The 57,671-nt window shown below is 70.0% G+C and carries 37 protein-coding genes and 5 pseudogenes (1 of these 42 running past the window's edge); 19 read left to right on the forward strand and 23 right to left on the reverse strand.

All coding sequences use genetic code 11. The annotated features are described in order from the left end of the window. Positions 1-345: 345 nt before the first annotated feature. Both ABZ464_RS36890 and ABZ464_RS36895 read right to left on the reverse strand, forming a co-directional pair. Positions 346-1,665: a hypothetical protein gene (locus tag ABZ464_RS36890; protein ID WP_359284827.1), complete on the reverse strand. Its 1,320-nt coding sequence runs from the start codon at positions 1,663-1,665 to the stop codon at positions 346-348. A gap of 429 nt (positions 1,666-2,094) precedes the next feature. Then, positions 2,095-2,283, reverse strand: a pseudogene (locus ABZ464_RS36895) (transposase); the annotation flags it as partial. Positions 2,284-2,361: 78 nt separating this feature from the next. On the opposite strand from ABZ464_RS36895, the gene ABZ464_RS36900 reads away from it, so the two are divergent. Then, positions 2,362-2,871, forward strand: coding sequence for an SMI1/KNR4 family protein (locus ABZ464_RS36900; RefSeq protein WP_359284830.1), 510 nt, complete (start codon positions 2,362-2,364; stop codon positions 2,869-2,871). A 117-nt stretch (positions 2,872-2,988) separates the two neighbouring features. Here ABZ464_RS36900 and ABZ464_RS36905 read toward each other — a convergent pair whose 3' ends face one another. Continuing rightward, entirely contained in the window at positions 2,989-3,813 is an 825-nt protein-coding gene (locus tag ABZ464_RS36905; RefSeq protein ID WP_359284833.1) for a dienelactone hydrolase family protein, read from the reverse strand. A gap of 122 nt (positions 3,814-3,935) precedes the next feature. On the opposite strand from ABZ464_RS36905, the gene ABZ464_RS36910 reads away from it, so the two are divergent. The 3 genes from ABZ464_RS36910 to ABZ464_RS36920 all read left to right on the forward strand — a co-directional run bounded on the left by ABZ464_RS36910 (position 3,936) and on the right by ABZ464_RS36920 (position 7,977). Beyond that, positions 3,936-4,931: a helix-turn-helix domain-containing protein gene (locus ABZ464_RS36910; RefSeq protein WP_359284835.1), complete on the forward strand. Its 996-nt coding sequence runs from the start codon at positions 3,936-3,938 to the stop codon at positions 4,929-4,931. Further along, entirely contained in the window at positions 4,928-5,821 is an 894-nt protein-coding gene (locus ABZ464_RS36915; protein WP_359284838.1) for a hypothetical protein, read from the forward strand. Before ABZ464_RS36910 ends, ABZ464_RS36915 begins: the two co-directional genes overlap by 4 nt. A gap of 185 nt (positions 5,822-6,006) precedes the next feature. Continuing rightward, positions 6,007-7,977, forward strand: coding sequence for a glycoside hydrolase family 97 N-terminal domain-containing protein (locus tag ABZ464_RS36920; protein WP_359284841.1), 1,971 nt, complete (start codon positions 6,007-6,009; stop codon positions 7,975-7,977). Positions 7,978-8,490: 513 nt separating this feature from the next. Here ABZ464_RS36920 and ABZ464_RS36925 read toward each other — a convergent pair. Continuing rightward, on the reverse strand, positions 8,491-9,918 hold the full coding sequence (locus ABZ464_RS36925) for an FG-GAP-like repeat-containing protein (protein WP_359284845.1): 1,428 nt from the start codon (positions 9,916-9,918) through the stop codon (positions 8,491-8,493). A 300-nt stretch (positions 9,919-10,218) separates the two neighbouring features. On the opposite strand from ABZ464_RS36925, the pseudogene ABZ464_RS36930 reads away from it, so the two are divergent. From ABZ464_RS36930 to ABZ464_RS36940, 3 genes and pseudogenes are all read left to right on the forward strand, one after another. Next, positions 10,219-11,002 (forward strand): annotated as a pseudogene (locus ABZ464_RS36930) (transposase); the annotation flags it as partial. 758 nt (positions 11,003-11,760) lie between these two features. Then, positions 11,761-12,114 (forward strand): hypothetical protein, encoded by a 354-nt coding sequence (locus ABZ464_RS36935; protein WP_359284848.1) that lies wholly within the window; start codon positions 11,761-11,763, stop codon positions 12,112-12,114. Positions 12,115-12,312: 198 nt separating this feature from the next. Then, the gene (locus ABZ464_RS36940; RefSeq protein ID WP_359284851.1) at positions 12,313-12,804 is read left to right on the forward strand and encodes a DUF2975 domain-containing protein; all 492 of its coding nucleotides are present in this window, start codon (positions 12,313-12,315) and stop codon (positions 12,802-12,804) included. Between the two features lie 197 nt (positions 12,805-13,001). Here ABZ464_RS36940 and ABZ464_RS36945 read toward each other — a convergent pair whose 3' ends face one another. Both ABZ464_RS36945 and ABZ464_RS36950 read right to left on the reverse strand, forming a co-directional pair. After that, positions 13,002-13,538 carry a DUF4240 domain-containing protein gene (locus tag ABZ464_RS36945; protein WP_359285019.1) on the reverse strand — a complete coding sequence of 179 codons (537 nt, stop codon included), beginning with the start codon at positions 13,536-13,538 and terminating at the stop codon, positions 13,002-13,004. A gap of 799 nt (positions 13,539-14,337) precedes the next feature. Continuing rightward, positions 14,338-15,699, reverse strand: coding sequence for an IS30 family transposase (locus ABZ464_RS36950; RefSeq protein WP_359284854.1), 1,362 nt, complete (start codon positions 15,697-15,699; stop codon positions 14,338-14,340). Between the two features lie 779 nt (positions 15,700-16,478). On the opposite strand from ABZ464_RS36950, the gene ABZ464_RS36955 reads away from it, so the two are divergent. Then, positions 16,479-21,383, forward strand: coding sequence for a LamG-like jellyroll fold domain-containing protein (locus ABZ464_RS36955; RefSeq protein ID WP_359284857.1), 4,905 nt, complete (start codon positions 16,479-16,481; stop codon positions 21,381-21,383). A gap of 65 nt (positions 21,384-21,448) precedes the next feature. Here the strand turns inward: ABZ464_RS36955 and ABZ464_RS36960 are convergent, their stop codons facing one another. From ABZ464_RS36960 to ABZ464_RS36975, 4 genes are all read right to left on the reverse strand, one after another. Next, a complete protein-coding gene (locus ABZ464_RS36960) occupies positions 21,449-22,117 on the reverse strand; it encodes a hypothetical protein (protein ID WP_359284860.1) in 669 nt (222 codons plus the stop codon). A 122-nt stretch (positions 22,118-22,239) separates the two neighbouring features. Continuing rightward, complete coding sequence (locus ABZ464_RS36965) at positions 22,240-28,677, reverse strand: RHS repeat-associated core domain-containing protein (protein WP_359284863.1); 6,438 nt, start codon at positions 28,675-28,677, stop codon at positions 22,240-22,242. A 287-nt stretch (positions 28,678-28,964) separates the two neighbouring features. Next, positions 28,965-29,894 carry a L,D-transpeptidase family protein gene (locus tag ABZ464_RS36970; protein WP_359284866.1) on the reverse strand — a complete coding sequence of 310 codons (930 nt, stop codon included), beginning with the start codon at positions 29,892-29,894 and terminating at the stop codon, positions 28,965-28,967. 86 nt (positions 29,895-29,980) lie between these two features. Continuing rightward, positions 29,981-30,319, reverse strand: coding sequence for a hypothetical protein (locus ABZ464_RS36975; RefSeq protein ID WP_359284868.1), 339 nt, complete (start codon positions 30,317-30,319; stop codon positions 29,981-29,983). Between the two features lie 554 nt (positions 30,320-30,873). On the opposite strand from ABZ464_RS36975, the gene ABZ464_RS36980 reads away from it, so the two are divergent. Continuing rightward, complete coding sequence (locus tag ABZ464_RS36980) at positions 30,874-31,401, forward strand: DUF4232 domain-containing protein (RefSeq protein ID WP_359284870.1); 528 nt, start codon at positions 30,874-30,876, stop codon at positions 31,399-31,401. Positions 31,402-32,271: 870 nt separating this feature from the next. Here the strand turns inward: ABZ464_RS36980 and ABZ464_RS36985 are convergent. Further along, positions 32,272-33,915 (reverse strand): serine/threonine-protein kinase, encoded by a 1,644-nt coding sequence (locus ABZ464_RS36985; RefSeq protein ID WP_359284873.1) that lies wholly within the window; start codon positions 33,913-33,915, stop codon positions 32,272-32,274. Between the two features lie 334 nt (positions 33,916-34,249). Here ABZ464_RS36985 and ABZ464_RS36990 point away from each other — a divergent pair, with 334 nt between their 5' ends. Further along, complete coding sequence (locus ABZ464_RS36990; protein WP_359284876.1) at positions 34,250-34,615, forward strand: hypothetical protein; 366 nt, start codon at positions 34,250-34,252, stop codon at positions 34,613-34,615. Positions 34,616-34,731: 116 nt separating this feature from the next. Here ABZ464_RS36990 and ABZ464_RS36995 read toward each other — a convergent pair whose 3' ends face one another. After that, positions 34,732-35,097, reverse strand: coding sequence for a hypothetical protein (locus ABZ464_RS36995; RefSeq protein WP_359284879.1), 366 nt, complete (start codon positions 35,095-35,097; stop codon positions 34,732-34,734). A gap of 245 nt (positions 35,098-35,342) precedes the next feature. Between ABZ464_RS36995 and ABZ464_RS37000 the strand changes: the two genes are divergently transcribed. The 3 genes from ABZ464_RS37000 to ABZ464_RS37010 all read left to right on the forward strand — a co-directional run bounded on the left by ABZ464_RS37000 (position 35,343) and on the right by ABZ464_RS37010 (position 36,254). Continuing rightward, complete coding sequence (locus ABZ464_RS37000) at positions 35,343-35,492, forward strand: hypothetical protein (RefSeq protein ID WP_359284882.1); 150 nt, start codon at positions 35,343-35,345, stop codon at positions 35,490-35,492. A 184-nt stretch (positions 35,493-35,676) separates the two neighbouring features. Continuing rightward, positions 35,677-36,075, forward strand: a complete 399-nt coding sequence (locus tag ABZ464_RS37005) for a hypothetical protein (RefSeq protein WP_359284884.1) — start codon at positions 35,677-35,679, stop codon at positions 36,073-36,075. Positions 36,076-36,101: 26 nt separating this feature from the next. Further along, positions 36,102-36,254 (forward strand): hypothetical protein, encoded by a 153-nt coding sequence (locus tag ABZ464_RS37010; protein ID WP_359284887.1) that lies wholly within the window; start codon positions 36,102-36,104, stop codon positions 36,252-36,254. A gap of 211 nt (positions 36,255-36,465) precedes the next feature. Here ABZ464_RS37010 and ABZ464_RS37015 read toward each other — a convergent pair whose 3' ends face one another. From ABZ464_RS37015 to ABZ464_RS37030, 4 genes are all read right to left on the reverse strand, one after another. Further along, entirely contained in the window at positions 36,466-40,419 is a 3,954-nt protein-coding gene (locus ABZ464_RS37015; protein ID WP_359284890.1) for a helix-turn-helix domain-containing protein, read from the reverse strand. Between the two features lie 264 nt (positions 40,420-40,683). After that, positions 40,684-42,201 carry an NlpC/P60 family protein gene (locus ABZ464_RS37020; protein WP_359284893.1) on the reverse strand — a complete coding sequence of 506 codons (1,518 nt, stop codon included), beginning with the start codon at positions 42,199-42,201 and terminating at the stop codon, positions 40,684-40,686. Positions 42,202-42,404: 203 nt separating this feature from the next. Further along, positions 42,405-42,917 (reverse strand): hypothetical protein, encoded by a 513-nt coding sequence (locus tag ABZ464_RS37025; protein WP_359284896.1) that lies wholly within the window; start codon positions 42,915-42,917, stop codon positions 42,405-42,407. Positions 42,918-42,979: 62 nt separating this feature from the next. Further along, positions 42,980-43,456 (reverse strand): hypothetical protein, encoded by a 477-nt coding sequence (locus ABZ464_RS37030; protein ID WP_359284899.1) that lies wholly within the window; start codon positions 43,454-43,456, stop codon positions 42,980-42,982. A 207-nt stretch (positions 43,457-43,663) separates the two neighbouring features. Between ABZ464_RS37030 and ABZ464_RS37035 the strand changes: the two are divergent. Further along, positions 43,664-43,846, forward strand: a pseudogene (locus ABZ464_RS37035) (transposase); the annotation flags it as partial. 295 nt (positions 43,847-44,141) lie between these two features. On the opposite strand, the gene ABZ464_RS37040 reads toward ABZ464_RS37035, so the two are convergent. Continuing rightward, complete coding sequence (locus tag ABZ464_RS37040; protein WP_359284901.1) at positions 44,142-44,978, reverse strand: maleylpyruvate isomerase family mycothiol-dependent enzyme; 837 nt, start codon at positions 44,976-44,978, stop codon at positions 44,142-44,144. A 433-nt stretch (positions 44,979-45,411) separates the two neighbouring features. Between ABZ464_RS37040 and ABZ464_RS37045 the strand changes: the two are divergent. Together ABZ464_RS37045 and ABZ464_RS37050 are read left to right on the forward strand one after the other, a co-directional pair. Next, a pseudogene (locus ABZ464_RS37045) lies at positions 45,412-45,771 on the forward strand (RidA family protein); the annotation flags it as partial. Next, complete coding sequence (locus ABZ464_RS37050; RefSeq protein WP_359285022.1) at positions 45,757-46,194, forward strand: antibiotic biosynthesis monooxygenase; 438 nt, start codon at positions 45,757-45,759, stop codon at positions 46,192-46,194. The pseudogene ABZ464_RS37045 and the gene ABZ464_RS37050, both read left to right, overlap by 15 nt. Positions 46,195-46,383: 189 nt before the next feature. Here ABZ464_RS37050 and ABZ464_RS37055 read toward each other — a convergent pair whose 3' ends face one another. Both ABZ464_RS37055 and ABZ464_RS37060 read right to left on the reverse strand, forming a co-directional pair. Then, positions 46,384-47,199, reverse strand: a complete 816-nt coding sequence (locus tag ABZ464_RS37055; RefSeq protein WP_359285025.1) for a class I SAM-dependent methyltransferase — start codon at positions 47,197-47,199, stop codon at positions 46,384-46,386. Positions 47,200-47,352: 153 nt separating this feature from the next. Next, a pseudogene (locus tag ABZ464_RS37060) lies at positions 47,353-47,451 on the reverse strand (LysR family transcriptional regulator); the annotation flags it as partial. 159 nt (positions 47,452-47,610) lie between these two features. Between ABZ464_RS37060 and ABZ464_RS37065 the strand changes: the two are divergent. Then, positions 47,611-49,815: a DUF4139 domain-containing protein gene (locus ABZ464_RS37065; protein ID WP_359284904.1), complete on the forward strand. Its 2,205-nt coding sequence runs from the start codon at positions 47,611-47,613 to the stop codon at positions 49,813-49,815. 8 nt (positions 49,816-49,823) lie between these two features. Further along, positions 49,824-51,383, forward strand: a complete 1,560-nt coding sequence (locus ABZ464_RS37070; protein ID WP_359284907.1) for a DUF4139 domain-containing protein — start codon at positions 49,824-49,826, stop codon at positions 51,381-51,383. A gap of 475 nt (positions 51,384-51,858) precedes the next feature. Here the strand turns inward: ABZ464_RS37070 and ABZ464_RS37075 are convergent, their stop codons facing one another. The 3 genes from ABZ464_RS37075 to ABZ464_RS37085 all read right to left on the reverse strand — a co-directional run bounded on the left by ABZ464_RS37075 (position 51,859) and on the right by ABZ464_RS37085 (position 55,188). Next, entirely contained in the window at positions 51,859-52,539 is a 681-nt protein-coding gene (locus ABZ464_RS37075; protein WP_359284909.1) for a hypothetical protein, read from the reverse strand. A 347-nt stretch (positions 52,540-52,886) separates the two neighbouring features. Further along, entirely contained in the window at positions 52,887-54,305 is a 1,419-nt protein-coding gene (locus tag ABZ464_RS37080) for a DEAD/DEAH box helicase (RefSeq protein WP_359284911.1), read from the reverse strand. A 319-nt stretch (positions 54,306-54,624) separates the two neighbouring features. Continuing rightward, positions 54,625-55,188 (reverse strand): hypothetical protein, encoded by a 564-nt coding sequence (locus ABZ464_RS37085; RefSeq protein WP_359284914.1) that lies wholly within the window; start codon positions 55,186-55,188, stop codon positions 54,625-54,627. Positions 55,189-55,503: 315 nt separating this feature from the next. On the opposite strand from ABZ464_RS37085, the gene ABZ464_RS37090 reads away from it, so the two are divergent. Continuing rightward, positions 55,504-56,571, forward strand: coding sequence for an AraC family transcriptional regulator ligand-binding domain-containing protein (locus ABZ464_RS37090; RefSeq protein ID WP_359284917.1), 1,068 nt, complete (start codon positions 55,504-55,506; stop codon positions 56,569-56,571). 17 nt (positions 56,572-56,588) lie between these two features. Here the strand turns inward: ABZ464_RS37090 and ABZ464_RS37095 are convergent, their stop codons facing one another. After that, a protein-coding gene (locus tag ABZ464_RS37095) for an aldehyde dehydrogenase family protein (RefSeq protein WP_359284919.1) crosses the window boundary here: on the reverse strand, positions 56,589-57,671 show its 3' portion. 345 nt of this gene lie beyond the right edge of the window; only the last 1,083 of its 1,428 coding nucleotides appear in the window; the start codon falls outside the window, past its right edge — the gene reads right to left on this strand; its stop codon occupies positions 56,589-56,591.

The following is a 57,671-nucleotide window of genomic DNA, read 5'->3' on the forward strand; positions in this document are numbered from 1 at the left end:
AGCACCCCCCGGATCATCAAGGACAGGGGCAACGAGTCATACCGGCCCTGAAGGCCACGAGCCCGAACCGGGCTCTACGAGGAAGGTAATGGGCACCAGGGTGCCAGTCTCAGTGGTCGCCGGAGGACGACATCCGGGCTTGGTGGGGTGATCGCGGGCCACCGCGCGGTTGCACAGGAGGAGGGCGACCGCGCCCCGGCCGGGTGAGCAGAACATGTACCGGGTCAGGGAGTCGTCGACCATGCCGGGGGCCAGGATCTCGTCCGCGTCGAGCGGCTCGCGAGGCCGGGCGTGGCGCGGGTTCGGAGCAGCCGCTCGAGCAGCTGATCCGAACCCCCGGGCCGGTCAGTTGACGGCCACGACCGCCGTGTTGTTCGTGAGGTCCGGGTCGAAGTCGAACGGGTACTCGCCGAACTCGCCGAACGTGGGATGGATGCTCACGGCACCGGTCGCGCCGGGCACCACGGTGTCGACGCGCACGGAGAACGCGAACGTGCGCTGGGTGTCCTCCAGAACCCAGTACCGCAGGTCGCAGTCGTATCGCGGGGCGCCCGTCTGCCTCGGGTAGTAGCCGCCCTCGAGGGTTCGCGGGTAGCAGCCGGACGGTACGCCGGTGACCGTGGTGCCCTTGGGCACGATCAGCCGGACCTCGGCGACCGGGTCGCCGGAACCGAGGTTGCCGAACCAGGCCGGGCCGTTGTTCTTGAACGTGAGCTCGGCCGTGGCTGTCTCGCCCGCCGAGCCGGAGATGGCGTCACCGGTCACGGAGAAGTCCGCGGTGTTTTCCGCGCCGATCTGCAGGATTGCGTAGTTGTTCTGGGAGTCGATGTCCTGGGCGCCGTCGCCCGGTTCGATATCGATGTCGAGCCGCTCGTTCAGCGCGTGCGGGGCGAGTCGCACCGTCAGGGGCTCGGGCAGCTCGAAGGAGTCGCCCGGCGCCAGCACCTGGTCGAACGTGCAGATTGCGTTGTTCGACGGTGCGTAGTCGTTGCCGTCCGTCGTGGTATAGGTGCAGGCGTCGTACCGGGTCAGATCCGTCAGGCCGTACGAGGCGGAAAGCTTGACGGTGAACCCTTTCGCGCTCTCGTTGCCGTTGTTGGTGATCTTCAGCGGAATCGGCCGCTCGTCGCCAGGCCGACCGTCCGCGATGTCGGCGACGGGGTCGATGGCGAGGTCGGGTCCAGAGCCGACGGTGAGCGTGGTGTCGGCGCTCTCGAGCGGCGCGGTGAGCGTACCGTCGGGACCGCCGGTGGCCGTCGCCTCGTAGGTGATCCTGCCTTGTGTGCCGACGGCGGCACCGTCGGCCGCGCGCACCGTCAGGAACACCTGGTCCTCGAAGTCGCCCCCGATCGCGGGCACCACGGGAACGTCGCACACCGCGCTCGTGCCGCTCGGCGTGCAGTTGTCAGGCCAGGTCACCTCAGCGACCCCGGTGAGGTCGGAGACGTCGACGGTGAGCCTGCCGTTGGTCACTGCGAAGTTCACGTTGTCGTGGTAGATGCCGACGCCGAGAGTGCGGGACTGCGGCTGACCGCCGTCGGTGCCGAGCGGCAGCGTTTGTTCGTACGGCTCGTGGATCGACAACTGGTCTGTCTGCGGCGGGTCGTCAGCAGCGAACGCGGGCGCGGCGAGGCCGGCCGTCAGCAGACCGGCCGTCACCGCCACGGCGGCTCCGGATCTGAGGCGTAACGGGCGTCCAGCAGAGAACCGTCTCATTGCTACCTCCAGGGGTGTGATGTCGTGACTGACGCGCCCTCGGCCCCGGCGCACCGGCAGGATCATCACATGGCAGGGCAGCCCGCCGCGCCCGCGTTTTCCGGCCCTGTTGAAGAACACCCCGTTGCCAGCCGAGCCGCTTGCCTCTGCTGCCACCACCTGTCACTGGCCGCTCGAGGACGTCGACCACACGATCAACATCATCGACACGCCGGGCCAGTTCCTGCAACCGAGTCTTTGCCGCCACCCTTCGCTTAGGTGATCGCCTACCGGACAGCCCCACCACACGAAAGGCGAGGCTAGGACGCGTATCGAGTCGTGATCAATCGGTGGTTCGGGTGAGGCCTTTGATCGATCAGGCGCTCGACTGTCCACCTCACCCCGCTTCGCCGCTTCTGCGATCAAGCCCTCCAACAGGGCCTCGAACACGCCCGCGTCACGCCATGGCCGGAAGCGATTGTGGACGGTCGACGGGGCACCGAACTCCCGCGGCATCTCCCGCCACTGCCCGCCGGTCTTGAATCGCCAGATCACACCCTCGAACTGCTGGCGCAGCCGCTCCGGGTACCGGCAGATCGATCAGGACTGGCGTTCTCGGCAAGGGCGGCAGCCTCAGTCACCACGACCACCCCTAAGCTCAACCCCATGACCGCGTTCGACGAGCTCACTCGCCTCGTCCCTCCGCCGCCGCAACCACTGTGGGCAAACGGAGACTGGGACGAGGTGGAGGCAGCACTCGGCGTGGAAGTCCCCGCTGACTTCAAGCAGCTGGTCGAAGGCTACGGGGCATACCACTTCGCCGAGTTCTTGACGCCACTTACGCCCTTCGGCGGGCGCGACCTGTTGGTCGGCCCGGCGAAACGGCTGCTGGACCAGGAACGCAACTTCCGGGACAGCAGGCCCGACGCCTGTCCGTACCCCCTCTACCCGGAGCCGGGCGGACTCCTGCCGTGGGCGGGAACCGACAACGGGGACCGCGTGTGCTGGCTCACTGACGGGCAGTCGGACGAGTGGACGGTCGTCTGCTGGAACCCGCGGGGCTGGTACTACGACGCGCATCCCGTGGGCGCGGTCGAGTTCTTGGTCGGCTGGCTGTCGGGACACATCAGCACCAGCGTCTTTCCCGACGCCGCCGAGTTCGTTGAGAAGGACTGATCCGATCAACTCGGGCACCCCGGCCGCGTCGGCAGCCGCACAGACGTTTGCGATGGCGTCGCGTCCGCCAGCGGGTCACCGAGTCGGACAGGCCGGCCGATCAAGCGACGGCGGTGCTCATTCGTCGATCACCAGGCGCGACAGGAGGAACGTGATGATCTCATCGCGAGCGCGGATGGTGGGGTGTCCCTCCTCGTTGACCAGGTGCGCGGTCACCACGCTGTGCGGCGTACCGACGATGTCCCTGAAGAATGGCGGTGGCGCGGTGTTCGCGGCGGCGCCACTCACGACCCGTCCGTCGAAGCGCTCGCCCAGCAGGGCCGCATAGGCGGCAAAACGCTGACCTGTGCACCAGCGGTCGTTGTCGAACCTATACCCCAATGCCCTTAGGTCATCACGCTCGAAACGCTCCCTGATCGCCACCGCGTCCGCCGGCGAGAGCTCCAGCCCGGCCGGGTCGTCCAGAGGGAGCGACGGATGGTTGACAACCGGAGCGATCACGGAGGGCTCAAGGGTCATCGTGAGGGCGAAGTTTCCGGTGAAGCACATCCCCACCACGCCTGCACCTGGACCACCGCACTCGTCGTGCGCCCGTCGCGCCAGGGCCCGGAGCCAGTCCACGACAGGGCTTGTGCCGCCGCCTGCGAAGACCCGGAACTCCTTGCTCACGCAGGCTCGCTTCATCACCGACGTGCCGGGACCCGCCGTCGGATAGGCGCCATCCGTGCCGAACAGCGACGGCACGTAGACCGTGAAACCGGCATCGCGCACCCAACGGGCGAAGCGGGCCAGGTCGGGACTGACGCCCGGCATCTCCGGCAGCACGATCACCGCAGGACCGGCTCCGGTGACCTGGACGGCCTTGCTCACGCCGCTGAACGCCATCTCGCGGCAGTGGAAGTCGGTCAGCGGATCATCACGATCCACCTCGCGTCTGGTCATGGCCGGCTCCTCCCGACGGGATATCGGGGCAATTCTGACCGGGCGGGCTCTTCTGGCCGAGGGGCGGGATCGCCATACTCCAGGGTTATCCCGCCACGCCGGGTTCCGAAAGGAGATGCCTCATGGGGTCGTCCGGTCCACTGCGGGTAGGTGTACTCGCCTACCCGGGCTGCTTCGCATCGGAGGTGTTCGGCGTCGTCGATCTACTGACGATGGGCAGCCACGTCACCCGGGCAGGCGGGGGCTCGCCCACACCGTTCGAGGCCGTCGTGGTCTCGCCGAGACGGCGCGTCATCGCCTCGGGCGGGGTCGCGCTCGGGGTGGTCCCGCCGCGCGATGTCGACGTCCTTGTGGTGCCGGGTTTCGAACCGGCCCCCGGAACGGACCCGGCCCTCGGGCTGGATGCCCTGAGGCCGGAAATCGAAGCGATCCGTGCGCATGCCGACCGCGGAATCGCCGTGGTGTCGATATGTGTCGGCGCCTTCCTGCTGGGCGAGGCCGGTCTCCTCGCGGGGCGACGGGCCACGACCGCCTGGTTGTTCGCGGGCCAACTCGCCCGGAGGTATCCCGGTGCGGACGTCGCGCCACGGGAGTTGGTCGTCAGTGACGCCGGCGTCACCACGACGGCAGCCTTCAGCGCGATGTACGACTTCGTGCTGAACCTCATCCAGCGTCATTGCGGACGTACCGCAGCACGCCGTACGGCTCGGATCGCATTGATCGATGACGCGCGCGTGTCCCAGGCCCCCTATGTCGACGACGAGCTCCTGCCCACCTTGGGCGACGGCTTCTCCGCGCAGGTGCAACGATTCCTCGACCAGCACCTGCAGGATCGATACAACCTGCCCACGCTTGCCGAGCACTTTCACGTCAGCACGCGGACCCTGCTGCGACGCTATAAGCAGGAGACAGGCGAGTCGCCTCTCGTCCACCTGCAGCGGGCCCGGATGCGCAGAGCCCAACACCTGCTGGAGAGCACGGACCGCACCACTTGTCAAATCCATCTGGACGTCGGTTACCGCGACTACGGCACATTCGCCGGGCTCTTCACCCGGCACTTCGGAGTCCGCCCCACCGAGTACCGAGCCGGCTTCCGCCGTGAACGAGCCTCTCCGTGATCGCTCAGCAAAGCCCAGGACTCGGCCTTGAGGTGTCGCGTGTTCCTGGACGGGTATCGGCTCTTGTCACTGTGCGTCAACAATCCATGCAGGGGCGGGGGCTCGTCGTACAGGACGCGGCGGAGGACAGCGAGGCGGTGGTGCTGGTGCATCGGGGCCTGGTTCTGCTTGATCACATGCAGGACGAGTCGGGGCATGGCGCCGTTTTCCCTGCACAACGTATCGACGTCTTCGTCCGGCCACCGGCCGCGCCGCTCCTCGAGCGCCTTGCGCTGGTGCTGCCGGACGCGGGCCAGTCGGGCGCGACCGCTGTCGGTCAGTTCCAGCAGCTTGGCTCTGGGCCGCGACGGATGAGCCACGCGGCGCAGCAGGCCCTCCGCTGGGGCATGGCCTTTCGTCAAGACCACCGGTTGACGCAGCTGCTCTTCTACATGGATGACTGGAACGGCGACTTCGTGTCCTCGCTCGCCGCGTTCACCCAGCTGCACCGGCTGGACGTCGTGGCACGGTCTCCCGAGGGCGACGACCACACGGACCGACTCCGCGCCGCCTTGCCGAACACGGTGGTCGACAATGAGGGAAGTCATCCCGCCTACCTGATCCAGATCGAATTACGGCGGTTTCACGCCAGACGGAGTCCCCGGCCGACGGCCGTCCGGCGACGGCTCGCGGAGTACACACCGTCGACGCTCGAGACGCACGTGTTTGATTGTGTTGCCCTTTGCCCTCGCCTCAGGGCGGCGCCACCGGGTACCCGGGCGGCAATCTGCGGTGGCGATCATGCAGACGGCAATGGGAGCACTCAACACCCGATACCGGGCAATTCCTGTGTGTCTCCTCTGCGTTATCCAGGCCATGCCGCCACCCTTCACCGTGCCCGCAGATGGTAAATGTGGAATCTGCGGCGCTTTGATGCTTTTGCCGTGACAACCGGTTCCAGCGGCTCACGCCAGGGGATTGACCTTCCGAACGCCCAGGACGTAAAAAGACCTCCACAAGTGAGAACCCGTTCACTTGTGGTCATTTCTGTTGACAGGGCGCAGCGCTGCAGTGCACTCAAAGAAGAGGACTCGCCATGTCTCGATGCCATGACTTCCCCGACGAGACCCACGCCGAGCAGGCCAGGGGCCTGTCCCGACGCGGGCTCCTCAAGGGCGCGGCGCTCACGGCAGGAGGCACACTCCTGACCTTCGGCACAGCGACGGTGGCGCAGGCGGCGGACTCGTCCATCACGGCGACATCGCCGAACGGCAAGAACACGATCACGATGTCCCTGACCGGCGGAGTGCTCAGCTGGTCCGTGAAGCGCAGCGGCAAGACCGTACTCAACAGCTCCGTGCTGGGCCTGACCCTCAGCAACGGCACCTCTCTCGGCACCGGCAACGTGTCCGTGACGAACTACCAACACTGGACCAAGGACAGCACCTGGACCCCGGTCTTCGGCCGCAACGCGACAATCCGGGACTACTACCAGGAGATGCGCTGGAACCTCCAGGACGGCACCAGCGGCACCAACTTCTCCGTCCAGCTCCGCGCCTACAACACCGGGGTCGCGCTGCGCTACGTCCTGCTGGACACGGGCAGCGCGATCATCGCCGACGAGCTGACCACCTGGGTCTTTCCTGACGACACGACCATTTACAGCGCCCGCGACGAGGACGCCTACAGCGCCATCGCCCCGGACGCCATCCCCTCCACGGGCACCTCCTCCACCGACAACGGCAACCTCAGCGACCTGCCGTTGCTGGTCACGCTCGCCAACGGCACGTTCGCCACGATCTGCGAGTCCTCACGGGTCAACTACCCGCGCTCCATGGTCAGTTCCGTCGCCGGCCAGAGCGACACCCTCAAGACGTACCTGATGGAGAAGTCCGCCCGCTCAGCCGGCACCACACAGACCACGTCGACTGTCACGACCCCGTTCTCCACGCCCTGGCGGGTGCTGGTGCTCGGTGACGCGGCGACCGACCTGGTCGACAACGCCGAGCTGGTGCTCAACCTGGCACCCGCCTGCGCCCTGTCGGACACGTCCTGGATCAAGCCGGGCAAGGTCTTCCGCTGCGAACTGACCACCGCCGCCGGCACCGGGGGCGTGGACTTCGCCGTCGCCCGGAACCTGGACTACATCGAGTACGACGCGGGTTGGTACGGCCCGGAGTTCACCACCGCCACGGCCACCGCCGCGATATCCGCCATCGACCTGCCCACCGTGATCGACTATGCGACGCAGAACGGCATCGGCGTCTTCCTCTACGTCAACCGGATCGCCGCCACCGACCCCGACACCCTGTTCGCTCTGTACAAGAACTGGGGCGTGGCCGGCGTGAAGCTCGGCTTCATCAACGACGGTACCCAGGCCATGACCAACCAGATCATCACCTGGGCGAAGGCCGCGGCCAAGTACGAACTGCTGATCGACATGCACGACGACGTCCGTTCCTGGGGTTACGAACGCACCTACCCCAACTGGATCAGCTTGGAGGGCGTCCGGGGCAACGAACAGTTCCCGACCGCCACCAACAACGTCCTGCTGCCCTTCGCCCGCAATGTCGGCGGCCCGATGGACTACACCATCTGCTACGGCCAGTCTCGCGACCAGACCACCAACAACCACCAGATGGCCATGGCCGCCGTCTACTACCAGCCCCTGAACTTCCTCTACTGGTATTCCAAGCCTTCCGCGTACGCCACCACCGCCAACTGGCCCGGACTGGCCTGGTTCGACGCCATCCCCACCACCTGGGACGAGAGTCAGGCGGTCGCGGCCTCCCTCGGGGAGTACGTCGCCGTCGCCCGCCGCAGCGGCACCACCTGGTTCCTCGGCGCGATGAACAACGAAACCGCACGGACCGTCTCGATCCCCCTGGACTTCCTGACCAGCGGCACCTCGTACACGGCCAAGATCTACGCCGACGGGACGGCGGGCAGCACCCCGCACGCGACCCCGACCGTCGTCACCACCCAAACGGTCACCTCCGGCACCACCCTCAGTGTGGCCATGACCAGCGCCGGCGGACAGGCAGTGATCCTTACGCCGGTGAGCTGAACAAGAAGCAATCCTCGACGCGACGCCTGCCGGACCGGCAGCATCAACAAGATCTCCATCGACCCCGACCACCACCGCCAGGGCCTCGGACGGGCCAAGAACTTCTTCCCTGCCCTGGGGGAGGAGTGGGGGGCGCGCTGCCCGAGTTCGGCGGGATCTGCGAGCACCTCGCCTCGCCCACCGGCTACCGCACTCACCCACCTGGCCGCCGCCCACGGCCCGCGCTGGAACGCCGCGTGTGAGGCAGACAGGAGCGAGGGGCTTGCGGTCCTCACCCTGCGCGGCAGACGCGGGCCGAAAGGGGCTGCCTCGGCCAGAGGCGGCCGGCCAGGCAGCGCGGCGGGGCGCACTTGCTGATCAGCGGGCAGCGTGTTCGACGCGCGGGCGGGAGTCGCATGATGCTCGCGCGACAACCCACCCAGTGCATGCGAGAACGGCAGGCACCGCCTCTTCCCCGGTGGCGGCAGCTATGCCACCACCGGGGAAGAGGTCGACGGGATGATCGCCTCTCGTTCAGATGACTCCGAGCAGTCCGTTGCCGCCGAGGAGGGTGCTGTCCTGCTGCGGGAAGCCGACGGACGGGGCAGTGATCATGCTGCTGCCTTTGGCAGTGGGGCCGTTGGTGCCGCCCGGAAGGACCCAGACGGCGCCGGTGGCGTTGTTCTCCTCCGCGGCGCTGATGAAGAGTTCCGGTCTGCCGTCCTTGTTGATGTCGCCGACGGCCACGGTGGTACCGAACATGTCGTCGGTCTCGCCGGCTCCGGGGATTTTGGCGGTGTCCTGGGTGAAGGCGTAGGCGCCGGTGCCCAGGGCCCCGGTGCGGCGGCCGGGGATGACCGTCACCTGCCCGGCGTTCGGCTTGCCCGTGTCCTCCATCGGCGAGCCGACCACGATGTCCGCCAGCCCGTCACGGTTCAGGTCGGCCACCGCGAGGGCGCCGCCGAAGTTGTCCCATTTCTCGCTCGTGTCGGGGACACCGGGGGTGTTCTGGGTGAGCTGCACCGGTTTCGCGTCCCGCGCGATGCCGTTGGCCGAGCCGTACCAGAGGAGTACGCGGCCGCCGAGTGCCCCGTCGGTGGTGGCGTGGTCCGGCTCGTCCGGGTCTCCGACCACGAGATCGGCGTACCCGTCGCCGTTGATGTCACCGGTGGCCGCGATCAGGCCGTTGCCCATCTGCTGTGCGCCGCCGTACACGGGGTTGACGTACACCTCGCCGCCGCTGATGTCGCTGAGGCGGACGGTGACGGCCACCTCGTCCGGGACCCCGCTGCGGTCGAAGTCGCCCAGCGTGACACTTCCGACGGAAGCGGTGTCGCGGTTTTCATCGGCCGAGCCGTAGGTGCCGCTGCGGCTGAACGGCCCCCGGAAGCGCATCGCCCCCTCATACCCGGCCACGAGCACCTCGGTCCGCACGCCGGCACCGGTGCTGAGCGCCGCCACGTCCAGGCCGTAGTACTTGCCGGCCGTGGTCGCCGGCAGATCGGTGCCGGACGTCAGCCCGGACCTGCTGCCCCACAGGACCGTCACCGTGCCGGCGTCCTTGCCCCGCGTGGTGTCCTCGTACGGCGCGGAGACCACCAAGTCCGCGTAGCCGTCCCGGTTCAGGTCGGCCGTCGCGGTGGCGGCACCGAACCCGTCGTTCGGCTCGGCCGTGTCCGGCACACCCGCGGTGTTCTGCGTGATGGTCGCCCGCCGCGATGCCGACAGCCCCGCCCTCCCCCCGTAGAGAACGACCACGGCACCGGCTCCCGCCTTACCGGCGACGTTCGCACCCGGCGCGGGCAGCACGGCATCGCGGTAACCGTCACCGTTGAAGTCACCGGGCACCGCACCGTGCACGGCCGCCGCGGGCACGGCCGACACCAGCGGAGCACCCACGACGACGGCGACCAGGAGCGCTCCCGTTCGCCAACCCCCGTGCAGACCACGTCTGTTCATCATGAACTGGATCCCCTCCCCCTCGACGCACCTGGCGTGCGCCCCAGTCCAGAGAATCGTAAAGGGCGCCCCCCATGACCGTCCTCGCAGCCCCGCAACGGGGTTACCGTTCTTCGGAGTTGGCATGACTACCTCCCCTTATCGAGTGCATGGCCTGGGGTGGTCACCAGTTCCGAGGACACTGACAGACCGTGATCAGGGGCATGACCACCGACTTCTCCGCAGGTCGGGGGCTCTCGTCATGTGGATGTGGCGATCAGTGCCGTGGCAGGGCCGGGCGAGTACGACCGGAGGACACCGCCCGTGATCGATACCGGCGACATCGACGTCTACCTCGGCCTGGACGTCGGCAAGGGCGAACACCACATCACCGCGCTCACCCCGGCCGGATAGGAGGCATTCGACGAGCGGCTGCCCAACAGCGAGGCCAAGACCGACGCGAAGGACGCGTTCATCATCGCCGACGCCGCCCGGGCGATGCCCCAAACGCTGCGATCGGTCGACCTCGATGACGAGACGATCGCCGAGCTGCAGATGATCGTCGGCTTCGACGACGACCTCGCCGCCGAAGCCACCCGCCTGTCCAACCGGCTCCGCGGCCTGTTCACACAGGTCCACCCGCATCTGGCACGAGTCCTGGCCCGCGCATGCGGCACCCGGCCGTGCTCAGACTGCTGGACCAGTTCGGCTCACCGGCCCAGGCCCGCAAGGCCGGACGCCGACGGCTCGTCGCCCTGATCCGTCCGAAGGCGCCCAGGATGGCCGAACGGCTGATCGACGACGTGTTCACCGCGCTCGACGAGCAGACCGCGGTCGTTCCGGGCACGGATGCGGCCGCGCTGATCGTGCCCAGCCTCGCCTCCTCGGTCCAGGCGTGCTCGACCAGCGCAAACTCCTGGCCCACCGGATCGAGGAACTCCTGGAGGCCCACCCTCTCTCCAAGGTCCTAATCTCCACGCTTGGCATCGGCATCAGGACCGGAGCCCGCATCCTCATCGACATCGGCGACGGCACGGCGTTCCCGTCCGCGACCCACCTCGGCAGCTGTGCCGGCCTCGCCCCGGCAACCCGAAGCCCCGGGTCTTCATCCGCGGTGAACAGCCCTCACGAAGAGGAAACAAGCTTACTGACCAGCTCTTTCACACCTTTCCCGAACCTCGACAGTTATGACATTTCACCCAAGTGCACTCCATCTTGTCCTTCATGTGATTGCGATTCCAATCCGGCGTGCGCCCCCTACCTCGGCATGCACGGCATGCGTTGGGAGCAAGGGGCCGAGAGTATTCCCATATCGTCCACACGATGGCGACGACGATGATGAAAACGGCGAATCCATCCATGTCTCCTGAGTAGGCAGGAGCGTACTCGCCGCCAAGCCGCTACCCCACGGCGCCCGACGCACTTGACCGGCGCACAGAAGCGACGTTGTTGCCGGCCCGGACCGCGCGACGCGAGTCACAATGCGAGCGCCCCCAGCGCCCTGTCAGGCGCAGGGGGCCTTTGCAGACCCGTACGGAGCGCCAGGCGCGCTTGTCCCGACACTGGCCGAGGCCTCTCATGCCCGAAGCCACCCCGTCCGCCGCCGTCGTTCCGGCAGCGCCCGCCGCACCGAGTGCCCCGGCGGCACCGGCAACGCCCCGGCCCCGGCGATCCCGCCCACCCTGCCGGCCCCGGCCGTGGACGGCGATATCGGCCGACTCCCCCCTCCCCCGGTGGGCCCAGCACATCATCACGGACGGACAGGGCGCGGCCAGACCGGTCGCTGCGAGCACTGTCACCTCGGCGCCGCTGACGTCAGAAGATGCCGCGTACGAGGCAGGCAGGGGGGCGTGGGGCCGGACACTGATGCCGGGGAAATGGTCGTTCTACCTCGCCACCCGGGTCTGGGGCGGTGCCGCGCTCACCAGCGCGTACGTCGCCACCATGGCCAACGTCGCCCCTCCCAAGGCCTCGTACAGCTTCACCGACGTCGCCGACGACAACGGCGACGCCAAGATGGACGTGGTCGCCGCCGACGCCACCGGCAGCCTGTGGCTGCACCCCGGCAACGGCAGCGGCGGCTGGTCCACCTCAGCCGGGTACATCGGCTCAGGCCTCTCCGGCGATGCAGCACCTCGCACCCCGGATGGGCGACAACAACGTCGCTCCCATCTGTTCCGTTCCAGAGGCCAGGCTCGCGGCTCGCGGCTGCCCCCCTGATACAGACGCCGCAGAGCAAGTTCCCAAAGCCAGACAGCTCCCCCGGCTACGTGTCGGACCCAGGGCTTCGGCATCGTCGGGCGGCGTCTGAACGTGTTCAGGTGAGGCTGACTTCGACAAGAACACCTTCCGTCCCACCCTTGCACAACCTATCGAATATCGATAGTTTTCCCTCACGATTAGATAGAAGGATGAGCCATGGGAAAGCTGACTGTGCGTGCGCTGCGCGCCGTGCTCGTGGTGGTGCTCGCCGGCACCGTGTTCGTGCAGGCATTGATGGTGTGGACATTGGTCAGCGGGAACGACCCTGAGGACGGAACGCTCCCGCTGACAGCGCTGCGCCTCATCACGATCCTGGGCATGGTGTCGGCCCAGGTCGCCCTGGTCTGCGTATGGCGCCTGGTGACGATGGTGCGACGCGGAACCGTGTTCTCCCACGCCGCCTTCCGGTACGTGGACGGCGTGATCGGCGCCATCGTGGCGGCCGCCCTCGTATGGTTCACGGTCACGGCCGTCAATGCGCCGGGCCAGCGGGACGACCCGGGCGTCACCGTCATCATGGGCGGGATCGGCCTGGCCATCCTGGGGGTCGCACTCATCGTGCTCGTGCTGCGGATGCTGCTCGCCCAGGCCGTCGCCCGCGACGTCGAAGCGGTGCAGATGCAGGCCGAGCTGGACGAGGTGATCTGATGCCGATCGCCGTCGACATCGACATCGACATCGCCTTGATGCCGGCCAAGCGGAAGATAGATGCCCATCGGCGAATTCGCGGAACGCGTCGGGGTAGATGGGGCTCGTTGAAAGCGGCCATCCCGTGCTCGGGGTGTCGTTCGTCAGCGGATACCCCCTCCGCTGTTTGACCTCGCCTTGTAACTGCGAGCTTCCGGTTACTCCAGATAGAGAGCTGCCAAGCGGGGCAGTCGGCGAGTCAGTTCGCTGTGGTCGTCGAAATCGAAGTTCCAGGTGGGATCCAGCTCCGGGTACCGGATGGTGAACGCATCGTCAGGGAGTTGTTCGCCGGTCGCCATGATGTGTGCGTTCCAGACGATACTTAGCGCTTCCTCGCACTCGAGATCGAGTCCGTCGGCCGCTGACGCACGCACGACGGGCAGTTCTGCCAGGGCATCGGGATCAGCGACTATCCCCTCGAAGGCCTCGCGCCCCTGCGCGATCAACCAGCCACGGAAGTAGTCGAAGCCGTCGTCGGAGCATCCACCGTTGATCACGTAGGCAGCGGCCCACAGAGGGTTCGTGTAGGAGTCTGCCATCAGGTCCCACAGCACCTGCTGAGCGGCGATGATCTCCTCGGCCGGGTGCATGGCCAGCTGCGAGGTTGCCCGGCGGGCGACATCTTCGCCGTCGTTCGGGTTGGACGCCTGATTGCGGGCTGCCTCAATGAGCTGCCAGAACTGCTGTTTGTTCATGGCGGCAGAGCATGCCACCCGGTACTGACATCGGGCCGCCACAGAAGCTGGGCCCACCGGAGCAGCCACGTCGCTCCTGTCGGCGGCTGTGGTTGCCGGGCGCACATCGGCTCCAGGTTCCTCCGGATTCGGTGACCAGCCGGTGGTGGTCCTGTCGTGGTAATGCAGCGCCTTCGCGATGACGGGTGCCGGGGCTTGGAGGACGAGCCGGCGGATCGCGGAGGTCCTGCCGCGCTGTGGCGGAACGCCGATCTCACGCAGGTGGACCTGGAGTCTGACCGGGTTCATCGGCTGTCCGGGCCGGCGGCCGGGAAAGAGCCACTGTGCGCTTCTGCTGCTGGCGTAGGGCAGGTGCTGGCGGGACCGGATGCAGGCCCGCATCACGTCGGCGACGGGCGTCGGCAGCGGGGACAACGGGTCTCCCAGTTGGACGGTGACGGGTGGTCCCGTCGTCGGTGATGTCTTCGACTCCCAGCGTCCCTTCTCCGCCCTGGCCCGCAGGCGCCACTTGGTGCCCAAGAGCTGCCGGTCGACTCGCGGCAGGACGCCGCTGTCCATCAGCAAGTCACGGAGGTGAGTGACAGTCCGCCAGGGTGTCTCTTGATGTAGCGCGTCGTGGGTGAGCGGGATGCGGCCGGTGGCCAAGCCGTGCGTCGACGTGCTGCGGCGTCCAATGCCACGGCAGCGCATCGGCATGCCGGATGAAGGCCCGCACCGATCGCCGAGGGTCCCGATCGAGGCGTCGATGTCGGCCTCGGGGAGATGGTCAGTGAAAGCGAACGACGTGTACTGGGCGAGTTCAATCGGTCGATGCAACACCGGGTTGTTGAAGTGAGCGTAGTTGTTCTCCGAAGACTTCGGCGGGGGTCTTCCAGCCGAGGATCTTGCGGGGCCGGTTGTTGAGTGCGTATGCGACGGCTTCGAGGTCTTCGGCGGACCACCGGGACAGGTCTGTGCCTTTCGGAAAGTACTGTCGCAGCAGCCCGTTGGTGTTCTCGTTCGTCGGTCGCTGCCAGGGCGAGTGCGGGTCAGCGAAGAACACCCGCGTCCCGCTCTCCATGGCGAACTGGGCGTGACCGGAGAGCTCCTTCCCGCGGTCCCAGGTGAGGGTCTTGCGTAGTTGCCCGGGCAATTTGGTCATCGCTTCCGTCAGTGCCGCGTTCATCGCGGCGGCCCCGTATCCGCCGAGCGAGGGCCCGTTCTTGAGGTACGGTTTCTCGCCCCAGCCCTCCAGCCGCGGCAGATGGACCAGGAGCGTGGACCTGCTGCTGCGCTCGACGAGCGTGCCGATGGCCGACCTGCCCGTCCCGATGATCAGGTCGCCCTCCCAATGGCCAGGGACAGCACGGTCGTCGGCCTCGGCCGGGCGCTCGCTGAGAACGACGTCAGCGGTGACGTGGCCCTGCGGTTTGTTCCGGGACCGCGCCGTTGGCTCCCGCAGTGCACGGCCCGTGCGCAAGCACGTGACCAGCTCGCGCTTGAGCGCGCCTCGACCCTCGATGAACAGCGACTGGTAGATCGCTTCATGGCTGATGCGCATGGACTCATCATCAGGGAAGTCGACCCGCAGCCGGCAGGCGATCTGCTCCGGGCTCCATGCCGTTGACCACCGTCTGTCCTGGCGATGGGGCTTGTTCAGGCCCTTCCACGGCGGCGTTGCAGGACCTGGAACGATCGTGCCGTCGGGGCGGCGCACGTCACCGGCGAGTCGGTCCTGCACGTACTGACGCAAACGGTCGTTGCCCACGAGCTTGGCCGTCTTCGGGCGCTTCGCGGCCTGCTGCGCCTTCCACTGGGCCACCACGGCGCGGTAGACCGGCTTGCCGCCCCTGGTCGCGGCGTTGCGACGCAGCTCGCGAGAGATCGTTCCCGGGTCGCGCCCGAGCGTGCGGGCGATCTCACGCACGCCCTTGTCCCGGGCCCTGAGCAAGGCGATCTCCTCGCGTTCGACGAACGACAGGTAGCGGCCCGAGGGCTCGTCCAGACTCAGCGGCGCCATCCCGCCAGCGTGTCGGAACCATCGAATCCCGACCGGTGCCGACACGCCGACCCCCTCGGCGGCCTGGACCGAGGTGACCCCGGATGCGATCAGACGCCAGAACTCCCGTTGCACAGCACGCGATAGCTCAGGCCGGCCCGGCGAGCGCATCGGCGGCCGCATCGCTCGGTCCGCAGCCCACTGCCGCCGCGCACCCGGTGGCGCCTGCGGCATCTGCTTCCTCGGTCGTCCCATTGCACACCTCCGTGATCAGAAGGTGTTGCGACGACCAGTTGATTTCGCCCTGACTCGCCGCATCCGAGTGGTGAACCAGCCCCGGTCCAACCGGAGTTCCAGCGCGGCAGCGGCGCCACAAGGCCATGTCGAGGGTAGGAGGGCAAGGGCAAAGCAGGCCGCTCCCATCTGGCCGAGTTGGCCGGCCAGACGGGTCGTATTGGCGTTGGTACCGATCCAACGGTCGGCACCGCACCTGCACCACCACCCGGTGGCCGTCCAGCGGAACATCGGCCACCGGACGCTCATCTCGCCCTCGTCCACCGCGTCCTCGACAACCAGCGCCGCCCATCCTCAAAACACCTTCTGTGCAGAGGAGTTGACGTCCCACACCACACCACACCACACCACACCACACCACACCACACCAATCCCCACGACACCGCTCATGCTTCGTCATCACCGATTGCGGACAGTGCCGACGTTTAACAGTCCCGCTTAGGGATTCCCTTGCCCGGATTAGAGATCCCCTTGCTCAGATTTGGTATGGGCATGCCCGGCGGAGTCGCCGAGGCTGGACAGAATCTTCACAGCGGCGAGGGCGCGTCAGGTGTTCCTCGACCGCTCCCCATCCTTTGACTCAGCCGGTGTTCCGGTGTCGACTTGGAGAGTCTCCACTCATGCACATACCCCGCGCCGGTCGGCGCTCAGGCTGGTGCCGAGTCGCCGTGACCGGGCTGCTGGCCCTGGGCCTCGGCGTCCTGGGCCTCACTCCGGCCCAGGCCACCGCACCGAGCCCGCATACGAGGAGTTCGACGGGCTCCGGCGAACCGCTGGGCAAGACCGCCCCCAAGGCGAAGAACCTGGTCCCGCTGCCCAGCGGCTACGGTGCGACCCCGGCCGAGCAGGCAGCGATGCAGGCGGCGGCGGTCCGGGCGGTGCGGACCGGCAAGCCCGTTGCCGTCGACGCGCTGACCACGCCGACCGAAGTCGTCGAAGCCCTGCCCTCGGGAAAGTTCGGACTCTCCTCCAACCCGATCCCCGTACGGGTCGAACAGGCCGGCCGATGGGCTCCCGTGGACCTGCGCCTGCGCCGCCGGGCCGACGGCACATGGGCCCCCAGAGCCACGGCCTACGGACGGGTCTCCTTCTCCGGCGGCGGCAACGGCCCGCTGGCGGTGACCCGTTCGGGCGGGGTGTCCCTGTCCTTGTCCTGGCCGACGAGGTTGCCCACTCCGGTGATCTCCGAAGAGAGCGCGACCTACCGCTCCGTGATGCCCGGCGTGGACCTGGTCGTCTCTGCGACCCCGGCCGGCGGTCTGAGCGACACCCTGGTCGTGCACTCCGCGCACGCAGCGAAGAACGCGGCGCTTTCCTCGCTGCGGCTGGGCGCGAACGTGCGGGGCGGCCGGATGACCGAGAACGCCGGCGGCACCCTGGTGGTGACCGACCGTCAGGGTCACGTGGTCGCCGACGCGCCTGCCCCTTTGCAGTGGGACTCCAACCGCACCCTGCCCGCCTCTCGCATGCCCGCCGGTGCGAGGGTCGCGGCCGACGCCTCGGACGCCGGCCACCCCGGGCTCGCGGCCCGTGTCGCGCCCGTCCGTGCCAAGGTGACCTCCAGGGCGCTGACGCTGGTGCCGGACGCCCGTATGCTCGCCGCCCGTTCGACCGTGTGGCCCGTCTACGTGGACCCGTCCGTCAACTGGCACCCCGTCGACTACACCAGCCCGGCCTTCGACGAGGTGAAGCAGGGCTGCCCGGGCACGTCGTTCTACAACAAGACGACCGCCCTCGCGGACAACGGCAACCTCGGTGTCGGCTACAACGGATGGCCGGAGGGCTACTGCAACACCGGTGACGAGCACGCGATCTACCAGTGGTCGCTGTCCAAGACCATCTGGGGGGCGACCATCAGCAGTGCCGAAGTGGACGCCACCGCCGTCTACTCCGCTTCGTGCTCCACCTCCGCGACGGTAAATCTTCACTGGTCGAAGGGCATCGGTTCGGGTACCGACTGGAGCAACCGACCCGGCTACAACAGTTACTCCACCTCCGCGAGCTTCGGTCCGGCCTACAACCCGACGTACTGCCCGTCGAACGGCTCGGTCAGCAACGGCCTCAACGTCCTGACTCCGATCAAGAGCGCGGCCAGCGGGCATTCGAGCAGCTTCACGGCGACGCTGAGCGAGGACTCGATGGAGTCCAACCACAACGACCTCGGTTTCAAGCGCTTCTCGCACAATCCCACGCTGCAGATCTTCTTCGACAACCCGCCGAGCGCCCCGACGGCGGGCACCATGTCGGCGGTCTCCGGCGCGGACGACGCGGCGTGCGACACCACCGGTCCGTACTACCCGTACATGGGCAAGACCATCGCCTCCACGCCGCCAGTGCTGAAGGCCAAGATCTCCGACCCCAACGCGGACAAGCTCCAGGCGACCTTCCAGTACTGGGTCGACGGGTCCACCACCAAGTCCACTCTCGTCAGCGGCGACAACCTCTCCAGCAACGCCTACGCGAGCGTGCCGCTGCCGTCGTCCTTCATCTCCGGGCTCGCCAACGGCAAGATCGTGGACTGGGACGTCAAGGTCAGCGACGGGATGGCCAGTACCTCCTACACCCAGTCCCCCACCTGTCATTTCACGGCCGAGCCCACCGCGCCGGACACCCCGACGGTGACGTCGGAGAACAGCCTGTATCCGAACACCGATCAGAATGACGGCGTGGTCGGAGCGAGCGCGGGGACCGTCGGCAAGTTCGACCTCAAGGGCGCCGGTACGACCGCGACCAAGTTCGTCTACCACCTCGACGTCCCGCCGGCCACCAGCAACCCGCCGAGCGGCCAGTACGTCACCACGACGACCAACAGCGCGACCGTCTCGATCACTCCGCCCTCGCCCGGCCCCCACACGCTGTACGTGTACTCGGTCGACGGCGCCGGTGACGACTCGGGCGAGTTCGCCTACCCGTTCATCGCCGCCGGGCACACCGCCACCACCTGCGCCAGTCTGAGCGCCTGCTTCGACAACGTCGGCATCAGTTCCGACAGCAACATGGGGCTCGCGGACCTGGACGGCTCCGGCAACAGCCTGTCGGCGACCGACATGGCGGGCGCCGGATGGACCAGCGGCGGCAAGGTCACCGTCGACGGCGCCACCGTCACCCTGCCCGCCTTCGGCTCCGGCCAGAAGGACAACGTCCTGGCCGGCAACCAGACCATCACCTACAGCGGTTCCGGCAGCGCCCTGGTGTTCGTCGGCACCTCCACGGGTTCCGGCCTGTCGAGTCCCGGCTCGATAGCGGGCGACTCCACGGCCCCGTACGTGCCCGACGGGACATCGGTCACGGGCAGCTACTGCTTCACCGGGACCACGCCGGTCGGGGCCTGCCCCGGAACGGGCACCGTCACCTACGCGGACGGCACCAGCACCACGTACGACCTGACCGTTCCCGACTGGACCTCCGCGGTGAACCCCATCGCCGCCGTCGTACTGCCGCACAAGAACGCGGCGAGCGGCCAGACCACCGCCGCCCGGCGCCTCTACGCCTTCTCCGTCCCCCTCGACCCGGCCAAGACCGTCTCCTCGGTCACCCTGCCCGACATCTCCACCGGCACCGGCCCGCACGAGCAGGCCCTGCACATCTTCGGCATGGGCACCCGCAACACCACGGCGGGCACCCCGGAGGCGAACGGCGCCTACGCCGGCGCGGCTTCCGGCCAGTCCTGGACCGGCGCCTGGGCCAACCCCAACGAGGGCAACTACGACTTCCTCAGCGGCAACTTCTCCAACCAGTCCTTCCGGATCGCGCTCAAGCCGTCCCTGTCCGGCAGCACGGTGCGCATCAAGCTGGACAACGGCCTGGGAACCAGCAAGCTGTCCATCGGGCACGCCACGATCGCGCTCAGCTCCAACGCCTCGTCCCCCTCGGCGGTACCCACCGGCACGATCACCACGCTGAAGTTCGGCGGCAGCCAGTCGGTCACCGTGCCCGAGGGCGGCATGGTGTACAGCGACCCGATCGGCTTCAACGTCGCCGCGAATCAGTACCTGCTGGTCTCCTACGACCTCACCAACTCCGTCCCCTATCTAGTCCAGCACTCCTATGCCAGCGGCTCCTACGAGTACGTCAGCTCCGTCGGATCGGGAGACCTGACCACCGACACCACCGGAACGCCGTTCACCACCACCGCCGCCGCCTACGGCAACTTCACGGACCTGGTCACGGACCTCGACGTGACGTCCGCGAACGTACCCACCGAGGCAGTGCTCGGCGACCATCTGCTCGACCCGTTCCAGCCGGACACCACGCTGCCGAACTCCAACGGCTACCGCGTCTCCGACACACTGACCGCTGCCGAGCCCACGGCCGCGACGCCCTACGGTGTGCTCGCCGAAGGGATCGAGTCGAACCAGCTGATGACCGACAATCCCGAGACGTACAACGGCTCGGCCATCGGCGGACCGGCCGCCCTGTCCCGCATCGACCGCGACATCCTCGACCAGCCCGGTATCAACACCGTCATCGTCGACGAAGGTCTGGAAGACCTGCTCGCCGGCAGCACCAGCGACGAACTGGAGGGCAACGGCTACACCGCCCTCGTACAGCAACTGCAGGCCTGGGGCATCAACGTCGTCCTCACCTCCCTCACCCCCTGCGACGGCTTCACCGGCGACGGCGCGACACCCGACGACCCGTGCACCAGTACGGTCGACGGCTACCGCACCGACGTCAACGCCTTCCTCGGCGGAATGAACCTCGGCAACCCGTGGGCCACTCCGGCCACGTACTTCGCCGACTTCGACGCCGCCGTCGCCGACCCCGCTCCCGACAGCAACGGCGAGGAGCGACTCGCCTCCGGTGCCGACTACGGCGACCACGTCAACCTCACCGACCCCGCCTTCGGCGCACTGGCCACCGCACTGCTGTCGCCCCAGGACACCTGGAACCTCGACGACGGCACCGGGATGCCGGTGGCCACCGACACCGCGGCGACCGACTCCCTGAACACCCTCAACGCCAACCTGGCCAATCCCGGCCTGGGCAACAGTCCGCTCACCCTCGACGGCACGACGACCTGGACGACCGACGCCACCCGGGGCACCGTCCTGACCCTGGACGGCACGAGCGGCGACGCCACGAGCGGCGCCCAGGTGCTCGACACCACGGGCAGCTATTCGGTCTCCGCGTGGGTGAACCTGGCATCGCTGCCGACCCACAACGTCACGGTCGCCGCCCAGGACGGAACCGAGGACAGCGCCTTCTTCCTCAAGTACGACTACTCGGCCCAGAACAAGCCCGCCTGGTCGATGACCTTCACCGACAGCGACGTGGCCGACCCCACCTCACACGGGGCCTATGCGGCCGGAGCCACCGCGGGAACCTGGACCCACCTCGTCGGCACGTACAACGCCGCCACCCGCACCGGACGCCTCTACGTCAACGGCGCCCTCGCCGCCACCACGACAGGAGTCACGCCCTGGAGCAGCACCGGCTCCTTCACCGTCGGACGTGCGCTCTACGACGGCGACCGGACCGACTACCTGCCCGGCTCGGTCAGTGACGTGCAGGCCTGGAACTACACCCTGAGCGCCAACCAGATCACGGCGCTGTACCAGCAGATTCCCTGATCTGCGCAGAAACGCGGAGGGGGCGGCCCACACCCGGGCCGCCCCCTCCGTCGTCCGTGCTCCGGCTACCGGATGGAGATGTGGTTGAGCAAATGCTGGGTCAGTCGCAGCGCCCGCTCGACGTCCCACAGCCGGGGGGAGGCCGGCGGACCGCTCTCGGCGATCAGCTCCTGAACGGGCAGCTCCACGGCGGAAGGCAGGGTATGCAGGAGCTCCTTCAGCAGAGCACCGAAGTGCTCGCCGACCGGTTCGGCCGCGGCCTGGTGAAGCCTCTCCCGCGCCGCTTCCACGGCGGCCACGCGGGCACGGACAGCCGCCGCGTCGACCACCGCCCCGGGCGGTGGGGCGAAGTCCATGACTTCCAGGATCCACTCGGCCACGACGGCGTCGCCCGGTGCGGCCTGCCACTCACGGGCGCCGAAGGCTTCCTCCACCCGTGTCACGATCGCGGCCACCGCGCGGGCAACCGGCCGGGGATGCAGAGCCAGCGGGCGGCCCGTCCAGTCGTCGCTCGCGTACTCGGCGAGCGAGGGATCGCTGCTGATGTCGCTGTCCACCTGGATGAAGTCGATGTCGATCCGCTCCCAGGCCTCGGAGTGCTCCCACAGGATCTCGACCGGGTGGTAGGCGTGCTCCTCCATGAACCTCCACCAGGCCGCACGCCCGACCGGAGTGTCGAGCACGGGCAGCACGATCGCGCACCGGTAGCACACGATGTCAACGGGATACTGCATGTCTTTCTCCACTCCCCCGGCGTTGAACTGCCCGCCGGGCCGATCACCTGTGTTGACGCCCGCGGCTGACCGAGCGTACGGGTAGGGGGCACCGTACGGTGCCCCCTACCGGCCGACGTCGCTCAGAAACCCTCGGCCTCCATCGCCCTCTCCTTGTTCAGCAACCCCTGCCGCTCCGCGTCCGAAGGGCCGGAGTCCCCTCCGCCTCCGCCGCCCTTGCTCAGGTCATGGAGACCGGAATCCCCGAGGTCGTAGGTGCCGAGTTCCTCTCCGGTGTCGTCCACGATACGGACGGTGTATCCGCGCCAGCTCGAGAGGTTCCGGCCCGGTTGCTGTTGCCAGGCCCGCAGGAACTTGTAGGCATCCGTTGTCTTGGGCACCTGGAAGAAGATCTCGTTGATCTTCGCCTTCATGGCCTTGAGCTGGCTGGCGCCCTTCGACAGCTGCCTCATGAAGGCATTCTGGTTGGGGTTCTCGATCGTCTTGACCTCGCGGTAGCCGGCGACGTTCCCCTGCCGGTCCAGGAGCTTGAGGTCCGGATTCAACTGCCCCTGCTCGTTCTTTCCCTTCCTCTCCGGATTGATCTCCGCCGTCGTGTCCTCCGGCCCGCCCTCCAGTGCCTTGTAGGAGTTCTCCTCGGTCAGCAGCTCCTGCTTCTTGGAACCCCTGTGTTCGTCACGGAGTGCTGCCGCGGCGTCGTCCCTGGTGCTGGACGCGGTCTCGTGCGTGGGGTCCCCGCCGCCGCCGCCACCGCCGTCGCCGTCCTGCACCGCGTAGGCGATGTTCGGGCCCGCCACCGCCCCGATGGCCGTAGCGGTGCCGGAGATGGCCAGTCCGGTGCCGGCGACGTCGAGCGCCGCGCCGAGCGGGGCGCCGATGCCCGTCGCCATGAGGGCCGTTCCGCCCGTGTCGGCCGCCGCGCCCAGGATCAGTTCGCCGACTCCGAGGGCCGCCTGGGCCCAGTCGGTGCGCTGCATGACGTCGTTGGCGGTCTGGGCGAAGCCGGAGACGGCGTTGCTGATGGAGCTGAACCAGCTGGCTCCGGTGGGGTCGCTGCCGGTGACCGGATCGTTCCCGCTGTAGTCGTAGCCGGAGATCTGCGTGGGGTCCGAGGACTCGAGGACGGGGTCGAGGGAGACGAAGCGACCGGTCTGCGCGTCGTACTCCCGGGCGCCGAGGTTCTCGAGGCCGGTGCCGGCGTCGGAGATTCCGCCGACATAGCCCTTGTCCCCGAGCCAGGAGCTGGGCGCGGTGCCGCGGACCTGGCCGAACGGGAGGTACTGCCTGCGGGTGACGGCCTGCGTCTGGTAGTCGATGGAGAGGGTGTCGGTTCCCTGGCGGTCGGGGATCAGGTACTGGATGTCACCGCTGCTGCTGCGGGCCGCGACGGTGGTACTGCCAATGGTGTAGTACCGGGTGCCGCTGAGGGTGTGGGTGCCGGTGTTCTCGATGATCTCTTCGTCGTCGAGGTAGAGGCTGGCCCGGCCGGGGCCGGTGCGCAGCACGAGGTTGCCGTCGGCGTCGTAGAGATAGCCGGTGCTGCCGGCGGAGGTGGTGTCGGTGGCCAGTTTGTCCTGGTCGTTCCAGGTCAGGGTCTGGTTGCCGAGGGTTCCGCCGCTGACGGTGGTGGTGTCACCCGCGCTGTCGTAGGTGTAGGAGGCGGTGTTCGCCGTGGCACCGGGGCCGGTGGCTGTGGTGGAGGTGACGGTGTGCGGCTGGTCGGTGGCCGAGCCGGCCGGCGGGTAGGCGTACGTGGTGGTGGTGTCGTGGGTGGTGTCGCCGCCGGTGTCGTGGTCGGTCTCGGTCAGGCGGCCGCCGTCGGCGCGGTAGGTCCAGCTCTCCCAGTAGGGGTCGGGTCCGCCGACCATGGAGCTGCTCCCGGCCGACGGGGCGGTGGCGCAGTGGTCGGTCGCGGTCCAGGCGGCGGACAGCCGGACGTTCCAGTCGTAGGCGTAGCACTGGGTGTCGGAGGTGGCGCCGCCGTTCTGCGCGTCGGTCACCGAGGCGAGCAGGCCCGTGCCCTTGGAGAGGTCGTTGTCGGACCACTTGTAGGAGATGTCGTCGACGACGGTGGAGCTGCTGGAGTCGGTGGTCCTGGCGTCGGTGGGCTGGCCGGTCTGCGGGTCGTACTGCAGGGTGAGGTCGACCCAGCCGGTGCTCGGGCCCATGGAGTACTGGAGCGGGTGGCCGTACTCGTCGTAGCCGACGGAGTTGACGTAGGTCCAGGCGGTGGTGCCGGTACTGGCCAGGCTGGTGGGGTCGCCGTACTGGTCGTATCCGGTCGCGATGGTCTCGGCGGGCAGTCCGCCGGCCGCGGCGTCCTGCTGGGTGGCCGGGGTGCCGGTGGTCTTGTAGGTGTACGAGGTGGTGTACCCGCCGGAGGGGGCGAGTGCGGCCTCGTCGGCCGGGAGGTTGGCGAGGGTGGTGCGGGTGGCGGCCGCCTCGCCCAGGCTGGTGTAGGCGAGGACGGCGTTGGTCACCGTGGGACTGGAGGTGCCGAGCTGGTAGGAGGTCGAGGAGGTGAGCAGGCCCTTCTTCAGGGTGTCGTACGTCCACGCCGCGATCTGGTCGCTCGTGGAGGGGGTGGCGCCGCCCGTGGTGTCGTAAGCGGCCGTCTTGCGTCCGCCCGCGTCGTAGGAGTAGCTGGTCGTCCTGGAGCGGGAGTCGGTGGTGGTGAGGACCTGTCCGGCGTTGTCGTACGTCGCGCTCGACGTGCCGGCGTCCGGGTCGCTCGCGGAGGTCTGGTCGCCGAGCAGGTTGTAGTGCCAGCTCCAGGTGTTCCCGGCCGGGTCGGTCTCGCCGGACTTCGATCCGTCGGGGTTGTAGGTGTAGTGGGTGTCCGCGTAGTCGCCGCCGGGGTCGTTCACCGGGTCGGCCGGGACGCCGGAGTGGTACTGGTAGAGGTCGGTGTCGTGCCCGCGGGCGTCGGTGAGCCGGGACTCTGCGACGCCTCCGGCCGGCGGGACGGTGGTGGTGAAGTTCCCGCCGAAGATCGTGGTGGTGTGCCAGGTCTCGGTGCCCAGCGCGTAGGCGGTGGCGAGGGTCTTGCGACCCGCTCCGTCGTAGGTGAAGCCGGTCTCCGACGGGATCTGGCCGTCCTGGGCCTGGACGAGCGTGGCACCCGGAGCGCCCGTGGTGTAGTAGGGGTTGGTGGTCTTGGCGACCCATCCGTCGGTGTTGTAGACGGTGTCGGTGATGGTCCGTCCGCCGTCGACCGTGGCGGTCTGGGTCTCGCGCAGGCGCAGGAAGGAGTCGTAGAGCGACTCACTGACGGCGTAGCTGCCGTCGTCGTTGAGCGTCTGGGTGGACACCACGCTGGGCGAGGACTGCGCGAGGGCGTAGGTGTACTTGGTGCTCGCGGCGGTGATGCCGGGCCGGAAGACCGCGGTGGTGCGGCCGAGGGCGTCGTACTGCGCCTTGGTGACGTAGCCGGCCGCGTCGGTCTGGCTCAGTTCCAGGCCGCGCAGCGGGTCGAGGGTCTCGGTGACGGTGTGGGTGAGGGGGTCGGTGGTGGTGACGGAGGTGGGCGAGGCGCCGGTGGCCGGCGTGTAGGCGACGTGGGTGGTGCGCTGGTCGGGGTCGCTGCTGGACAGGGTGCGGCCGTACTCGTCGACGGTCAGCGCGGACATCGTCGACCAGGTCGGTGTCGAGCCGCTGTAGGAGGTCACCTGCTGGGTCGTCGTCGGATCGCCGACGGTCGGGGCGGCCCCGAACGTGGTCGAGCCGTCGTAGAAGATCCGCTTGTCCGACACGGCGTCACCGGGAAGCGAAGGGGTGTCGGCGCAGTCGGCGGAGACGGTGTCGGTCTCGTCGGGGGTGTCGAGGATCCACGCGGAGGTGTTGTCGGCGTAGGTCGTCCTGGTGCAGATGTCGTCCGAGGTGGTGGAGACGTCGCCCTTGTCGTCGGTGCCGGTCACCCGGCCGTCGGAGTCATGGGTGCTGTCGGTCTCCGTCTCGCGGGTGGCGCCCGACGCGAGCGGTGTGTAGACCCGGGTGCGCGCGGTGCCCGTGAGGTACGCCTTCTGGGCGGGCAGGCCGCCGCTGAGGGTGTGCGTGGCGGTGGCCGGGGAGGACCAGGGGTCGGTGACGGTGTCGTTGACGACCTTGCCCGAGTTCCATCCGTTGTAGAGGATCGTCTCGTACGTCAGTCCGGCGTACTGGTCGGAGTCCGGGACCGCGGTGTCCCCGCGCGAGTCGGTGACGCTCGCCGAGCGCGTGGCGCCGCCCGGGAGGGTGTCGCCGTCCATGCCGCGGAAGTAGGTGTAGTCGGTCTCCGTCCTCGGGTCCGGGGCGGTGCCTGTGGAGACCTTCATCCCCTGGTACCCACGCCACTCGTTCCAGGTGCGCTGATCCGAGGGGGTCAGTGGGTTGTCGTCGTAGTGCCAGGCGGGGCTGCCCACGGGGGTGTAGGTGGTGACCGTGTCGTCGGCGACGCCGCCGCCGGTCGGGTCCTGCTGGGTGACGGTGGTGACGATGTACTTGTTGAACCAGTCCTTGATGGGGGCGGTGAGTCCGCTGGGCGTCCAGTACGACGGGAAGCACAGCGAGGTGTTCTGGCTGTCGTCACTGGGGATCGCACTGCCGCACGCGGGCGCCGAGTACCCGACGCTGATGATCTCGCCGGTCTCGGTGGTGATGGTGTTCAACCGGTAGCGGGTGATGGGCGCGTAACCGTCCGTCAGGTCGACGCGGTTGGACAGCGGTGTGCCGGAGAAGGTGACCGGTGCCATGGCGAGTGAGCCGGACGATCCTCCGGCGCTGGTGTCCTGCCCGGTGCGCACGATGGACGACAGCCACAGCGAGGGGGTGGTGGCGTCACCGGTGGCCGGGAAGGCGTAGGTGAACGCCCAGGAGTCCACATTGGTCTCGGTCGTTCCGACCAGTTCCTGCGTCTGGACGCCGGTCAGCTCGTACTCGGACCAGAAGGACGGCGACTGCGCGGTGCAGGCGGCGCCGCTGGCGCAGTTCAGGTCGTAGGGGACGTCCGGCCAGTTCGAGGCCGTGGAGGAGGACAGTCCGGAGACCGCGCAGCCGGTCGAGGTGGTCTTGCAGCGGCCGTTGTAGGTGAAGTTGATCTGGGCCGCGGGGCTGGTGGTGTACACCGAGCCGTCACGCTGGCCGTACTGGATCTTCGTCAGCCGGGCGTCGCGAAGGTAGGACGTGTTGGCGGTGCTGCCCAGATCCCGGGCGTAGTAGTTGGTGTCGTCGGTGTAGAAGGACGACATCACATCGCCGTGGGTGTCCTTGACGTAGTCAAGCATCCACCGGTAGCCCTGCTGGCACCAGGAGGAGGAGAAGGTGGCGTTGTAGCACGGCTGCCCGGAAGCGGTGGCGTAGACCGGCTCGGTCAGCACCGAGTTGGTGGCCGCGTCACCGCTGGCGTACCCGGGCAGATGGTTGAGGCCGAAGGTGTACTGGGTGCCGTCAGGGGTGGTGACGCGGAAGTACTCACCGTTCTGGGCGCCGTTGGACGCGCCGGTCAGGTATTGGACCCGCTCGTCGGCGTCGCCCTGGGCGCGGTAGGTCCCGGTGCTGTCGTCCTTGACGAGGAGGGTGGTCGACCCGTTGAGCGACAGTGTCAACCGGCTGTCGGAGGACCAGCAGTTGTCCCAGGTCTTCGTCGTCCCCGACGGGTTGTCGTGGCAGGACCGGTAGGAACGCTCGATGTAGTTCTCGGGCAGGGAGAAACCGTCGCCGACCACGGACGCCTGGTTGTTGGTCGAGGAGGTGAGCCCGTCGACGCTCTGCGAGTTGTAGTTGATCTTCAGTCCCGGGGCGAGTCCGCCCGGGACGGTGGGGGCGCTGAGCGGATACGACCAGTCGAAGGCGTCGGTGCTGCCGCCCGCCTGCCAGGAACCCGACGGCTTGAGGGAGGTGGCGGAGAAGTCACCGCCGCCACCGCCGCCGGACGACGACGTCGCGGCGAAGACCATGGGGGCCGACGAGGCGGAAGCCTGCGGAGTGGACTCGGAGACCGCGGACGAGCGCAGCGACACATCGGCGGAGACCCTGCCGCCGGTGGCGTCGTTCCTGGACCTCAGAGCCGTCCGGGTCCGGCATGCGGACGCCTTCGGGGTGGTCAGCGCGCAGGCGGGCAGCGCGACCAGATGCAGCCGGGAGGCCCAGTCGGCGCCATAGGCGTCGGCGAACGACCGGTAGTCCACGGTCAGACGCGCCGTACGCACCTGGGACTTCGTATCGGGTACGACGCTCAGCAGGACGCCGTCGACACCGGCGGCCTTCGCGGCCGACCGGGGCAGTACGGTGACCGTCGCACCGCTTGCGGACCGATGCGAGGCGGTGTGCGAGGCGTCGGCGCCGTGGCCTGCCGCGTTGAGCCACACCGGCAGGGAGCCGGCTCGCCCGCCGGCGCCGGGCGGGTCGACGCGAGCGGAACCGGTCGGCCAGACCACCTTCGCCGGCTGCCAGGACGACGGCTTCTTCGGCTTGCGGTAGTGCGAGGTCACCGCGTGGACCGGGACCGGCTTGGTGGGATGCGGGACGGGGGGTTGCCGGTGCGCCGCGGGTGCGGCGGCCAGGGTCGTCACCGCGACCGCCATGGTCACCGCGGTGGCGAGGAGGCCCCGGACGAGGGAAGACCGGGGTATACGTCTCCAGGTTCTGACGGTCGGTCGGGTTTCTCCCTTTGCCATAGCAGGCCTACCCCCTGGAGATGGACTCGCATGAGTCATGTTTTGGTGTGGTGATCAGGGCATCGAGCGATGCCGAAATAGCCCCTCGGCCGTCTGCATGACCAGAGAAGCGATTTGACGAGAAAATGGCGCGATTGATTCAACGCAAAGGCGTGGGCATTACCGAATCAAAAGCCTGGCCGTGTCCGGCCATGTCAGCCAATGGCGATGACGGGGTGAGCGGCGGGGTCGATCCATTGCATGATCTGGGTCATCGCGGCGGCCGGCAGCGCCACGCAGCCTGCCGTGGGCCCGGCTTGCGGACCGAGGTCGTGCAGGAAGATCCCGGCACCGCGGCCTTTGACCGCAGGGTCCATGTTGTAGTTGATGACCAGGGCGTTGTGGTACTGGGTGGGGTACTCGATCAGGTGCTCACTGCCGTCGTCGCCGGTTTCGGTGAGGTGGAAGCCGCCCTGGGTGGAGGTCCGCATCTGGTTGTAATAGGCAGACGTGGGGTCTTCGACCCACCAGTCGGCATTGGTCACCTTGTGGTAGGGCATCTTGGTACCCGGGTTGGCGCCGACGCCGAACCCCTGGGTGATGGTGTAGGTGCCCGTGGGGGTGGTGTCGGTGCCCTGTTTGCGGGTCGCGCCGCTGGTGATGCCCTTGGCGCCGATCCGGGCGGTGGCGGTGAGGACCTGGTGCCAACTGCTGCCGCTCTTCTGCCAGCTGGTGACGGTGGCGTGGGAACCACTGGCCTTGACGGTGATGACCTGGGTGGCCTTGCCGACGGTGACCGTGACGGGGAAGGGCGAGACGGTGGGCTTGGTGATGTACGAACCAGCGGGCAGGATGAGCTTCTCACCAGGTCGGATCACGTAGGGGGACACGATGTGGTTGTCCTCGGCCAACGCGGTCCAGCCGCCCGGCACATGCTCCTTGGCGGCGATGCCGGACAGTGTGTCACCGCTGACGACGGTGTAGCTGCTGACGGGGGTGGTACCGGCGGGAGTGGCGGCCTGGGCGGCAGTGGCACCCAACAGACCGGCGCTGATCCCGGCGGCGGTGAGGGACGCCGCGGTGGTGGTGTTGCGCAACAGCGGGGTGGTGCGGGGGCGGGCGTGGCGCCCGGAAGAGGCCGGCATACGAGGAGAACTCTCCAGAGTCGTAAGAGGTGTGTGACTCGACGGCTTCCGCAAACGAAGTTGCCAGGAAACAATCCGTCTACGCGCTAAGGATTATGACTGGTGGTGAGCACACGAATCGGTGTGCCATTGCCAATGGTTTGGCAATGGGTTTCCTCCCCTGCGACAACTGTCGGAGCCGGGGCTCCCGTTGACGCTGTCGGCCCGGATCGGGGTGGGCGCGGGCATCGGCTTCTCGGCGGCGGTCCGATCTTCGGCTCCGGCGTCTCGGGGAGGGGCTTCTCCTCCCCGATCGCCTCGAGCGCGCCGGCGATCTCCTCGTCCGACACCTCCGTCGACGGCGGCAGCAGCTCGCCCGGGTCACGGGTCTCATCAGGCCACAGCATCGCGTGCGGCACGATGACGTCCTCGCGCACGCGCAGCATGCCGCGTCCCTCCCGGCCCGACCGGACGTACGTCGCGAAGGCCACCTTCGAGGAGCGCTCCAGGGCCTGGCGCCGGAGCTTGCAGGGCTGGCCGCGACCTGTCCCGGGACGACTTCGTCCCCGGCGTACTCCTAGCCCTTGCCGATCTCCGCAGTCGAGACCGCCCCGTCCCCGCGCTACCTCAGCACCCGCCCCTGACCGGGCAGGCCCCGTATCCGGTCGGGTGACAACACCCCGGCGGGCAAACCTCCACCGGCGCCAGGCCGTCGTGCCGAACATGAAGCAGATCAACGGCACACATATGGCCGTGCCGGGCCTGGCCTGGCCGTGATGGAGCTCGCGACCGCCTTCGCCATCCGACAGGCAGCGGTACCTGGATCGGCCGCTTCGGCACCGCCAGCATCCAGTTGCCCCTGCTGGCGTCGATACGTAGAGGTATCGGTGCCGAGTCCTTCTGTCGACAGTTGATCATATGCCTGTGACAGAGCGGTCAAAAAATCTCAACAATATTGATGATCACACCTACCGACCAACGGTAAAAAAGGAGACACACCATGCGTTTACGGAACCTCACTGCCGCCATCACCGTCACCGCCGCTCTCGGCCTCGGGATGGCCGCCTCCGGGGGAACGGCCAGCGCGGGAACGGGCGACGCCCCGGCCCCCACCGCGCCGGCATGCGACACGTCAGCCCTGCGTATCGCGTTCGACGGCAAGGCCCACTACAGCGCCCCGGGTGAGCAGATTCCCGTGATCGTCCACCTGACGAACACCAGCGGCACCGCCTGCAGCCTTCAGGGCTTCCCCGACGTGGACCTGAACGCCGGCAGTGACACCTGGTCCCTGCTGCACAACAACGACGACCACATCCCGGTCACCCTGACACCGGGCACGAGCGCACACTTCGCCATCACCTACATCTCGTGGCAGGAGGGCATGGGCACGGAGTTCGACGCGACCTCCGCCACGATCACCCTCCCCGGCGCGACCACCTCCGTCACGCTCCCCTGGCCCGGCAGCAGCATCGTCGGCCAGAACGGTGCCACGCACCCCGGGACGTACGTGGGCCCCATATCCTTGTAAGCACCTGACGCCCCGAAAACCGTGCGGCCGCGCCTCCGTCCCCCGGGAGCGCGGCCGTTCTTCTTCGAGGGCCGGCGCCTCAGTCCGGGCCCGCACACGGCCAGTTCGCCATCGTCTGTCAGTCCGCGCTCCACCTCGCCGCCGTCCTCATCCGGTCCGTCGACTGGTCGCTGTCTCAGCCATCGACGACCCAGTGCGCGTCCGCCGGCCAGGATCCCGTGCTGACCGTGTGCTCCACCAGCCTGAACGCCTCATCGATGGCCACGGTGTCCCGGTCCGAGTACTCGTCGTGCTGCTCGTTGGAGAGGACGAACCCATCGCTCGATCCTTCGGCTCCTGGATGGTCGGATGGCGGTGAAGTTCCCGCAGCCGTAGTGACGGCAGACCACGGGGGCGGAGTGCGCAGCCGATGCGTACGGCGCGCTCCAGATCTCCCGCAGCCGGTCGGCGAGGTCGCGGTTCCCGGTTTCGGCGTGGCCGGCGCGGTAGGGCCTACCGACAGGCCGGGCGCCGGGAGCCATGCCGTGTCGAGCTTCCCGTTGGCCGTCAGCGGGAGCGCATCCAGGGCTTGACCGTGGCGGGGAGCATGTGGCCGGGCAGGACGCCCGCGCATCACCGAGACGAAGGTCCACGTGACCGCACAGACCCGCACCCGGCGCCTGGCGCTTGCCGCCACCCGTTCCGTCGGGCGTGCGCTGCCCGGCGGGCATCTGTACGTGACGGACCCCGGCCGGGCGGCTGCTGCCGCAAAGCGGTGGCGTTCGGCCTCGTCCAGCACATCCACGTCCTCGACCCCGGCCCCGGGCGAGCGCAGTGCCTGGCGCGACACCGGCGCCGCCGACGTAGATCTCATGCGCCACGCCGGGGCACTCAGTCGCGCGCCAGTTCGCCCTCGCCTGTGCCAGCGTCGTCGAAGTGATACCGGGCGGTGTCGTCGTGAAGCCGGGTCAGGGAGATCTCCACGTCGTCCAGGCACTTTCCGGCGCCGTAGGTGAGGTGCTCCACGACGTTCACACGGTCGGACGTACGGCTCCGCAGCGTCCAGTACCCGCCGCAGCCCAACGTGGGGTAGTCGGCCTTGGCGACGCGCTCGCCCCGGGCTCCTCCCGTGTACTCGATCCGAACGTCGTAGACACTGGCCCCGTCCGCCTGGTTCACGATCCCCCGCCATGTCCCGGCGAAGTCGAACTGCTGCGGCGAGGGCGGGGCCGACGTGGGGCCTCCGGTCTCCCCGGAAGCGGCGGGGGGATCGGAAGGAGACGGCGAGCGGGACGGTGCGTGCGACGCGGCCGGCTGAGCTGTGGAGCCGGCCGCGTCGCCGTACGGTGCCGTCGTCGCCGTACCGCCCGGGCTGCCCGCCTCGTCGTCGCCGTCGTCGCGCGCCATCAGCACGACGGACAGGGCGATCCCTCCGGCAAGGACGACCCCCAGCGCGGTGAGCAGCGGTGCCAGGGTACGGCGGCCCGTGCGCGCGGGCGGGAAGAAGACCGGCGTCACGGGTGCGTAGGCCGGTGCCGGTGGCGTCCCGGCGGCGGGGCCGGGCACGCGGGCGGAGGTCGAGGTGGGCGCGTGGTGCAGGGCGTGAGCGGATCCGTCGACCTGGGTGGGGACCGGGCCCTCCAGTGCGAGCAGCCGTACCGCCTCCTGGCCCAGCCGGGTGGTGAGTTCCGGCGGAAGCCAGCCGTCTTCGGGGAGGTCCGCCCCCACGGCACGGATCGCCTCGGCCTCGACCTCCGCCGGGGAGGGCCGGTCCTCGGGATCCGCGGCCATGCAGCGCTCCATCAGAGTGCGCAGTGCGCCGTCGACGCCGTCGAGTCGGGGCGGCTGGGAGATCACCCGGACAAGGACCGCGTGCGGTGCGTCGTCCTCACCGTCGAAGGGGCCGCGGCCGGTCGCGGCGTAGGCCAGCAGCGCGCCGAGGCCGAACACGTCGCTCGCCTCGCCGAGTCGTTCTCCTCGCGCCTGTTCCGGAGACATGAACCCGGGCGATCCGATGACGGCACCCGTGCGGGTGGCCACGCTGGAGTCGACGGCCCGGGCGATGCCGAAGTCGATGACCCGGGGGCCGTCCAGGGTGATGAGCACATTGGACGGTTTGAGGTCCCGGTGCAGGACACCGGCGCCATGAATGACCCCCAGGGTCGCCGCGAGCCCACGCGCCAGGTGCCACACCGCCGCGGTCGGCAGAGGCCGGCCCCACTCGTCCACCACCTGCTGGAGTGACGGACCGGGCACGAACTCCGTCGCGAACCAAGGGGTGTCGGCCTCGGTGTCGGAGGCGACCACGGAAGCCGTACCGGCACCGGACACCCGGCGCGCGGCGGCGACCTCGCGCCGGAACCTGCGCTGGAACTCCGGCTCCTCGGCAAGGTGCGGGTGGATCAGCTTGACGGCGACGAACCGGCCGTCCTGCGCACGGGCCAGGAACACCTGGCCCATCCCGCCGAGTCCCAGCCGGCCCAGGAGCCGGTAGGGTCCCAGAGCCCGCGGATCACTGCCGCGCAGCGGCTTCATCGCACCGTCCGTTCCACCCCAGGCACCTCGTCCCCTCAGCCGCCTGTTCCCCTGTCGTGACGGCCCCGCCATTCTGACAGCCCACACCGCACAGGGCACCGGATTCCCGGGGCTGCGCACGTCTCGAACGGCTCTGCCATCCGACTTGAGGAGCGCGGTGATGGCGGACCGCCCCGCGATACCCCCGCAACTGGCCCGGACAAGGATCATGGCCATCCTCGGATCGGCCACGCCTCCGGTCCGCCCACAGCGGCCGGACGCTCGCGGCCGACGGCGTCACCAGTGGAAAGGGCCGGTCAACAGCCTCGGTGGTGGCAGGTGATCCGGTCCGCCGATGACGGACGCTCGAGGCGCCGGAAATCCGGTGGAGCCGAAGGAGGTGGTGTCCGAGGGCTCGGCTTTGCTGCGCGGCTTCAGGGAAGGGAGAGCCGACCGGGCGTTCGTCGAGGCCGGGATCATCGAGATCCGCACCCTGCTGGATGTGCCCGCCCTCGCGCACGCCGAGGGAGTCACGGCGAGTCCGGGCACGATCAGCGCGGCCGACGTCTACCAGGAGTGGGCGCCGCACTATGACGCCCCCGGCAACCAGATGATCGACGCCGAGCAGCCCGTTGTCGGCGCATCCTGGACAGCCTGCCTGTCGGCACGGCGTTGGGGGCGCGGCCTGCGGGACCGACCGCCCCACCGCCTACCTGCATGAACTCGACCCCCACGCGATCGGCGTCGAGAAGATCGCCAAGTCCAAGCCAGCCGAGCACAGCCTGCCGATCTCCTGGAGCAAGGTGGCCGACAGGGCGGATGTCGCCTGATGCGGGACTAACGAGATGTTGGTGGAGCGGCCGGTCGGCCCAGAGCACCGTCGATGCAGCCTGCCATCCAGTTCTGGGATGTTTCCACATCTAGTGCCTCTGCGTGCTCGACGCACTCCGCCCCTGCCGCGCCGGTGTTGTCGAAAGAAGTGGGATCGCCGAGATGCCTCGCCGGTCCCCCTTGACCGAAGCGGTAGCCCTCCTCGTACTGCTCCGCATATCTGCCCTTGCACCCGGATACAAGCAGCAGCGGGAAAACCAGAAGTGCAACTATGCAACCCTTCACCTGCTTGGTGAAGCCCGGACAGCCACACCACGCGACCGCCCCAGGCTCGTCCTTGACGTGAAGAATCGGGAGGGCTTCCTCGTCCATGTGGCCCATCCTCCCAGAACACCCCAACAGGCAACGTTCGCCGGGGTGTTGGGGTGATCGTTGCAGGGCTGGAACGAGGCCGGCATGCGGCAGAGGCTGCACGAGGTTCTGCTCGGCCAGCTCAACGGCGCATCGCGACCGGTCTGTCAGCCGTTCCGGCCGCTCGGATGCCAGCAGCTCCCTGGCGACCCTGGCCTCACCGTGTGGTTTGCATGTCATGATCGCGCGATGAGGAAGATCCGCCCATGGCCGCCGCAGCCCTGACCACCGCAGCCCTTCTGTCCGGTACTTCCTCGACCGCGCAGGCCATGCCCGATCCGGCCCAACCAGGCCCGTTCGACAAGCGAGTTCACTGCGCGTCGACGTCGACCGCAACCACGGGCAAGGTCGCCTGAAGTTCGACGGCGTCGCCATTTGGACCGGCAGCAGGCCCGCGCAGGTCAAGTACGTCGTGATCGTTCAATACACGCTCACGTCCAAGGACGGCAGGTACGACGCCGGCCGGGGACAGAAGATCGGCGTCATCAATGCCTTCTGCCGCAACCGGCCGAACAACAAGTGCCCTGCTTGGATGAACCAGTGATCGATTCCGAAGACCGGGAGCAGCAGGCGGCCGTAACCCGCCTGTTGCTGTACTACCTCAACGCGCCCATCGCCGAGGGTTGCCGCCTGCGCGGAGTCCTGCCCGCCCCGGGCGCCGTCCGGATCGCCGTCCACGCAGGAGACGGGGACGGCGCCACCTTCCTGTACGGGATCCCCCACGACACCGTCGCCCCGTACTACATCCCAGGCTTCCTGCGCACCGCCCTGGCCGGCACCCAGCTCTACGGCAGCAGCGACGTCAGCGAAGCCATGGGGATGACCGTCATCCGTCTCCGTCCCAAGGAGATCACTCCTGATGCGGAACCCGAACAGGGGCAGGCCCTCACCGTCCTGCGGGCCCTTTCGGACCCCGGCGATGAGGAGGCCCCTTTCTGATCGGGTTCCTGCTGCTGGACGACAGCGTGCTGCGTCTGTACGTGCAGCCTCCCGGCCACCCGGGCATCCTCGGCGTCGACATCCGCCTCACCGGCGCGCCAACCGCGCTGATCGCTTCCCTCCCGAGCCTCATCGAAGAAGAGCAGCACCAGCGACGGTCCCCCGACGACCCGCACTGAGGCCGAGATCCCGGTCACCTGCTCCCTGCACGCGCGGGGATGTTCCCGTCGCGACGAACCCACAGCGCGGGCATGAACAACGGCTCCCCTCGTACGAAGGGGATGGTTCCCACACCGCGCTTCCAGGCGTGGAGGTCGCCGACGGCACCCCGACGCCCCCCGGGAAACTGCCCTCGGCGCTCGGACGTCGGGACTGATGCGCGAGGGTCGGTCACGGCGTGGCCCCCGGCCGGGCGGGCCGGTCCACGCAGGTTCCCGTGTACGCGTATCCGGGCAGCAGCCGTTGCCAACGTCCGTGGTCGACGGGGCCCACCACACGACACAAGGCCGTGACGCGGTCGGTGATGCCGAGATCCCACAGTCGGACGGTGCCGTCGTTACCGGCGCTGGCGACCGACCTGCCGTCCGGGGCGTAGGCGACGCTCCACACCGCGCGGGTGTGCCCGGTCAGGGTCGCGACGAGCCGTCGCCTCCGGAGATCCCACACCCGCACGGTGCGGTCGTTGCCGCTGCTTGCGAGGGAACGCCCGTCGGGGCTGAAGGCCAGGCCCCGCACCGACCCGACATGCTGGCCGAGCAACCCGGTCACCCGGGCCCGGGCCACGTCCCACACCCGGATGACGCCGTCGTTGCCGGAGCTGGCAAGGGTGTGGCCGTCGGGAGCGAAGGCCACGGCGCGCACCGAGCCACCCTTCGCAGTGAGGACGGCGGCAGGGCGGGCACGCGAGACGTCCCAGAGCCGCAGGGTGAGATCGTCGCTGCCGCTGACGACCATGGCGCTGTCGGGGCTGAAGGCCAGGCAGTTCACGAAGTCGGTGTGCCCGGCGAGCACCGTGGCCCGCGCGCTCACCGGACGGCCCGAGGCCGACACCCTCCACAGCCGTACGGTGTGGTCGGCGGATGCGGAGGCGAGCCATCGGCCGTCCGGACTGAACGCCACGTCGAACACGGCACGGGTGTGACCGGTGAGCACGACCGGGGCGCCCCCGTCGGCCGTGACGGGCCACAGCCGTACGGTGTGGTCGGCACCGGCCGATGCGAGCCACCGGCCGTCCGGACTGAACGCCACGGCGTAGGCCGCGCCGCTGTGGCCGGTCAAGGTGCGGATACGGACGCGGCGTGCCACGTCCCAGAGCTGAACGACGCCGTCCGTCGCCGCGGAGGCGAGCATCCGGCCGTCCGGACTGAAGGCGGCCTTCCACAGTTCGCTGACCGGGTACGCGCTGAGAGTGTGGCCGGTGAGGTCCCACAGCGCCATGGTCCCGTCGAAGCCGGCGGTGGCCAGCAGGTCGCCTTTCTCCGCGACGGCGACGGCCATCACGTAGTCGGTGTGACCTGAGAAGGAGTCGACCGGGCGGCGGGTGTGGACGTCCCAGCGGACGATCGTGCCGTCGCCCCCCGCTGAGACCACCGTGTGGCCGCCGGGTCCGAAGGCGAGCCCGTTCACGTCGTCGTCGTGGCCCGTGAGAAGGGCGGTCTGCCGATGGGTCGCGGGGTCCCACAGCCGTACGGTGCGGTCCGCTCCGCCGGTGGCGAGGACACGGCCGTCGGGGCTGAACGCCACCGCGAGGACGTCGCCGCTGTGGCCCTTCAGGACGGCGGTGGCCCGGCGGGTGCGCGGATTCCACAGCCGTACGGTGCGGTCGGACCCGGCGCTGGCCAGGCGGGAGCCGTCGGGGGCGTACGCCAGCGCGAGGACGTCGCCGGAGTGCCCCGGCAGCCGCGCGGTCTGACGCCCGGTGCGCGTGTCCCACAGGCGCACGGTGGCGTCCCGGCCGGCGGAGGCAACCGTACGTCCGTCGGGCGAGAAGGTCACCGCGCGGACCGGTCCCTGATGTCCCTTCAGAACGGCGATCTGGCGTCGGGCTGACACCGACCAGAGCCGGACCGTCGCGTCCGAGCCGGCCGAGGCCAGGGTGCGCCCGTCCGGTGAGAAGGCCACGGACCGCACGGGCCCGTGATGGCCGACGAGCTCCCCGGCGCCCCGTCGGGTGACGACGTCCCACAGCCGTACGGTGCCGTCGGAGCTCGCGGAGGCCAGCTGCCGGCCGGGGCCGAAGACCACGCTGTTCACCGGCCCGCGGTGGCCGGTGAGCCGGCCCGCGAAGGCGTTGGCCTGCGTGCTGAGCAACGCACTCCGCGCCTCGGTGGTCCGCGAGGTGCGGTAGGCGGCCTCCGCCAGCAGCATCGAGGCCTCCGGCTGCCCGAACGCGAGTTGGGCGGAGCGTGCCGCCATGGCCTGCGACAGGGCCGTCCTGCGCTGTTCGTCGGCGGAGATGCGCTGCTGGAAGACCGTTGCGCCGGCCAGGAGGGCCAGCGCGAGCAGGACGGTCAGCACGACGACACCCGTCCGCTGTTGGCGTACCCGGCGCCGCGACAGGCGTCGGCGTAGGTCCTCCTCCCGGTCGGAGGCGCGCAGGAAGTCGGCCTCCACGGGCGTCGGCACGCTGTCCCGGCCGCTGGGCCCGGCTGCCCACTCCCGGGCGGCCGTCAGCCGGGCCCCTCGGTAGAGCAGGCTCGGGTCGCGGTTCTCCCGGTCCCATTCGCGGGCGGCGGCGCCCAGTTGCTGATGCAGGAGCAAATCGGCGCGCGTCGTCCTGACCCAGGTGCGCAGTCTGGGCCACGCCCGCAGCAGCGCCTCGTGCGCGATCTCGACGCGGTCGGCGTCCACCGTGAGCAGACGGGCGGTCACCAGTGCGTCGAGAGTGGCCCGTGCGGCGGCCGGGTCCCGCAGCCCGTCGAGCAGTTCGGTCGTGGTGCGCGGCCGCCGGGAGGCCTCGTTGTCCTCGCCGACGCGCACCAGCCGCAGCAGCAGTCGGCGGGCGGCGTCCTGCCGGGCCGGTGACAGCGCGGCGAAGAGGTCCTCGGCCGCGGTGGCGACGGAACCGTGGATCCCGCCCGTCGCCAGGTAACCCGCCACGGTCATGGTGGAGTCGCTGCGCCGCTGCCAGGTCTCCCGCAGGGCGTGTCCGAGCAGCGGAAGGACCCCGGGACGGCTGATCGGGACGGCCGGGTCCGGACCCTCGCCCGCGGAATCGGAAGTGTCGGCGACTCCCAGGTCGCGCAGCAGCAGTTCGACCAGTCCCGGCTCCAGTGAGGTGCCCGTCGCCGTGGCCGGCCGGATGATGCACTCCCGCAGTTCGTCCGTGGTCATCGCGCCCAGCGCGAACAGTCCGTCGCTGACGACCGGAACCAGCGGCGGGTACTCCAGGCAGCGTCCTGTGACGTCGGCTCGCACCCCCAGTACCACGGCGAACGCTCCCTCGGCCGCGGGTTCGTCGCTGTCGGCGAGTGCCACGAGCGTCGTGACGTAGGCGCTGCGTTCCGCCTCGTCGTCGCAGAGGGTGAAGACCTCCTCGAACTGGTCGACGATGAGGACACAGCCGTGGGGTGGTCGCGCGGCGGCGGCCGTGCAGGGCGCGGCTTCGCGGGCAGCGGTGAAGGAGCGGAGGGCCGCCAGGAGTTGGCGGGACCGTTCGCCGGGCGGGCCGTCCTCGTCGTGCAGGTGGTCGAGGAGACCGGCGGGCAGTGCGGCACGCAGCGCCTGCGTCAGGGCGGACAGTGGACGCGCTGTGGGAGTGCACATCACGATCGGGGCGTCGGCGCCGACGAACGACGCACGGTCGACGTCGACGGGGAGCGGCCCGTCGGAGCCGGTGCCGCGTCCGCCGTCCGCGAGAGCGGGGACCAGGCCGGCTCCCAGCAACGAGGACTTGCCCGACCCGGAGAGCGCGACGACGGCCACCGGCCCCTTGCCGAACCGCTGGGCGAGGCGCCTCACGAGCGCGGCGACCGCCTGATCCCGGCCGAAGAAGCGCCCGGTGTCACGTGGACCGAAGGCCGACAGGCCCGGATAGGGGCAACTCTCGCCGTCGCCGTGCGCCGACGAATCCTCCCGCAGGGCCGGCGGCAGCAGAGCGAGCAGGGCGCCGTCGGCCTCCAGAGCGTCGTCGCACCATCGCGCGACATCGCCGTTGACGGGTTTCCTGCCGTTCTCGATCTTGCTCAGATAGCCCTTGCTGTAGTGCGTGATCCGTGCCAGGTCGGCCAGTGACAGGCCGCGCGCCAGGCGCAGTTCGCGCAGTGCGGTGCCGAACGACGCGTGCTGCGGCCGCCGTCGAGCGGCGGCCGTCGGGTGCGCCGGACTGCCGTCCTTGTGGTCCATACGTGGTGTGCCCCCGAGGCCAACGGCGCACAGGGCGCCGTTTCTGACGCCGAGTGGTCAGCTCGGCGACGGTGTGTCTGGGGGATGCTAAGCCGGGACGTGGACGGGGAATCTGCGGCATGACGGGAAGTGACGAGCGTCACTGAAGGCGCCGTGCGTCCTGCACCGTGAGACGCGACGGCCGGTTCCTGAAGCCGCTCCGGTACGAGGCACTGTGAGCCTGCGTACCGGAGCGGTGGAAGTGGGGTCGGCCGGCGAAGCCGGTCAGCTCACCCCCGGAATCACGCAGTTGCGGACGCCGTCCAACCAGGCGTCCCCCCTCATGTAGATGTTGCTGACCCAGCCCTGGTACTCGGGCAGGTACGACCAGACGTCGTTGGTGTACCCCTCGGCCGTGACGCTCTCGGCGTGCTTCTGGCAGGAGACCGCCACACCGGTCGGACCGGAGAGCCGAGTCACGACACCCGCGCCGACGGAGGGCGTGCTCCGGATCGTCACCCCGCTGCCCCAGGTGCTGTAGGCGTGCGCTCCGACCGGGGTCGCGGTGCCCCTGCCGTCGCAGGCCGGGACGCCGGCGAGCCAGGCGTCGCCCTTCATGTAGATATTGGTGATCCAGGCGCCGTACTGCGGAAGGTAGGACCAGGCATCGTTGGTGTAACCCTCCGACGTCACGGTCTGGGCGTGCATCTGGCAGGCGACGGTGACCGAGGTGGGGCCGGCCAGCCGGGCGACCGTCGACCCGTTGACGGTGGACGGCTGGGAGCGGAGCGCCACGTCCGTGCCCCAGGTGCTGTAGGCGCCGCCCTGGGTGGCGTTGCCTCCGCCGCCGGGGCCGATCTGCGAGTCGTAGTCGGAGCCGGAGCAGGTGGGCACCTCCGGCAGCCAGGCCGGGCCCCTGAGGAAGATGTTGCTGATCCAGCCGCCGCGGTTGGACAGATACGTCCAGGCGTCGTTGGTGTAGCCCTCCGCGCTGACGCGCTCCCCACGCTGCTGGCACTTGGCGTACACCAGGTCCGGTCCGGACAGCCGAGTCACCACACCTGCCGAACGGTTGGGGTGCTGGCGTACGGCGACGTCCGTGCCCCAGGTCACCTGGAGCGTGCCGTCATAGCCCGGGGGCTCCGTGAACGGGCTGCCCTGCGGCATCCGCGTGACGCCGACCAGACGGTTGTTGCTGATGCGGGAGTTGATGTCGATCACGCGGATCGGCAGCTGCGACTGGTAGGCCTCGACGACGTAACCGTCCCCCAGGTAGAGCATCATGTGGGTGATGCTGGCCACCGTGCCGCCGATGCCGGTGTACACCAGGTCGCCGGGCTCCAGGTCGGACACGGCCGGCTTGCCTCCGCCGACGCCGTTGACCTGCTTGTACGTCCGCCCCGCGCCCTCGAACATCCCCTTGGCCGTTTTGTCGCCGAGGATGTCGTACCCGACCGCCTTGAACCATGCCCAGCGGGCGAGGCCCGAGCAGTCGAACCCGCGGGTCTGGGGGTCGAGCGCGGTCTCCTCGAAATGGCTCGGGCTGCTGAGGTCCCACGTGCCGTAACTCTGGCCGGGAGCCGGTCCATGGCCTCCGCCCCACGTGTACACCGTCCGCGCGCGCCATTCCGCGCAGGCTGCGTCCACGGCGCGCTGGGCCTCGGGCGAGGCGATGCCCTGCACGCCGCACCAGTTCTGCTCCCCCGTGCCGGCCGCCTGGGCGGCAGTCGTCGGGAGGAGGGCCAGGAGGAGGGCCGTCACCATCGTGGCGACGAGCCCCGCTCCCCTGCGCAGTATTCTCATCCGGTTCTCCTCTCGCGTCCGAGCCGCCTGCGCGTGGCGCCGACAGCCCGGACCGCGTTCGATCACGCCCCCGTGACGCCCAGGAGCAGAACAGGCCTCACCGTGGCCTCGGCGGGCGGCCCGGGGCCAGGGGTTTCCCGTTGCCTCTTGGCGAGATGACCGGGAAACCCTGATCCGACCTGCCCGGACCCGCTCCGGTCTGATCAGCCGCGCCAGATCTTGATGTACGTCACCGCGTCGTTGAGCGTGTCGCCGACGTAGGGCACGGAGCGGCCGAACGTGCCGTTGCCCCTCGGGCCGCTCAGAAAGGCCTTGGTGCATCCACCGTCGACGAGGAGCGACGACAGGTGCGTGGACCAGTAGCTGTTCGGGCTGAAGCTGTAGCCCGCCGCGTCGCAGGGCCCGGCGTTGCCGTAGACCTTGGTGTACTCGCCGCCCCAGTCGGCGTGCTCGGACCAGGTCATCAGCTCCGTCTGCGCCGCCGCTCGCGGTACGGCCGCCGCGGCCCGGGCGGAGGCGCCGGGACCGTCGAAGCACTGGTGCAGGCTGACGTGGGAGGCGCTCCCGCCGGCCTTCACCTCGTCGAGGACGAGAACGCAGTGGGTCGGCCCGGAGCCCTTGGCATCGGCAGGGGCCGGCGCGGCGACGGCGGGGCTACCCAGCGCCACCACGAGGGCGGCCGTCGCGAGCGCGAGCATGGTGCGTGGGATACGCATTCGGATCTCCAAAGGGGTGTCGTCGACACGGTTGCCGGACGGGGGTGGCGGTACGCGCCTGCTCACCACCACGGGTCCGTGCAGTGGATGCCGGACCGGGTCGAACCGCAGGCGCGGAACTTCCAGTTGGGGTCGTTGCTGGTGCGCTGGGCCGCGCTCGTCTTGTTCTCGCCGCCCCGTGAGGTGAACGGACCGCACTGGATCCACGTCCGGCCCCCGTCCCGGGTCCAGTCCATCCACACCTGGTTGCCGGGCTGCACGTCACCGGCGATGAGGGCCCATCCTCGTTGCACGCCCCGGATGTTGCCGTACTGGAGGCTGATGTTGATGCCCTCGCTCCACAGCGTCACCTGGCGGGCGGCGGTGTCGTAGGCGTTGTCGGAGATGTCGATGAACCCGTTGCGGCCGCCCTCGCAGTCCGATGCGGCGGCCTGCGCCGACCCCGCCGGCCCGAGCAGCGTCATGCCGCCGGCGAGCAGCGCCGCGGCCGCCGCCGCAGACAGGGTCCTCCCGCGGACGGTCTGCCGCGCGGCGGACACAACACGATTCCAACTGATCACTGGCCCAGATCCCTACGTGAGTCCCGCCCCGGGGCCGACGCACGGTGCGACGGCGCTCCCTGGGGATCGGTGGTGCTCACGCTGCCGTCACGGGGCGTGGGACGACCAGGCGTTTCCCGGGGTTGTCCGGTTGCCCCTGCCGTGGGAAACGGCGGTGCTGACGGTCACCGCGGCCCACGGACGGAGTGCCACGTCCACGGCCGCGACGGCCGCTCCGGCGACCGGATGAACCCGGGCCGGCCGTACTCGTTCGTCGCGGCACGGGAGTCGGGCCGCACGTCCTGGTGCCGACTGCTGGAGCCGGTCCGCCTCGGTCCCGAGGACGACGGCGTCGAGATGACCACCGCCCGGGTCCGCCGCGCGATCACTCGAGCCGCGGGTGATGGCGTGGGAAACGGACGAGGCGAACCTCTCCACCGACGTCGGTCACGCTGCGGTCCTCACCACCACGGCCCGACGCGCCGAATCAGCATGTCCACTGTCTGCGGGCCCGTAGGCGTCGCTCGGTCCCACGGTCGAGCGACGCGATCGTGGGCATGGACTTCGGCATGTGGATCTCCGTGGCAATCGGAGACCGATGTCCTCGACACCGATCGTCGGCTTTGCAACTCCCGGCAAGATGTCGGTACTTGGTCGACGAACTCACCGACTGCTCGGGAAGGGTTCAGGGCGCGGTGAACAGAGTCGGGAAGCGGGGCGCGAGCCAGGGGCTGCGTCCCCAGGCGAAGACCTGCCCCTGCCCGATGGCCCGCCACGGATTGCGACGGCCCAGCGCGATGAGGAGGAAGGCCACGGGTTCGATCACGATGGTGCAGTCCGGCCGTTCGGGCGGCGTCGGGGACACATGGACAGCGCCGTCGCCGAGGCTGACGCCGAACGCCGTGCCACCCCGGAGACGGATGGCATAGCGGACGGCCAGATCGGCGATGGCGACCGCGTCGACGACGCGCGGCATGACCGAGAGCATGAACGGCATGCACAGCCCGACCCGGTCGCGGTCGATCATGTGCGGGCGCTTCAGCGCACGGGCAAGGTCGTAACCGTGGCCCAGCATGTGCGTCAGAAGGTAGGACGCGAGAACGTGCCGGTCCATCGGGCCCAAGGGCGACACGAGTGCCGGACGGACGGTGCGCTCGTCCCTCGCAGCCCGTTCCACGGCGTCGAGGAACACGTCCGCCTGCTCTGTGATCATCGACGCCAACGGCTGCGCGCGGCGCTGCCCGAACCTGGCGAGGGCATGTGCGTTGGCAGCGGCCAGACCCTGCGGCGTGCCGTCACCGTAAGGGCGTTCGTGCCCGGCGGCGAGGTCGGCCATCAGCTCGTTGGCCAGTGCCAGATGAGCGGCGGCCTCGCCGACCGTCCACTCTGAATCGGGTACGGGAGCGGTCATGTCGGAGGCGCTGTTCACCAGCGCGGCGATGTCACCGGCGGTCTCACGGACCGCTCGTGCGAGCCCTTCGGGCAGCGGCCCGTGAATGTCCTGCTGCGCCGTAGGCTGCACGGTGCCTGATCCCTCCCACTCGCCGCGTCCCTCGCGTGTCCGGCGCGCCGACCCAATCAGACTCAAGGGCGCGCGACAAGCCCTGGAACTCCACGATCCCCTGGCCTCGCCGTGCACTCCGATGGCTACCGACGGATGGGGGGATGGCGATGTCAACCACGGCGAGGGCGAGAGGGTCCCCCCGAGCGGGATGCCCTGCCCGGCTCACCGAAGTCTGCCAGTCCATCGTGGCTGCAGTCCGGGTGGCACGGGCTGGGGTGAGCGAATGCTCCGTCGGTCCGCCGACTCCACACCGTTGACGTTCCTCCGCGAGCACGGCGAAGGCGTGCAGTTGCGGCAGGGGGAGTTGGGGTCGCTCCATACGCCTGGAGATATCAGGTCATGCACGCGGCCGTATTAGACGTATCGATGCCGCGCATTTAGCGTTCGGCGCATGACAGAGCGACGCGCGATCCTCAGCGGCTCGGCCTTCGAGGAGCAGATCGGCTATGCCCGTGCGGTGGTCGACGGCGACCGGGTGCATGTGTCCGGGACGACCGGTTTCGACTACGCCACCATGACGATCTCCGACGATGTGGTGGAGCAGGCCGAGCAGTGCCTGCGCACCATCGAGGCCGCGCTGGCCGAGGCGAAGTGCACCTTCGCCGACGTGGTGCGCGTGCGCTACCTGCTGCCCGACCGTGCGGACTTCGAACCCTGCTGGCCGGTCCTGCGCCGCTGCTTCGGGGATGTCCGGCCGGCCGCCACGATGCTCGTGTGCGACCTCGCCGACCCACGGATGAAGATCGAGATAGAGGTGGACGCACGGCGGCGCGTCCCGCCTCAGGATGGCGCCACGAGGAGTCACCCGGAAGCGCCTGCCGTGCCCGTCGAGGCCCATGAACCCCCCTACTACGCGGCCGTCTTCACCACGGTGCGAACCGAGGACCAGAGCGACTACGCCGAGACCAGCGCACGCCTGGAGGACCTGGTGAAGGGAGTCCCCGGGTACCTGGGGATGGACCACGCGCAGACTCCCGGCGGGCTGGGCATCACCGTCAGCTACTTCCGCGACGCCGACGCCCTGACGGAGTGGCGGACCGACGTCGAGCACCGCGCGGCGCAGCAGCGCGGGCGAGCCCAGTGGTATCAGAGCTACACGCTGCACATCGCGAAGGTGGAGCGGAGCCACGGATTCATGCGCGCGGAGGTCCCGCAGAGCCCGACCGCGGGCTGACGAACCCCGGACACGGTGGTTCACCGTCACTGACCTCGGTGGCGTGTGGTGTCGTGAGGATCGGCAATCGTCGTGTCTCGGGGCGAACGGCTCTCCCGCCGGGCCTCCGCCGCGAGCCGGCCGCACATGACCCGGCTCCACCCCAGCACGCCCCCTTGGCATCGCCCATCCGTGGAGCCGGAAGGCGCTCTAGCGGCGGACCGCCGAGATCAGTCCGCCGGGCCGTTCCTCGCGCTGCGGCGGGGTGCCGATCGGGCGGCCGTAGGCGGCAGCGCACTCGCGCAGGGTGTGGCTCTCGGCCTCCCAGCCGTGCCCGGCCAGCCACCCCACCGGGTCGTCCGGCATCTCCGAGACCCACATGGACGCCGCCGATCCCGGTACGGCGTCGGCGCCGAAGCGCTCGATCACGCCGCGCGAGCCCAACGTGAGCCCGATCCGACTGCCGGCCGCCGACTGCGCGCCGATCCGGGCCAGCAGCAGCTCCACCGCGTCCTCGGGCAGATAGATCAGCAGGCCTTCGGCGATCCACACGGTCGGCGCCGCCGGGTCGTGCCCTGCCGCGGCCAGCGCGCCCGGCCAGTCCTCACGCAGATCCACCGGGACGGTGATCCGCTCGCAGCGTGCGACGGCCCGCTCCTGACGCAGCACCGAAGCCTTGAAGTCCAGTGGCGCGGCGGTGTCGACCTCGAACAGCCGGGTGCCCTCGGGCCAGTCCATCCGGACGGCCCGGCTGTCCATGCCGGCGCCGAGCAGCACGACCTGCCGGATCCCGGCCGCGGAGGCCTGCCGCAACAGGTCGTCCAGAAACTTCGTCCTGATGACGATGGAGAACGCCACGCCCTGCCGACGGCGTCGCGCGGCCTCGTCACCGGGCAGCGGCGGCGAAGAGGGCCCCAGGCCGCCGGCGGTGGCGAAAGCCTGTGCCAGCGGGTCGCGGAAGAGAGCGTCCTCCCGCTCGGACTCCGACGCCCGCACCCTGGCCACCCCCACCGCTGTGGCCCACACTCCCGACGGCCGGACACGCTCCTGCTCATCAGTCACCGCGCCAGCCTAGAGGATCGATTCCAAGGGACCTGATGACCAGGGAAGCCAGGTTCCTGCGCGCCCAGCCGGTCGTGCGCGCACTGACCGCCCATGTCCTCGGGAGAGGACGGCCGGGGAGCGGATGGCGGCGACGGCGGTCTCGACGTCGAACAGCGTCACCACGTCGAGGTCGGTCTCGGGGTGCATGTTGTGATAGTCGCGCATCGGGCCCGACGCGCAGCAGTTCGCGCGCGTGGGGCAGGAACGCCTGCCTCTGTACCCGCCCATCGCCGCGAATCCGCTCCCCGAGTCGCGCACCGGGGCTCGGCGGAGGAGGACGGGCCGGTCGGCGTAGGCTGCGCACAGTACAGGCACGGCCCGGGGGGGGAGCGGATGACGACGTCGGAGTCGGCACAGGGGTGGGAGTCGAGTCTCGATTCGGTCGTGGTGTACGCGCAGGGCGCGGTGTGCCGTCGGCTGGCCCGGGGTGTCGTACCGCCGGACGGCCGGGTGCGGGTGACGGGACTTCCGCGCTCGCTGGACGTGGCGTCGCTGCGGGCTCGTGTCCTGGGCGGTTCCGCGGTGCGTGTCGGCGAGGCGCGGGTGGAGGTCGATGCCGAACCGCTCGGCACCGGGGAGCCCGAAGGGCTGCGGCATGAGGTGGAGCGGCTGCGGGAGGAGTCCGCGGCGGCACGGGCGCGCCGTGATCGTCAGCTCGCTCTGATCGCGGAGGTCGGAGCGTTGCGCCCGGTTCCACCGGCCCGCAGGAAGGACGATCCACATCGCCGTACCCCGGTCGACGCCTGGCTTCGGCTGGCGGACTTCGTCGACGTGCGGCTCACCGCGTTGCACGCCCGCCTCGTCGAACAGGAAGAGGCACTGCGCCACGTCGAGCACGAACTCTCCCTCGCCGAGGACCGGCTCGCCCGCGCCGCCACCGACGCACCGCCGGCACACGTGCAGACCACCGTCTCCGCGGTCCTGACGCTCGACGGTGGCGGGAAGGCGGAGGTCGAGGTGGAGGTGGAGGTGGAGTACGGGGTGCCGGGCGCAGTGTGGGTGCCCGCCTACCGGCTCAGCCACCGTCAGGACGAGGACAGCGGCCAGATGGTGCTACGCGCCTCGGTCGCCCAGCGCACCGGTGAGGACTGGACCGGTGTGCGGATCGCGCTGGCCACCGCCGACCTGTACCGCCGTACCGATCTGCCGAGGCTCCGCTCGATCCGGATCGGGCGTCGGCAGCCCGGGCCCGAACCCTCCGGCTGGCGCGAGCCCCCGGCGGGTCTGGCCGATCTGTTCGCCGGGTACGACGCGGCGGGCCGCCGTCCCGAGCCGACCGCCGCGCCCGTGAGTGTCGGGGCCACCGGTCCCCTTCCGTCTCCGCCGCCTCCGCAGAGCTACGGCGCATCTGTCCCCACGACACCGCCGGGGTACGGTGTGCCCGCTCCGGGACCTGTTCCGGGCCCTGTCCCCGCCCCCGCTTTCCCGCCCGGCGGCGTATACCCGGAGGTCCTGGGCGGCGACCTGGACGGCGTCGTGCCTCCCGTCCCACCGGCGGCGGGAAGCCGGCCGCGTGCCGGTGGCAGGCCGGCCGCGGCCCCCGCCGGCCTGGCTCCGCCCTCCCCCGCCCTCGCCCTCGCCGCCCAGGCTCCCCGTGCCCTGACCCCCTCGGCGCCCGGTGGTGCGGTGCCTTTCGCGCCCGCGGGGCCCGCCGCGCCGCTGGGCAAGGCCGCGCCGGTGCAGCCGTCCCCGGCGGCGGGCCCGCCGCAGCCCAGTGGCGCCGAACTCGACTACACCGCTCTCGTCCTGTGCGGGCCGGACGAGCAGGGCGGCCGCCGAGGCCTGCTGTTTCCCGACGCCCCCTTCGACCCGGTCGCCGCCGAGTACCGTCGGCGCGCCGACGCGGTGGCCGCGCTGCCGCTGCCGGGCCACTGTGTGCGGCCCCGCGAGTCGGCCGGCTCCTTCGACCACCGCTTCGACGCGGTGGCCCGCGCCGACATCCCCTCGGACGGCGCCTGGCACACCGTCACCGTCGATGAGATACCGCTCGGCCTGCGCGTCGAGCACCTCTGCGTGCCGTCCGTGGAGCAGACCGTCTACGCGACGCTCATCGTGTCGAACGCGACCGACCGGGCGCTGCTGGCCGGTCCGGTCGAGGTCACGGTCGGGGACGACTTCCTGGTGACCGCCGCGCTGCCCACGCTCGCCCCCGGCGGGGTCTGCCGGGTGGGGCTCGGTCCGGCCGAGGGCGTCCGGGTCACCCGCCGTACGAACCTGCGCGAGTCGACCGCGGGGATGCGCAACCAGACCACCGTGCTCGACCACCGCGTCCACGTAGAACTCGCCAACCGGCTCGCCGGGCCGGTCACCGTCGAGGTCCGTGAGCGGGTCCCGGTCACCTCGGACGCGGACGTCCGCGTCGAGGAGCGGGCCGACTGGACAGCCCCCCGCGACGGCACCGGACCGGACCACCACGCGCCCGGCACCCGCCTGTGGCGGGTGGAACTGCCCGCCGGCGGCACCACCGCCCTCGAAGGCGGCTACGAGATCCGCATCCCCTCCGGCAAGTCCCTGGCCGGCGGCAACCGCAGGAGCTGACCCACCCCATGCCCACGGCACCGCAGCCGATCCCCCTCCCCGTCACCGCCGTCACCTGCCTGGAGGACCGCGCCCACGTCGAGCGCACGACCGTCCTGGACCTGGCGGCAGGCGTCCAGCGACTGCGCCTCGGGCCGATCAGCGCACTGGCCGTCGACCGCACCCTCCAGGCCGAGCTGACCGCCGGCCACCCGGCGACCGTGCTCGACGTGCGGATCGTCCGCGCCTGGCAGCCGCGCGGTCCGCGCCCCACCGACGACGACTCCGCCCTGCGCCACCACATGGCCCGGCTCGAGGACGAGCGGCTCGCCCTGAAGCAGCGCCGCGACCGGCTGCGGACCCGTCTCGACACGCTCGGCCGACTCGCGGCCGACCTGCTGAGGGAGATCGGCGAGGGCGCCGGCACCGGAGAGGACGAAGGGCCCCGCTGGAGCAGCGAACTGGACCGGGTGGACGCCGAACGCGACTCCTGCGGCGAGCTGTTGCGTGCGGCGGAGGCCCGGCTGGCCGCCCTCACCGCGGAACTCGACGCCGGGCGGCGGGCCCTGGACCTCGCCGAGGACGAACCGGCCGAGCTGACCGGCCACATCGAGCTCACCGTCGAGGCCGCTACCGCCGGACCGGCCGCACTGCGCCTGACCCACCTCACCCCCTGCGCGCTGTGGCGGCCCGCCTACCGGGCCGTGCTCGACGGGGACGCCGTCACGCTGGAGACCGAGGCGATCGTCTGGCAGCGCACCGGCGAGGACTGGTCCGGCGTACAGCTGACCCTGTCGACGGCACGCTCCGCCCTGGCCACGGAACCGCCGTGGCTCGGCGAGGACCGGCTCGTCCTCCAGGACCGGCCGGCCGCCGAGCGCCGCAGCATCGACGTGGAGCTGCGGGAGGAGGAGATCGCGGACCTCGGCCCGGCTCCGGTGCTCGGTCTGCCCGGAGTGGACGACGGCGGCGAGGTACGGGTGCTGCGCTCCCCCGCGCCGGTCTCCGTGCCCGCCGACGGCCGCGCCCACCGCATACCGCTCTCCGTCTTCACCACCACCGCGAGCAGCGAGTACGGCTGCGCGCCCGAGCTGTCTGGGCTGGTCACCCAGGTGGTGCGGTTCGACAACCTGGCCGGCCACGCCCTGCTGGCCGGCCCCGTCGACCTCCTGCGGGGCGGCGGGTTCACCGGCCGCGGGACGCTGGAGTTCACGGCCCCCGGTGCTTCCGTCGAACTCGCCTACGGCAGCCGTGACGACCTGCGTGTCGTCCGGGACACCGAGGAGTCCCGCGACACGGCCGCGCTCACCCAGCGGACCGTGGTGACGCGGACCGTCCGGCTCCATGTGTCCCGGTTCTCCGCCCCGGGCGAGGGGGACGACCGGGTGGTCGTCCTGCGCGAGCGGATCCCGGTCTCGGAGATCTCGGCGGTTCAGGTGCGTCTGCGTGAGGAGGCCTGCTCCCCCGCGCCGGACCTGCTCGACCCCGACGGTGTCGCCCACTGGAAGCTGACGCTCGCGCCGGGCAGTCGGCGCACGGTCACCCTGGTCTACGAGTTGTCGGCGAGCGCCAAGGTGGCCGGTCTCTGACGGCGGGTGGGGCCGGGTCGAAGGTCGCGTCACGAGAGCCGATCAGGGGTGGCTGAGCTGACTCCGTGCGCGGACAGGTGCTCTTCGATTTCGCGTACGCCGCCGGTCCATCGGCGACGGTCATGTGGGTCGTTCCAGCGCCGCGCTCACGGATCATTGCCGGACGCACCCCGACCCCGGCTACAGCAGGCTGTGCTTCCGGTGCTCCGCGCCGTTCTGCGGACGGCGCCGCGTCGCTGCCGGACGGCCGTGGCTTCCCCTGTGCGTCACGACCGTCCGGCCACGTCCGGATTGGCTTGCCGTGGCTGGAGCCGAGCACCCCGGCTGCTCGACGCGCGAGCCAACACAGCGCTGCACAGCCCCAGTCAGCTGGGACTCGACCTCTTGTACGGGGGTTCGCCGCCCCGGACGCCCTGAACGTCCACCTCCGGGCGGCGAGCACCTGGCCTTCGGGTACGGACCGCAGCGTGGTCGCTCAGGGAGTGAACTCCTCGTCCAGACGGTCGATCGCCCCGTCGGCGCCCAGGTGGTACTTGAACACCAGTCCGCTGTTCGGGTTGGCTTCCAGCCAGTCCAGGAACTCCTGGACGCCGATGTGCTGGTTCTCGGTGCTCTCCACGATGGGGGTGGTGACGGTGACGTACGCCGCCTGGTCCATGGGCATGTAGGTTTCCTTGCCCACCGTCTCGAACGGCGCGCCGTCGGAGTCCGCGGGGGCACAGCCCCAGTTGCCGTACTTGACGATGAGACTCAGGGAGCCCCCTTCGGGGGTGTAACGGTAGACCGCCACCTCGTCGGGTGAGATGGGCATCTTGTGGTCGCAACCGTCGTCGGCTTCCGTACCGCCGGAGGCGAGCGGGTCGGCCGGCGCGGGTGCCGAGGGGGCGGGCTGAGGAGCCGAGGAATGCGACGAACCGGCCTTGCCGGTGCCCGTCGTGGACTGGTCCGCGGGCTTGGCGCCGGCCGGCTGGGAAGCGGTCTGCGCGCTGCCGGCCGGCTCTGCAGTCGTGGTCTTCCCGCCGGCGGGGGCCGTCGAGGTCCCGTCTCCGTTGCAGGCCGTGAGCACCACCGTGAGGGCGGCGGCAAGGGCACTGATCACGGTCGTACGGAGAAGGGTGCCGGGTCTGTGCCGGTTCGACTTCTTGGAGGTTGCCATGACGTTCCTGTCTGGTGGGCGGCAGTTCGCGGTAACTGTCGCAGACACCAACGATTTCTGGCCAACCGGGGGTTGGGATGGACCGTCGGTCACCGGGTAGTCGAGAAGACGACGGTGCCTCAGAAGAGCGGATCATCCAGGCGGAGGGGGTCATGTGGCCGGAGTTGTCGCACGCATCAAGGCATTCATGAGAAGCCCACAGGGGCGGCGCACGATCGAACAGGTACGCCGGTCCGCGGCCGACCCACGCCGCCGCGCTCAGGCCCGGCAGCTGGTACGGAGGCTCCGCGGCCGCCGATGAGTCCGGGTGATCGGGGAAGGGGACGCGAGGCGCCGCCGGTTCGGCGTCAGCGGCCCTTGCGGACCCGGGCTGCCGCGCGGGCCTCCGCGGTCTTGCGGGCTTCGGCCGCTTTGCGGGACTCCTTGGCGCGGCCCGGACGCGTGCCGAGGCCGCGGAAGGGGGCGTTGCCGCCGTCGGGCCTCGTCCCGGTCGGCGGGCGCTTCGCGCCGGTGATGGCGGTCAGCCTCTCCTCACCGGAGCGCACCTGCGTGACCACGGGCCGGATCCCGGCCTCGGACATCATCCGGTTCACCTCGCGCCGCTGGTTGGGCGTGACCAGGGTGACGACCCTCCCGGACTCCCCGGCGCGTGCCGTGCGACCGCCTCGGTGCAGGTAGTCCTTGGCGTCGGCCGGCGGGTCGACGTTGACCACCAGGTCGAGCGCGTCGATGTGAATGCCCCGCGCGGCGACGTTGGTGGCCACCAGTACGGTGATCCCGCCCTCCTTGAACTGGGCCAGCGCGTGCGTGCGCTGGGGCTGGGACTTTCCGCTGTGCAGGGCCGCGGCGCGGACTCCGCTGGCCCGCAGATGACGGGTGAACTGGTCCACACCGGCCTTGGTGTCCAGGAACATCAGCACCCGGCCGTCCCGCGCGGCGATCTCGGTGGCGGTCGCGTACTTGTCGGCGGCATGGATGTTCAGCACGTGGTGCTCCATCGTGGCGACCGAGCCCGCCGCCCGGTCGACCGACACGGTGACCGGCTCGTGCAGGTAGCCCCGCACCAACTGGTCGACGTTGCGGTCGAGCGTGGCCGAGAACAGCAGTCGCTGCCCGTCGGAGGGGACCTGGTCCAGAATCTCCGTGACCTGGGGCAGGAAGCCCAGGTCGCACATCTGGTCGGCCTCGTCCAGCACGGTGATCCGTACGTGGTTCAGGTGGCAGTCGCGGCGGGACACGAGATCGGTCAGTCGTCCCGGCGTGGCGACGACGACGTCGGCCCCCGCCCGCAGCGCCGCCTGCTGCCGGTTGATGGAGAGCCCGCCCACCGCGGTCGTGAGGCGTACCTTCAGCGCCTGCGCGTACGGCGCCAGCGCGTCACTCACCTGCTGGGCGAGTTCCCGGGTCGGTACGAGCACCAGAGCGAGCGGCCGCTTCGACTCCGCGCGCAGGCCCGAGGTCCGTACCAGCAGGGCCAGGCCGAACGCCAGCGTCTTGCCGGACCCGGTCCGTGCCCGCCCGAGGACGTCGTGGCCCGCAAGCGCGTTGGGCAGGGTGGCCGCCTGGATCGGGAAGGGCGCCGTCACCCCCAGGCCGCTCATCGTCTCCACCAGCACCGGGGGCAGTCCGAGGGTGTCGAAGGACGTGGTCGGCGCCAGGCCCGGGGACGCCTTCCGCGGGGTCGAGGCATCGGTACGGGGCTCGGTCCCCTGCGGGGAATCGTCGGGGCGGGGGGCGAGCGCGGGGTCCGGCTGCTTCGCGTCCATGGGGAGCCTTTCTGGTCGGGTCTCCGGAACGCGCCGGGGCCCGTACCCCTCGGTACGGGCCCCGGCGGTGTCGAAGCGTTCCCCCATTTTACCAGCGCGTGGCCGGACGGCGGTGCGCTCGTGGGCCGCCGCCCGGCGCCAGGACGGTGGGCCCGGCCGCCGAGCAGGTCTCAACGCCGTTGATCGTGCCAGGGGTCGGACAGGCAATCCCACCGTGCTCGGCCGCCGTGCGGCATGATCGCACCGTCCTGGTGAGTGGCTGGTCACGCGGCTACGGGCGGGCGTCCCGTCTGCGCTGACTGTGCCGCAGTGCGCGACGCTACTTGCCCGGCAGGGTGGCGGCCAGCTCGCCCACCGGGGAAACGTCGTGGCAGGTGCCGTCCCGGCCCCGGCACCACCACACCGGCGGGCCGGCCGCGTCCGATTCGTCCCCGTACCGGTCGTCAGTGGTCCCCGCGGGACGCGGGTGCATTCCGGTCTTGTGTTCCTGGCAGACCGGCCAGACCTGCCAGAGCAACTCCATCACGGTCGACTGCGCCGCATCCGCGACCACGGTCAGGACCGTCGCCGCATCGTGCGGCTCTGGCGGGTCGCCCTCGTCCAGGTCGCACGCGTTCACCGGATTGCCGTGCCAACGGCCGTCGGACATCGCCACATAGACCTGTCCATCGGCGATTCCGCTCGGGGACGATGGCTGCCGAGGCGGGTCCACCATCAGGATCAGCGGCTCCTGACCGGGCAGGGTCGCCATCAGATCACGGTTGACCACGGCGAGCGCGGCCTCCAGTTTCGGCCACTGCCCGGGCTCGGCCGGCCGGGGCTCCGGGAAATGTCTCCGGTCATGGCCGGGACCGAGGCTGCTGGCAGGCGAGAAATAGTTCACGGGGGCATCGTCCCAGCCTCGCCCTTCACCGGCGGCGGAGGGTGACGTCAGGCGGTTCGACGCGGGGCCGGCGCGCGATGAACGCCAGGAGAGGGAAAGCCGGTCTCATCGCGCTTCCGACTCCCCTCGGCCGACGGCCGCGGCGAGACCGTCGACCTGCCCGGCAGGATGCCGTCGAGCGGTTGTGAATCGAGGACGGCGCCCTCATCCGGCCCGTGAACGCGGGTATGCGCCTGGTGGGTCGTCCGGGTCGGACGGCCGGCCCACCGCCTACTGTTTGAGCGACGTGCAAGGCCCTGGCCAGAAGGAACGCCCATGCCCCGCCCTCGTGTCCCGGACGGAACTCCGGGCACCAGCCGCAGCACCTCGGCCACCATTCCCCCGAACATCCTCCGCTACCTCGCCCTGGTCGCGGACGAGTACGGAGTCGACCTCCGGCCGGAACTGACGCGTCTGGGGCTGGACCGGTCGGTGATGGGCTCAGCGGCTCTGCGGGTCTCCTACCGGCAGGGCAGCGCCGTCATCCGGCATGCCGTGGAGCTCACGGGTGACGCGCACCTGGGCCTGCGCGTAGGTGCGGCACAGCACCTGACCGCGTGGGGGCTGCTCGGCTTCGCGCAGTTGGCCGCCGAGACCCTGCGGGACGCCGTCGAGACGGGTGTGCGCTTCCAGAACCTCTCCGGGGCCATGGTGGTCTGGTCGGCCGATGTGGAGGAGGTCGGCTATGTGCTGCGCGCCGAGCTGCCCGACCCCGCGCTCGATCCTGCGGTCGCGGTCTTCCTGGTGGAGGAGGGGTTCGCCAGTGTGGTCACCCTGACCCGGCTGAGCGCGGGCGCCGAGTTCGCCCCGCAGAGCGTCGAGTTCGCCGTTCCCGCGCCGCCCGACCCGGACCTGTTCACCGGGCTGTTCCGCTGCCCGGTGCGGTTCGGCGTGGCCGAGAACCGCATGGTGTTCCCCCTGGTCTGGGCCCGCAGGCCGATGCCGGGCCGGGATCCCGTCACGTACGCCGCCACCCTTGAGCTGTTGGAGGAGGCGATGGCGTCACGCCGCGGCCAGCAGGACCTGCTGGAGGTGCTGGAGATCTCGATCGCGCAGAGCCTGCCCGACGTGCCCTCGTTCGTCGAGCAAGCCCGTCGGCACACCTCCAGCGAGCGCACGCTGCGCCGCCGGCTGGCCGAGTGCGGTACGACGTACGAGGCGGTCGTCGACGGCGTCAGACGCGAGCGGGTCGAACAGCTGCTCCGGCGGCCGGAGTTGACGATGCGTGACATCGCCCGGCAGGCGGGCTTCTCCGACGTGCGGGCGCTCAGGCGGGCGGTGCGCCGCTGGCACGGCGTGGCGCCCCACCAGCTGCGTGCGCCGGCGGGACGCCCTGACGACTGAGACACGGTCGGTGCGGGTCAGCGCGTACGGATCCAGACCGTCTTGCGACTGGTCCACTGCTCGAACGCGCTCGTGGACTTCTCCGCGCCGCCGAAGCCGGACTGCTTCCAGCCTCCGAAGGGTGTGGTGAGGTCCCCCTCGCTGTAGGCGTTGACCGAGACCACGCCCGCCTGGATGCCGCGCGAGAGACGGAACGCCGCGTCGAGGTCGCGGGTCCAGAGGGAGGCGGCGAGGCCGTACTCGGTGGTGTTCGCCAGACGCACCGCCTCCTCCTCGGTGGTGAAGGTCTGCACGGTGACGACCGGACCGAACAGTTCCCGGGTCAGGACCTCGCTCCCGTCGGGAGCTCCGGTGATCACGGTGGGCGGGTAGTAGGCGCCGTGCGGCGGCAGACCGTGCGGCAGACCGGCGGTGTGAATCCGGGCTCCCGCGGCCCGGGACGCGTCCACCGCGTCGGCGACCCGGTCGAGGGCCGTACGGCTGATCAGCGGTCCCATCTGCGTGTCGGGCCTGGCCGGGTCGCCGACCACCAGCGCCTTCGCCGCCGCGGTGAACCGGGCGAGGACCTCGTCCGCGATGGCCCGGTGCACCAGAACACGGGAACCCGCCGTGCAGTTCTGGCCCATGGTCAGAAAGGCGGCCTCGATCATGTTCTCGATCAGCTCGTCGCCGTAGTGGAGTGCGTCCGGCAGCAGGACCTGGGGGCTCTTGCCGCCCATCTCCAGGGAGACCCGTTTGAAGTTGGTGTCCGCCGCGTGGGCCAGGATCCGGCGTCCGGTGGCGGTGGAGCCGGTGAACGACAGTGCGCGCACCCGGGGGTTGCGGGCGAGGGCCGCGCCGGTGACGGAGCCGTGGCCGGGCAGCACCGTGAGCACGCCGTCCGGCAGGCCCGCCTCCGCCGCCAGGGCGGCCAGGTGCAGGGCGGAACGCGGGGTCGCCTCGGCCGGCTTGAGCAGCAGGCTGTTGCCGGCGACGAGGGCGGGGCCGACCTTCCAGGCGGCCATGGCCAGGGGGTAGTTCCAGGGCAGGATCGCGGCGGCCACGCCGACGGGTTCGCGGCTGACCAGTCCCAGGCTGTCGTGCCCGGTGGGGGCGACGCG

Source organism: Streptomyces sp. NPDC005820 (assembly GCF_040630255.1).
GTDB lineage: Bacteria > Actinomycetota > Actinomycetes > Streptomycetales > Streptomycetaceae > Streptomyces.

What these genes read in the sequence shown, in the direction of transcription:
- ABZ464_RS37065 (WP_359284904.1), top strand. Translation starts at nt 47,611, where the DNA reads ATGACGACGTCGGAGTCGGCACAGGGGTGGGAGTCGAGTCTCGATTCG.
- ABZ464_RS36965 (WP_359284863.1), bottom strand. Translation starts at nt 28,677, where the DNA reads ATGGCGGTCGCGGTGACGACCCTGGCCGCCGCACCCGCGGCGCACCGG.
- ABZ464_RS36940 (WP_359284851.1), top strand. Translation starts at nt 12,313, where the DNA reads ATGGGAAAGCTGACTGTGCGTGCGCTGCGCGCCGTGCTCGTGGTGGTG.
- ABZ464_RS36920 (WP_359284841.1), top strand. Translation starts at nt 6,007, where the DNA reads ATGTCTCGATGCCATGACTTCCCCGACGAGACCCACGCCGAGCAGGCC.
- ABZ464_RS36950 (WP_359284854.1), bottom strand. Translation starts at nt 15,699, where the DNA reads ATGCGGCCGCCGATGCGCTCGCCGGGCCGGCCTGAGCTATCGCGTGCT.
- ABZ464_RS36900 (WP_359284830.1), top strand. Translation starts at nt 2,362, where the DNA reads ATGACCGCGTTCGACGAGCTCACTCGCCTCGTCCCTCCGCCGCCGCAA.
- ABZ464_RS37075 (WP_359284909.1), bottom strand. Translation starts at nt 52,539, where the DNA reads ATGGCAACCTCCAAGAAGTCGAACCGGCACAGACCCGGCACCCTTCTC.
- ABZ464_RS36960 (WP_359284860.1), bottom strand. Translation starts at nt 22,117, where the DNA reads ATGCAGTATCCCGTTGACATCGTGTGCTACCGGTGCGCGATCGTGCTG.
- ABZ464_RS37000 (WP_359284882.1), top strand. Translation starts at nt 35,343, where the DNA reads ATGGCCGCCGCAGCCCTGACCACCGCAGCCCTTCTGTCCGGTACTTCC.
- ABZ464_RS36980 (WP_359284870.1), top strand. Translation starts at nt 30,874, where the DNA reads ATGCGTTTACGGAACCTCACTGCCGCCATCACCGTCACCGCCGCTCTC.
- ABZ464_RS36905 (WP_359284833.1), bottom strand. Translation starts at nt 3,813, where the DNA reads ATGACCAGACGCGAGGTGGATCGTGATGATCCGCTGACCGACTTCCAC.
- ABZ464_RS36975 (WP_359284868.1), bottom strand. Translation starts at nt 30,319, where the DNA reads ATGCTGCGCGTGCGCGAGGACGTCATCGTGCCGCACGCGATGCTGTGG.
- ABZ464_RS36945 (WP_359285019.1), bottom strand. Translation starts at nt 13,538, where the DNA reads ATGAACAAACAGCAGTTCTGGCAGCTCATTGAGGCAGCCCGCAATCAG.
- ABZ464_RS37015 (WP_359284890.1), bottom strand. Translation starts at nt 40,419, where the DNA reads ATGGACCACAAGGACGGCAGTCCGGCGCACCCGACGGCCGCCGCTCGA.
- ABZ464_RS37025 (WP_359284896.1), bottom strand. Translation starts at nt 42,917, where the DNA reads ATGCGTATCCCACGCACCATGCTCGCGCTCGCGACGGCCGCCCTCGTG.
- ABZ464_RS37090 (WP_359284917.1), top strand. Translation starts at nt 55,504, where the DNA reads ATGCCCCGCCCTCGTGTCCCGGACGGAACTCCGGGCACCAGCCGCAGC.
- ABZ464_RS36970 (WP_359284866.1), bottom strand. Translation starts at nt 29,894, where the DNA reads ATGCCGGCCTCTTCCGGGCGCCACGCCCGCCCCCGCACCACCCCGCTG.
- ABZ464_RS36990 (WP_359284876.1), top strand. Translation starts at nt 34,250, where the DNA reads ATGACGGACGCTCGAGGCGCCGGAAATCCGGTGGAGCCGAAGGAGGTG.
- ABZ464_RS36985 (WP_359284873.1), bottom strand. Translation starts at nt 33,915, where the DNA reads ATGAAGCCGCTGCGCGGCAGTGATCCGCGGGCTCTGGGACCCTACCGG.
- ABZ464_RS36925 (WP_359284845.1), bottom strand. Translation starts at nt 9,918, where the DNA reads ATGATGAACAGACGTGGTCTGCACGGGGGTTGGCGAACGGGAGCGCTC.
- ABZ464_RS37050 (WP_359285022.1), top strand. Translation starts at nt 45,757, where the DNA reads ATGAAGATCGAGATAGAGGTGGACGCACGGCGGCGCGTCCCGCCTCAG.
- ABZ464_RS36910 (WP_359284835.1), top strand. Translation starts at nt 3,936, where the DNA reads ATGGGGTCGTCCGGTCCACTGCGGGTAGGTGTACTCGCCTACCCGGGC.
- ABZ464_RS37070 (WP_359284907.1), top strand. Translation starts at nt 49,824, where the DNA reads ATGCCCACGGCACCGCAGCCGATCCCCCTCCCCGTCACCGCCGTCACC.
- ABZ464_RS37020 (WP_359284893.1), bottom strand. Translation starts at nt 42,201, where the DNA reads ATGAGAATACTGCGCAGGGGAGCGGGGCTCGTCGCCACGATGGTGACG.
- ABZ464_RS37080 (WP_359284911.1), bottom strand. Translation starts at nt 54,305, where the DNA reads ATGGACGCGAAGCAGCCGGACCCCGCGCTCGCCCCCCGCCCCGACGAT.
- ABZ464_RS36995 (WP_359284879.1), bottom strand. Translation starts at nt 35,097, where the DNA reads ATGGACGAGGAAGCCCTCCCGATTCTTCACGTCAAGGACGAGCCTGGG.
- ABZ464_RS36935 (WP_359284848.1), top strand. Translation starts at nt 11,761, where the DNA reads ATGCCGGGGAAATGGTCGTTCTACCTCGCCACCCGGGTCTGGGGCGGT.